The sequence below is a fragment of the Roseobacter sp. HKCCD5988 genome (assembly GCF_037830355.1).
GTDB lineage: Bacteria > Pseudomonadota > Alphaproteobacteria > Rhodobacterales > Rhodobacteraceae > M30B80.
Genome location: NZ_JBBLYJ010000001.1, coordinates 1355648 through 1413041, shown reverse-complemented (window position 1 = coordinate 1413041; position 57394 = coordinate 1355648). Strand labels below are relative to the sequence as shown.

Here is a 57394-nt window from a genome sequence, read left to right as displayed (position 1 = left end):
GATCATCGGCGCTTGCCACAACAAAAGGCAGCGTGCGGCGGTCTGAGAAATCATGGGTCGCCCGCGCAATCAGGCTTTTGCCCGTGCCGCTTTCGCCAGAAATCAGAACGGGCAGATCGGTGTTCATCACCCGCGCAACCAATCGATAGAGCGCCTGCATCGCAGCCGTGCGCCCCACAAGCGGCAGATCATGTTGCGCGACAGTGGCGCGCGCCTCGCCATCGGCGCCACTATCCCGCGCAGGCGGCGCAACAGCCGCCCGCCGCTTTTGATCCAGCGCGCGGGCCGCGCGTTTCATCAAATCTGGCAAGTCAAAGGGTTTCGGCAAATAATCATAGGCATCTTTTTCGGTGGCTTGGATCGCCGTCATGATCGTATTTTGGGCCGATATGATGATGACCGGCAGGCCGGGGCGCGTTTCCGTGATCTTCGGCAATGTCTCAAGGCCATTGCCATCGGGCATGACCACATCAGAGATCACCAGATCGCCCTTGCCTTCTTCGACCCATCGCATCAGCGTCATCAAGCTAGAGGTTGCGTGAACCTTGCACCCTGCCCGCGTCAACGCCTGCGTCAATACAGTGCGGATTGTGCGGTCATCATCTGCAACCAGAACGGTGCCATCCATCGTCTCAACTCCTACTCACACGCCGCGCGGCGCGATTGGCAAAGATATCCGAAACACAGTTCGGCCCGGCACGCTGTCCAGCGCGATCCAGCCATCGTGGTCGGAAATGATTTTAGAAACCAAGGCAAGGCCAAGCCCCGTGCCATTTTCGCGCCCCGATACAAAGGGTTCAAAAATTTCGCTTTGACGCTCGAGCGCAATGCCTGGGCCATCGTCAATGATCTCGACCTGCAGGGGCATAGATGCGGCGCTGCCATCGCGTTTGCGCAGTCGCAAGCCCGCCTCGTAAAAACTGCGAATGGTGATTGTGCCCCCTTCACGGCCCGCTTCGGCGGCGTTTTTCAAAAGGTTCAAGAACACCTGCAAAATCTGATCCGAGTCCACCCAAGTCGGCGGCAAAGACGGGTCATATTGATCCAAAATGCGCATATGCGCAGCAAACCCCACCGCCGCAGATTTGCGCGCGCGATCAAGGATGTCGTGGATATTAACCGCCTTACATTCAGGCGGGCGTAGATTTCCGAATTCTTCGACCTGCTCCAGCAGTTTTACGATACGCCTCGTTTCCTCTACGATGAGATCGGTCAGCTCACGGTCTTCGCCGCTGGCATTCATCGAAATCAACTGCGCCGCACCCGTGATACCCGCAAGCGGGTTTTTGATCTCATGGGCCAGCATCTCGGCCATACCAATGGCTGATCGCGCGGCGGATTTACTGACCAAGCCCCGATCAAGCCGCCCCGCCAATTCGCGGCTTTCAAGCAGCATCATCACCTGATCGCCCCCCTCGCTCACAGGGGCAAGCTGCACGTCACAAGATACTGGTTTTTTGGATCCTGTGCCAACATCCACACCGCCCACAAAAAGCGCGGATTGACCTTGACGCACGCGGGCCAAAGCCTCCTCCATCGGGGCATCCACAAAGACGCGATCCCAGACAGGGTTGCCTGTCAAACTGCGTTCGGATGCGTTCAGAAATGTCTCAGCCGCAGGATTGACCGATAGGATCAAATCGCCCCCGTCAATAATCAGCCCGGGGATAGGCAAGGATGACCAGATCATGTCGGATGTGACAGGGCTCATGCGGCGCAGCCCGTTTGTGCGAGCCCATCGGTTAGCGCCGCACGCAGCAGGCGCAACACCTGTTCGGGGTCATCTGTGGTCAACACGGCACGGCGTGGTGCATCCCCTACACCAGCCGCATCCAGATACCAACCCAAATGCTTGCGGGCGACCTTTGCCCCCAGTGTTTTGCCGTAAAAGGACAGCATATCCTCGTAATGGCGCGCGATTATCTGAAAAAGAGCCGCACCTTTGGGGGTATCAGCGCGCGTCTGGCCCGATAGACCCGCCGCGATATCGCGCAGCACCCAAGGCCGCCCTTGCGCACCGCGCCCCACCATGACGCCATTTGCCCCCGATTGCGCCATCGCCCGCGTGGCGCTTTGCGCATCCACGATATCGCCATTGGCAATCAGCGGAATATCAACCACCTCACGAAACGCGCGAATGGCCTGCCAATTGGCATGGCCCTTATAGAACTGTGCGCGTGTGCGGCCATGCACGGTTAGCATGGCAATCCCCAGATCTTGGGCCATAAGGGCGACCTGTGGTGCGTTTTCGCAGGCATCATCCCAACCAAGGCGCATCTTAAGGGTGACGGGAACCGAAACTGCACGTGTCACCGCCTCAAGCACGGCGCGGGCATGAGACAGATCGCGCAGCAAAGCCGCCCCACAGGCCCCTGCACCTGAGCCAGATGTGACCTTTTTCGCAGGGCAGCCCATATTGATATCAATGATCCTTGCCCCTTCCGCCTCTGCCATGCGGGCCGCCTCCCCCATCCAATGGGGATCGCGGCCAGCCAATTGAACGGCCGAGGCCGCAATGCCGAACCCAAGCTCGGCCTTCGCGCGGGCGGCGGGCTTGGAATTGACCATATCTTGGCTTGCAACCATCTCTGAGACGACCAACCCCGCGCCGAAAGACGCAACCAATTTGCGATACGGCAAATCGGTGATCCCCGCCATCGGGGCCAGAAAGATGGGCGGGTCAAGAGTGATATCGCCAAGTTGGATGGGCATGTGCGCTGTGCTGCCTATTCTTTGTGCAGATGGGTTTGGCCTAATCTGCTTTGGGGCGGGAGATCAAAAGAAACGCGACCTTATACTGGGGCAATTTACACAAATGCACAATATTTAATCACCACGATCAAAAAATGTGCAGGACGCTGATCCGTATTGTGCGTCATAGGCTTAGCCCGTATCACCTGATCCATGGATAAATCTGACCCATCCCACACCGCACACTCTTTGACGGCCGCACCGCTCGTGGCGCTGGTTGTGGCCGCGGGTCGGGGCACGCGCGCAGGCGGCGGTTTGCCCAAACAATATCGCAGTTTGGGGGGCGTCCCTGTTTTGCGCCGCGCCGTTCGGGCGCTCTGGGATGCTGCGGATTTCGCGCAAACCATCGTGGTTATTCACCCCGATGATGAGGCGCTCGCCCGTGAGGCGCTTGGCGCGGATGCCGCGCGACTTACATTCGCCCTTGGCGGGGCCACGCGCAGCGCCTCGGTGCAGGCGGGTTTGGCCGCTGTGAATGATAAAACAGCCCAAGTCTTGATCCATGATGCCGCGCGCCCCTTTGTGGCGGTCCGCATCGTGCAAGATGTGATTGCCGCGCTGCGCGAACCCGGCTGTTTTGCTGCCGCACCTGCCCTGCCCATGACCGATGCCCTGTGGCGCGCGGGCGAAGGCCACGTTTCACAAATTCAATCTCGAGATGGGTTGTTTCGCGCACAAACGCCACAAGCCTTTCATTATTCCACCATTTCACAGGCCTATGCCGCCGCAGGCGAAGACGCCGCGGATGATGTCGCCATTGCCCTTGCGCATGGCTTGAAAATTAAGGTGGTTGCGGGGGATGAACAAAATTTTAAACTGACCACAGCGGCGGATTTTATCCGCGCGGGCCATGTCATAGGGGCAAACGGCGCAATGGATATTCGGATTGGCAATGGCTTTGATGTTCATGCCTTTTGCGCGGGGGATCACGTGATCCTCTGCGGGGTGAAAATTCCACATGATCGCGCCCTCAAAGGGCATTCGGACGCGGATGTTGGGTTGCACACTGTAACAGATGCGATTTACGGGGCCTTGGCCGAAGGGGATATTGGCACCCATTTCCCGCCATCCGACCCGCAATGGAAAGGCGCGCCAAGCGACATTTTCCTCATTCATGCGGTCAAACTGGCAGCATCGCGTGGCTATGGGATCAGTAATGTTGATCTGACCTTCATGTGCGAGGCCCCAAAGATCGGGCCCGTCTCAGCCGCGATGCGTGCGCGTTTGGCAGAATTGCTGAGTATCGACCAAGATCGCGTATCGGTCAAAGCCACAACAACCGAGAAACTGGGCTTTACAGGCCGCAAGGAAGGGATCGCCGCGACGGCCACAGTCACATTGGTGAAACCATGACATATTGGATTGCAACTGTTTTTGGCGTGGGTCGCCTGCGCCCTGCCCCTGGCACATGGGGCAGCTTGGCCGCGCTGCCGCTTGCATGGGCCTTGCATGAATTGGGCGGGTTTTGGCTGCTTGCCACGGCGACAATCGCCGTCTTTGCCCTTGGATCATGGGCGATTGAAACAGAAATCCGCAATGGCGCCGAAGATGACCCCTCGGAATTCGTGATTGACGAGGTTGCAGGGCAATGGATCGCGCTTTGGCCCGTCTCTTATGGGGCGATCTTCGCGGATGTCTCTATCTTCGCGCTGTGGCCAGGCATTCTGACGGCCTTTATCGCGTTTCGTCTTTTCGACATTTGGAAACCCGCCCCCGTGGCTTGGGCAGATGCCAAGCGCGGCGGGGTTTGGGTGATGATGGATGATGTGATTGCAGGCTGGCTTGCCGCGCTTGTGGTCGCAATTCTGGCCGCTATTGCACATCTATGGCTGATTTAAGCGCGGATATCATCCAGACGGCCCGCGACAAGGGGCTACGCATCGCCACTGCCGAAAGCTGCACGGGCGGGATGGTCAGTGCCGCGCTTACCGATATTGCGGGATCAAGCGCCGTATTTGAGCGCGGCTTTGTCACCTATTCCAATCAGGCCAAAATTGACCTTCTCGGTGTCTCGCCTGAGACGCTTGCGGCGTTTGGCGCGGTTTCAAACGAGGTGGCGCGTGACATGGCCCTTGGGGCCAAAACTCGTGCGGAGGTCGATATGGCCGTGTCGATTACAGGCATCGCCGGGCCAGGGGGCAGCGCGCATAAACCTGAGGGCCGCGTTTGCTTTGGCCTTGCAAGCCCTGCGGGTGTGGTGCTCGAGCAAGTGGATTTTGGTGCGCTGGGACGCGCGAATGTGCGCATCGCCGCGCGCGATTACGCCTTGCGCCTGTTGCACCACGCCATTTTGCAAAACGATTAAAATTTAATCATAGCGCGCAATTTGCGCATTAATTTCGCGCCAATTTGAAGATTGACCAAGATTTCATCGCCCATTTCACAGCTTGCCTCTTCTTTCGTCAGATGAATCCCGCTTTGAGGCGGGCAAATGAAAAAAGAAGGGAAGATGCAATGAATGCTGCCGATACAGCGTGGATCATAGTCGCCACAGCGTTGGTTCTATTCATGACCTTGCCAGGCTTGGCGCTTTTCTATGGGGGGTTGGTGCGTGCGCGTAACGTGCTCAGCGTGTTTATGCATTGCTACGCAATCGCCTGTTTGATGTCGATTTTATGGCTCGCTTTTGGCTACTCCATCGCCTTTGGATCTGGCACATCAGGATTTTGGGGCGGATTTGACAAGGCATTTCTCAACGGGGTCACCGCAGATAGCCTGTCTGGCAGCCTGCCGGAAATCCTGTTTTTTGCGTTCCAAATGACCTTTGCCATTATCACGCCCGCCTTGATTGTGGGCGCCTATGTGGAACGGGTTGGATTTGGCTTTGTGCTTTTGTTTTCTGCGCTTTGGATGCTGATCGTTTATGCGCCTGTCGTGCATTGGATCTGGGGCGGCGGCATGATGTCGGATGGTGGCATCTTTGGCGAGACAGGCGTGCGCGATTTCGCGGGCGGGATTGTGGTGCATGAAACCGCAGGCCTTGCGGCTTTGGTGATCGCAATTTTCTTGGGCGCCCGGAAAAATCAAACCACGCCCCCCCATAATCCGGGCTTTGTGATGATCGGGGCCGCGATGCTGTGGGTGGGTTGGTTCGGCTTTAACGGCGGCAGTCAGCTAGCGGCGGATGGCGGCGCGGCAATGGCGCTGACGGTCACGCATATTTCTGCCGCAGCAGCCTCGCTCAGCTGGGGGCTCTGGGAGCGCGTGAAATACGGCAAGACCTCGCTTGTGGGTGTCGTCACGGGCACGATTGCAGGTTTGGCCTCTATCACCCCGGCCTCTGGCTTTGTCGGGCCTGTGGCGGCGCTGATCATCGGGACAATTGCAGGCATTCTTTGCCAAGAGGCGGTGAATTTGATCCGCAATAAGGTCAAGATTGACGACACATTGGATGTCTTCGCTGTGCATGGTGTGGGCGGGATTTTCGGCACCATCATGATCGCCGTCTTTGGACAGGGTGCATGGATGGCGCAGCTGGGTGCCTTGGCGGTGGTGGGCGCATACACCATCGTCTTGACCGTGGCCCTTGTAAAACTGGTTGGCATGATCACGCCGCTGCGCGTGGATGCAGAGACCGAGGTAAATGGCCTTGATCTCAGCGTCCATGGTGAACGCGCCTATGATATGAGCAGCTAAATCAGGGATTTACCTGATGACATGAAAGCGGGCTGTCAGGCCCGCTTTTTATTTTTTCCCATATAACGCCTCTGCGCGGGCCTCAAAGGCGCGCACAATCCGCGTCATCGCCTCATGGAAAAACATGCCTGCCGCCCCTTGCAGCAGGCGGTTTTTGAATTCGAAATCCACATCAAAGCTGACCTCGCACCCGCCCTCGGGCAAATCACGCATGCGCCAATTGGAAATCATATGGTGAAAAGGCCCATCAATATAGGCGGTTTCAATCCGCATTTCTGCATCGAAAAGGCGCACGCGGCTGCCAAATTTTTCGCGGAACATCTTAAAACCCACGATTAAATCCGCCAACATTTCGCGATGGTCGCCCTGATCTGTCACACTGCGCACGCGTGCGGCCACGGCCCAAGGGATGAATTCAGGATAGCGCGCCACATCCGCCACAAGATCATAGATCTCATGGGCGCGATAGGGCAGCGTGCGCGTCTCGGAATGGGAGGGCATAGACAGCCTTTCATCTTTCTTTGCACCTTGTGATGTCTTAGATATGGCGGCGGAATTCAAGGTAATGAGCGCAAGAAAATGACAGATCGCCCCTATGAAATTGACGTTTTAATCTCGGCCAAGGCCATTGCCGCGCGGATCGAGGAATTGGCACGCGAGATTGAAGCGCGATTTGAGGATACCGATAAGCTGGTGGTTGTGGGGCTTTTGCGCGGATCATTCATGTTTATCGCGGATCTGTTGCGCGAATTGAACTTGCCTGTTGAAGTCGATTTCTTAGAGGCGTCTTCCTACGGGAATGAAATGACCTCCTCGCGGGAGGTGCGGATTCTCAAGGATTTGCGCGGCGAAATCGGGGGGCGCGATGTTTTGGTTGTCGAGGATATCGTGGATACGGGGTTTACCCTGAGCCATGTTCTGTCGCTGTTAAAATCGCGCGATCCGAAGCGGTTGGAAACCATCGCACTTTTGGATAAACCCGTGCGCCGCGAGGTGGACATCAGCGCCACATGGACGGGGTTCGAAATTCCCGATCATTTTGTTGTGGGCTATGGCATTGATTACGCGCAACGAAATCGCAATTTGCCCTATATCGGCGCCGTGCGGTTCACCTAAGCCAATTCCAGCCAAGGAGATCTGCCCCCATATGACAGGGGCTAAATCGGTCTTGGGGGTGTAAGATGGGGCCAATATGGTTGATGCGGGCGGCCAAATGGGCGCGAAACCCGCCCTCGGCGCGGCAGGTGAAGCGCCTAGTGGTGATTTTCGCGATTGTATTTGCAATCTTTATTGCCGAGCGATTGGAGTTTTGGCCCGATGCCCTAACCTTACCCCCGCGCTAAGGGGGGCTATGTCCCTCACAATCTTGTGACCTTAGCGCGCTATGGCACAGGTCTTGTGCAAAATTAGAATATAAATTTCGCGCCATTCGTGCTTGGATGTCGCAATACTGTTGGTGGTGACCTGGTGCTGGACGGGTCATTTGGGACGACCGATTAACAATCCCGCATGAAACGGAGGGTTTCACATGACGTTTTCTGCAAGTTTCACGATCAAATCCACCCTAATGGCTGCTGCTATTGCTGTGGCGGGCCTGCCTGCTTTTGCCAATGAAGGGGCGATTGGTGCGCGTCAGGGGCAGTTCAAGATTATGGCCCTGAATATTGGGGTTTTGGGCGGTATGGCGCGCGGCACAGTCGACTATGATGCTGCACAGGCGCAAATTGCGGCAGATAATCTGGCGGCAATTTCGCAATTGAACCAAGCCTTTAACTGGCCCGAAGGCAGCGACATGATGGCCGCAACGACCAATCGCGCCTTGCCTGCCATTTGGGAAAATCAGGATGATTTTCTTGCAAAATGGGCGGCCTTTGGCACAGCCGCGACAGGGTTACAGGCCGCTGCCGGCAATGGCCTTGAGGCAATGCAAGCGGCGCTTGGCCCTGTGGGGGGCAGCTGCGGCGCCTGCCACGATGCCTATCGCCAGCCCCAATAAGACACAGGATACGGGGCCGCCCATGTGGAAGAAACTGATCCTCAGCGCCAGTTTGGCCGCTTTTGGCGGGTTTCTTTTGATATGGGCGGTCTTTCCGCGCAGCCCAATCACGGCAAGCACCATGGCGGCCCTCGCTGACCCCAATCTAGAGAATGGCGCGCGTGTGTTTTGGGCGGGGGGATGTGCCTCATGCCACGCGGCAAACGGGGCCAAGGGTGAGGCGAGGTTGATCTTGGCAGGTGGGCGCGCCTTTGAAACGGAATTTGGTACATTTTACGCGCCAAATATCAGCTCTGATGCGACTGCAGGCATAGGCGATTGGACAATGGCGCAGTTCTTACGCGCCATGCAACATGGCCGCGGGCCGAATGGTTTGCCCCTTTATCCTGCCTTTCCTTACAAAGCTTATCGAATGGCTGACCCCCAAGATATGGCTGATCTATATGGCTATCTGCAAAGCCTGCCCGCCGACCCAAGCCTGTCGCTCGACCATGATCTGACCTTTCCCTTCAACATCCGCCCCGCCCTATTTTTCTGGCAGGCCCTCTATCTTGAGCAAGGATATGCGGTCACCGCCCCCTTGAGTGACGAGGCCCTGCGGGGCCGTTATTTGGTTGAGGCCCTCGCGCATTGCGGTGAATGCCACACCTCCCGCGGCGCGCTTGGCGCAGTGGATCATGGCGCGTGGCTTAGAGGTGCGCCAAACCCTTCGGGACAGGGGCGCATCCCCCCCCTCACCCCAGACGAATTGACATGGTCAAAGGATGAGATCGCAGCCTATCTCAATGATGGCTTCACCCCAAGCTTTGACAGCGCAGGCGGCCATATGGTCGATGTTATCCGAAACATGGCCATGCTGCAGCCCGATGATCGGGCCGCAATTGCGCAATATCTCAAAGAATTGCCTTAAGCGCCTAATTTTGCCAAACGCGCCGCTTTAAGGCGGGCAAAATCATCGCCCGCATGATAGCTAGACCGCGTCAAAGGCGTGGCCGAAACCATCAAGAACCCTTTGCCAAAGGCCGCCTTTTCATAGGCCTTGAATTCCTCTGGCGTCACAAAACGATCCACCGCGTGATGTTTCGGGGTTGGCTGCAGATATTGGCCAATGGTCAAAAAGTCGATATCGGCGGCCCGCATGTCATCCATCACCTGCAACACGGCTTGGCGGTCTTCCCCAAGGCCAACCATGATACCAGATTTGGTGAACATGGTCGGATCCATCTCCTTGACCCGCTGCAGCAGGCGCAGGCTATGGAAATAGCGCGCGCCAGGGCGCACCTCAGGGTAAAGACCCGGCACAGTTTCGAGGTTATGATTGAACACATCGGGCTTTGCACGCACCACGATTTCCAAAACACTTGGGTCGCATTTCAAAAAATCGGGGGTCAGGATCTCGATGGTCGTGTCAGGGGATTGACGGCGAATAGCGCGAATGGTCTGGGCAAAATGTTCTGCCCCACCATCCTCAATGTCATCGCGATCCACCGAAGTGATGACAACGTGGTTCAGGCCAAGTTTCTTAACCGCATCGGCCACGCGGCCCGGTTCGAAGACATCCAAGGCCTCGGGCGGCTTACCGGTTGCGATATTGCAAAACGTGCAGGCACGGGTGCAAACCTCGCCCATAATCATCATCGTGGCGTGACCTTGGCTCCAACATTCGCCGACATTGGGGCATCCCGCCTCCTCGCAAACGGTGGTCAATTTATGCTCGCGCATGATTTTATGCGTGGCCTTATAGCCTTCCCCAACAGGGGCCTTCACCCGAATCCAAGAGGGTTTTTTCGGCTGTGCCTGATCGGGGCGATGCGCCTTTTCTGGGTGGCGTTGCTCGGGCAATTTAAGGTCGCGCATGGGTCTGGCTCCGTGACGTTGCGGGGGTAATTTAATCCCTTTGCTACACGATTGTAACCCCGCAGATCACATTGCCTCAGTCGATCATAGCGGGCACCAAGCCGTGATGCGTTTGATAAAATTCCAAAAGGCGTTGCAGCCCAATCTTCAGAACAACCTTTCCCGACCGCGCCGACCATCCCAAACGGCGCTCGGCCGATTCCATCCCCTCAAGGAAACAGCAGACCCGCATCACCACATCAGACAGACCCGGCCCTAAATGTTCCATGGCATCCAAAACACGTTTGCGCGCGGCGGTAGGCCCTTCGCCGATCCCACCATCGCCAAACACGCCGCGATCTGCCGAGGTCAAAAACCGATCCCAATTTTGCGCCACGCGCGGCCCCAATTGAGCGCGCTCAAAATCTTCGCGCTTGATGCCATAATCAGCATGCTGCGCGGCAAAGACATTTGGCCCCTGCCCCAGATCCCCATCCGATTTGCGGCGGCGGCGGTCTTCTTCGATCAGGCGTTTCAAGGCCAAACGCCCCGTTGGCGTAATCCGATAGGAGGCCACCCTCCCCTTGCGCGTGGCGCATATCCAATCCTTCAGCACAAAAGATTGCGCGTGGCTGCCCATTACTCGCCCACCCAACATATCACGACCCTTGCCGCGCTGATCCAACTGGCTGAGCGCAAAAGCACAGATGCGACTGTCGCAAAAGAAAACCGCCCCAAGCTTGTGGCATGGGGCGGCGAAAGATCCAGTGACCTAGACGCTCAGATAAAGGCGTCTGGCATCTCAGATTTGCGTTGCGCGATATAGGCCTTGAGGGCCTCGTCAACCGCAGGGTCTAGCGCGGGCTGGACATATTCAGACAGCATTTTGTCCACCCGCGCAGCCGCCAAGGCCACGCTGTCACGGCTGCCCTCATCAACCCATGTTTCATAGGGCTTGTAATCAAGCACATTGGTTTTCCAGAAGGCGGTTTTGAAATTCGCCTGTGTATGCGCACAGCCCAAGAAATGCCCGCCCGGGCCAACCTCGCGCAACGCATCCATCGCTTGGGCATTCTCGTCAATCGGCACACCCGCCGCCAGATGGTGCAACACGCCAAGCTGATCCGCATCAAGCACGAATTTCTCAGGGCTTGCGGCCAAACCGCCCTCAAGCCAACCACAAGCATGCAGCATGAAATTCACGCCTGACAGCAAACCCATATTCAGCGAATTCGATGTCTCATAGGCTGCCTGCGCATCGGGCAATTTTGAGCCGTTAAACGACCCCGCCGAGCGGTAAGGTAAGTTCAAACGCCGCGCCAATTGCCCTGCACCATAGGTGATTTGCGCAGCCTCTGGCGTGCCAAATGTCGGTGCGCCTGAATTCATATCAATTGATGTCACAAAGGCCCCGAATATCACAGGCGCGCCTTTGCGGATCATTTGGCTATAGGCAACAGCCACCATCACCTCGGCCAACACTTGGGTCAGCGTGCCCATAACCGAAACAGGCGCCATCGCGCCCCCCACGATAAAGGGCGAGACGATGCAAGCCTGATTATTCGCGGCATAAACCTCCAATGCGCCCATCATGGTTGCATCGAAAGTCAGCGGGGAATTGATATTGATCAGCGATGTCATGACCGTGTTATTGGTCGCGAAGTCTTCGCCGAACAGAATTTTGCACATATCAACCGAGTCTTGCGCCCGCGATGGTTCGGTGACCGACCCCATAAAGGGCTTATCACTCAGGCTCATATGCGCATAAAGCATATCAAAATGGCGCTTGTTAACGGGAATATCCGTTGGTTCGCACACTGTGCCACCCGAATGGTGCAGCCATTTCGACATATAGCCCAGTTTTACGAATTTCTGAAAATCAGCCATAGTCGCATAACGGCGGCCGCCGACACTGTCCCAAACAAAGGGAGGGCCATAAACAGGGGCAAGCACCAAAGATTTGCCGCCGATCTCAACACTGCGCTCTGGGTTACGGGCGTGTTGGATAAACGAGGACGGCGCGGTTTTAATCAGGCTGCGCAGCAGTCCCTTGGGAAAACGCACACGCTCGCCGTTGACATCGGCCCCCACATCTTTCCATCGCTTCAGCGCCTCGGAATTTTCCACGAAATTGACACCGATCTCTTCGAGAACAGTTTCCGCATTCGCCTCGATGATCTCCAGCGCCTCGTCCGAGAGGATTTCGAGATTGGGGATTTTGCGTTCGATATATTTCGCCGCTTCAAGTTTGGGTGCGCTGCGCTCCGCACGGCGGGCGGCTCCGCCACCCCCTCTGCCCCGACGTCGATCTGCTGCTGCTTCGCTCATGATTTTGCCCTCTCGAAGTGACATAAATTTCAATCCCGCAAAAATTGCGGGGCAGGTGTGTTGCCGCTTTTATCTTGCGAAACAATGGGGGCGATGGCGATTTGCGCCATTTGCGAGGGGAAAGCGACATTCGCGCTCTTGCGCGCGCGCAAAGCCTCGCCTATGCGAAGCATATGACGATAGAACCCATTGCCCAATCCCATGAGCGGCTTCTGATCATTGATTTCGGCAGCCAAGTGACGCAACTGATTGCCCGCCGCCTGCGCGAGCAAAATGTGTATTGTGAAATTCACCCCTATCAAAATGTCGATGCCGCGTTTTTGGCGGAATTCGACCCCAAGGCGGTGATTTTCTCGGGCGGGCCAGATTCGGTGATGCGAGAAGGATCCCCGCGCCCGCCGCGCGCCGTGTATGATCTGGGCGTGCCGATCATGGGCATCTGCTATGGCCAGCAGGTGATGATGCAGGATCTGGGTGGCAAGGTTGAGGCAGGCGAACACGCCACCGCCGAATTTGGACGCGCCTATGTGACCAAAACCACCGCCCAATCAGATTTTGTGGATGGATGGTTCAGCGCGGAAGATGGCCGCGAACAGGTTTGGATGAGCCACGGCGACCATGTTAGCAAAATTGCCGATGGGTTCGAAGTGCTTGGCACATCCCCAGGCGCGCCTTTTGCGATTACCGCCGATGTGAACCGCCGTTTTTACGCGGTGCAATTCCACCCCGAGGTGCATCACACCCCCAATGGCGCGCAGCTCTATAAGAATTTTCTCTCCATCGCAGGTTTCCGCGGCGATTGGACAATGGCGGGCTATCGTGACCAAGCGGTCGCCGCCATTCGCGAACAGGTCGGCGATGCTAAGGTGATTTGCGGCCTGTCAGGCGGGGTTGATAGTTCGGTCGCTGCGGCCCTCATCCATGAGGCCATTGGCGATCAGCTCACTTGCGTCTTTGTGGATCATGGCCTGCTGCGCATGGGCGAGGCTGAGGAAGTGGTCACGATGTTCCGCGACCACATGAACCTGTCCGTGATCCACGCGCAAGAACAGGATTTGTTCCTTGGTGCACTCGAAGGGGTCAGTGACCCCGAGGTGAAGCGCAAAACCATCGGCAAATTATTTATTGATGTGTTCCAGAAATATGCCGATAGCATCGAAGGCGCCTCCTTTTTGGCGCAGGGCACGCTTTACCCTGATGTCATTGAAAGCGTAAGCTTTTCTGGCGGGCCAAGCGTCACGATCAAAAGCCATCACAATGTGGGTGGCCTGCCCGAAAAGATGGGGCTGAAACTGGTCGAACCCTTGCGCGAATTGTTCAAGGACGAGGTGCGCGCCTTGGGTCGTGAACTGGGTCTGCCCGCACATTTCATCGGCCGCCACCCCTTCCCCGGGCCTGGTCTTGCGATCCGTTGCCCCGGCGAGATCACCCGCGAAAAGCTAGAAATCCTGCGCAAGGCCGATGCGGTTTATATCGACCAAATCCGCAAGCATGGGCTTTATGACGAGATTTGGCAGGCCTTTGTGGCGATCCTGCCCGTGCGCACCGTGGGTGTGATGGGCGATGGCCGCACCTATGATTATGCCTGCGCCCTGCGTGCGGTGACATCAGTTGATGGGATGACGGCGGATTATTACCCGTTTAGCCATGATTTCTTGGGCGAAACCGCCACCCGCATCATCAACGAGGTCAAGGGCATCAACCGCGTGACCTATGACATCACCTCAAAACCGCCCGGAACGATTGAGTGGGAGTGAGGCGCGATGTATGTATCTGTCACAGGTCTGAAAACCAAAGGCATGATCAGTTGGATCAGGTTTTGGGCCTTGGCAATCCCCGCCTTTCGCGCCGCGCAAACGGCCAAAGGCGCGCGCTTTGTCGGCACGAAAATCCGCCAAGGTGTGCATCATACCTTGACCGTGTGGGGCAGCAAAGCCGATATGATGGCCTATCGCAGATCACCTGCGCATCTTAAATCCATGAGGGTGTTCGCCCAAATTGCTACGGGCAAGGTGCATGGATATGAGGCCGATAATATTCCGACATGGGACGCAGCTTTGGTCGAATATGACGCAAAGGCACGTGACGTCTAAATTGTCCCTCAACTCTCAGGCGCCACGTAAACACCCTGCTCTTTAAGAGCGTCAATCACTTCTTCGGGCATATAGGTCTCATCATGGCGGGCGAGGATTTCGGTTGCTTCAAACACGCCATCAATCAGGCGGCCTGTGCCAACCATGCCTTCGCCCTCGCCAAACAAATCTGGCAGAACACCCGTGTAAGACACAGGGATGGAGGCCGCGCCATCGGTGACGTTGAAGGTGATGGTCGCCCCTTGGCCGCGGCGCAATGTCCCCTCCTCCACAAGGCCGCCGATGCGGAAGGTTTTATTCGCTGCGGGCGGGTTTTCGGCCACCTCGGCGGGCGGCATGAAGAAATTGATGCCATCACGAAACCCATACCCAACCAGCGCGGTCATGCCGACCAGGCAAAACACGGCCAGCATAACAATCTGAATACGGCGTCTTTTTTTCAATGTTTGCATCGTCTTACACCTATCATTCCATCACGCCGTCACGCGAGGTCATGGGAAAAGCGCGAGGTTTTCTAACCCTTGCTTTTCGTCAAACCCAAGCATCAGATTGGCGTTTTGCAACGCTTGACCCGATGACCCTTTGCACAGGTTATCAAGCGCGGCAAAAACAATCGCGCGGCCCGCGCGCCGATCCTTTGCCACCCCTATATAGGCATGGTTCGAGCCGCGCACATCATGCGTTGACGAGGCTGCGCCAAAGGGTAGCACGTGCACGAAAGGCTCAGATGCATAGGTTGCGGCCAATGTGTCGTAAATCGCCTCAGCCTCACCTTTGACATAGACCGTGGCCAAGATCCCGCGGTTAAACGGGGCGAGATGGGGGGTAAATTGCACCTCAACCTTGCGCCCTGCGAGGGCTGAGAATTCTTGATCAAATTCCCCCAAATGGCGATGCGTGCCGCCTACCCCATAGGGGTTTGTGCCTTCCGAGAGTTCAGCATGAAGCAGGTTCTCTTTTAGGCTGCGCCCTGCCCCCGACACGCCAACCACCATGTTAATGATGATCTCATCAAGATCAATCAGCCCCGCCGAAATCAAAGGCCGCAAGGCATATTGCCCCGTGGCCGCGTTGCAGCCCGTGCCTGCGACAAGGCGCGCCGCTGATATCTCATCACGGTAAAATTCAGTCAGACCATAGACCGCTTCCGTCTGCAATTCTGGGGCGGCATGGGGCTGGCCATACCATTTTTCATAGGCCACAGGGTCGCGCAGACGAAAATCCGCGGAGAGATCCACAATTTTCAAATTGCGCGGCAGGTCTTTGATCACCGCCTGCGAGGTCGCATGGGGCAGCGCGCAAAAGGCCAGATCAATATTCGTGAAATCAATTTCTTCAATTTTCTGAAGAACGGGCAAATCTAAATGACGCAAAAAGGGAAACACATCCCCCATCGCCATGCCCGCCTTGCGCTCGCCTGACAGGGCCACGATGCGCATGCCCCCATGCACATGGATCAGCCGCACCAATTCCGCGCCCGTATATCCAGAGGCCCCTAGGATCGCGATATTCTTTGTCATTCCATCTCTTTCATGCATCAGGAAGCTCTGCCTGTTCAAAGGCAATCTTGCGGCGCAAAAACTGTGTGGCCTTGTTCGATACTTTTTGCGGGTCGCCCGTTGTCAAAAACTTCGTCACGGCCCCCGCACCTGCCATTTCAGGGCGGCGGGTCAGATAATCGGCCAAACTTTCGGCAACCAGATTGGGCTGGCTGTATACCGCCACATCAGGGCCAAGGGCAGTACGGAAATGCTCTTCAACCAGCGGGTAATGGGTGCAGCCCAAAATGGCCGCCTCGGGGCGCGGCATACGGCGCAACAGCGCCTCAACATGGCTGCGCACCATCGCCTCAGCCAAGATCATATCGCCCATCTCAATCGCATCCACCAAGCCGCCACAGGGCTGTGCTTCGACATCAACACCAATGGCGCGAAAGGCCAATTCACGTTGAAACGCGCGGCTTGAGACAGTTGCAGGCGTGGCAAAAAGCGCCACATGTTTTACCGCAACTTCGCGGGGGGGCGAGTTATCCCCCCATTGCCGCTCGGTCAGCGCCTCAATCAGGGGGACAAACACACCAAGGACGCGCTTGTCTTTCGGAACCCACCCCTCCTGCATCCGCCGCAACGCGGCCGCAGAGGCGGTGTTACAGGCTAAAATGACCAGATCACAGCCTTGATCAAACAGGCATTGCACCCCGCGCGTGGTCAGGTGGTAAATATCTTCTGCATCCCGCACCCCATAGGGCGTGTGCGCGTTATCGCCAAAATATACCAACGACAAATCGGGCAATCGCCGCGTGACCGCATCCAACACTGTCAGCCCGCCAAGGCCTGAGTCAAATATGCCGACCGCCATCTTCCTGCCTTTCATGCCGCTTGGCGAGACGCTTTTGATCAAATTCAAACCCGCGCAAGCGAGAGTCAATCGGCGTTTGGCTCAAGCGATAGGTTTCGCTGCGTAGAAAATCCATCAATGCGGGCGGATTGTCCAGATGAGCTGCCATATCTTGCCGCGAAATTGGCCTGCCCACTGTCACCTCAAGCGGCACTTTCATCCGTTTGCGAAATTCACGGATCAGCAACCCCATACGCAAGGTGACATGGATATGGCTCATGATCTGGAAAAGACGCGAATTCTGCCCTTCAAAGAAAATCGGGATCACGGTTGCGCCTGAACGCGCGACCATGCGCGCGGTAAAGAGCCGCCAATCTGGATCCATCGGAACGCCAAAAGGCTTGGCCGCAGTCGAAACTGTGCCGCCAGGAAAAATGCCAATCGCGCCCCCTTGATCCAAATAGGAAAACGCGGCCTTGCGTGTGGTGATGTTTTGCGCAACCGCCTCTTTGGTTTCATCGAAGGAGACGGGCAGAATGATCCGCTCAAGATCGGGGGCCTTGCGGAAAATCTGATGCGCGAGAATGCGAAAATCCCCGCCCCGGCGCTGGGATAGGATATGCCCCATAATCAACCCATCCAAAATGCCAAACGGATGGTTCGCAATCAAAATCAGTGGCCCCGCCTCGGGGATGCCCTCGAGCCCTGCCCCGTGATACTTGATCTTCAGGCCGTAGCGATCGCACATCACCTGCCAAAAATCATGACCTGCCGCCACTTGATCCTCATAGCCTTCGGCACGGCGGATCAAGGACAGGCGCCCTGTCGTGTTTTCCAACAAACGGATCACCGCACGCCCCATTCGGGTCTGCGCCGAGGTCGCATAGGTGATATCACGCGCCACCTGATAACGCTTTAATTTGCGGGGATGTTCTGTCATCCATGCCCCCGCTTTGGCCAACCCCAAAGGCAGATCAGTTCTAACGCAACATGGGCGGCAGCCACCGCCGTGATCTCGCCCGTGTCATAGGGGGGGGAAACCTCAACCACATCGCCGCCGATTAGGTTAATCCCCGCCAATCCGCGCAGGATCAAGGCCACCTCACGGCTGCTCAAGCCCCCCCAAACAGGCGTGCCTGTTCCCGGGGCATAGGCCGGATCAAGCGCATCAATGTCAAAGGAAAGATAGACAGGCGCATCACCAAGCCGCGTGCGGATCGCTGAAACCACATCCGCCACACCGCGCCGCGCCACATCTTGGGCACTGATGATTTCGATGCCCAGATTGTCGTCCACCACTGTGCGAATACCCACATGGATTGACCGCTGAACATCAATCAAACCTTCCTTCACCGCCTTGTAGCAGAAGGTTCCATGATCCACCCGCGCAGGCGCATCATCAGGCCATGTGTCGGTATGGGCATCAAATTGCAGCAAGGCCACGGGCCCGAATTTGGCCACATGGGCGCGCAAAATCGGCAGGGTGATCGAATGATCCCCGCCCAAGCTGATGACATTCGCCCCTTGGGCCAAAATGCCCGCAATATGCGCCTCAATTGCGGCGGGCGTCTGCGCGGGTTGCGCATAATCCAGTGCCATATCGCCGTAATCGGCAATCGCAAATTGCTCAAGCGGCGAGAAACCATCCCACCCAAAGGGCGGATCAAAAGGTTGCAAACTTGAGGCAGCGCGGATGGCGCGCGGGCCAAATCGGGTGCCTGCGCGATGCGTCACCGCCTGATCAAAGGGAATGCCTGTAATAGCCAAGTCCACCCCCGATAGGTCTTTAGACAGTTTGCGGCGCAAAAAAGAAGGCACCCCAGAAAACGCATTCTCAAATGCAAGCCCTTTGAACGATCCCGCCGTAATGGCCAGATCAATTTGGCTTTTGGCATCTTCCAGCGCCATTTTGCGCCTCTCCCTCACTGTCCCTGATCCGTTCTGTTCCAGCTTTGGGAAAAACTCAAGCCAAACCCGCCGCGGCGACTGGCCTCAAGGGTGAAATTCGACTAGATCTAGCCCAAAGATCAAAAAGGATGGGCAGATGACCGAGCAGACCGATAAATTGCGCCAAGATTTTATTGACGCGATGAGCCTTTGCGCGAATTCCGTCTGCGTGGTCAGCACCGATGGCGTTGCAGGTTTGGGGGGCTTAACCGTCTCGGCCATGAGTTCTGTTTCTGCAGACCCAGACACCCAAGCCGATGGCCCAACCATGTTGATTTGCGTTCATGCCAACTCGACATCGTTGCCTATCATTCTGGAAAATGGTGTATTTTGCATCAATATCCTCGGCCAAGGATCTGATCAAACAGCAGAAATTTTTGCAGGCCGGCATGGCCTCACAGGGGCTGCGCGCTTTGACAGGGTTGCCTATGCCCCACTTGCAACGGGCGCGCCCGTTTTCTCAGATGCTTTGACCGCCTTTGATTGCACCATTTTGAAATCAGACACCATCGGGACGCATCATGTGATTTTCGGCGTAGTGCGCGCCGTGACCCTATCCGATCAGACCGACCCGCTGATTTACCACAAACGCCGCTTTCGCGCTCTTGCGCCCGGAACCAAATAAAGGGATGCGCCATGTATGATCGTGATCTGATTGAAAATGGCGGCGGCTCTATGGCCCGCCTTCTCGAGATCATGCGCGCCTTGCGCGACCCAGAGGCGGGCTGCCCTTGGGATATCGAGCAAGATTTCGACAGCATCGCCCCCTACACGATTGAGGAGGCCTATGAGGTGGCCGATGCAATCTCGCGCCGTTCATGGGGCGAATTGCGCGGCGAATTGGGGGATTTGGTTCTGCAATCGGTCTATCACGCGCAAATGGCGGAAGAGGCAGGGTATTTCACCTTTGACGATGTTCTGCGCCACATTTCCGACAAGATGGTCGCGCGCCACCCGCATGTGTTTGGTGCAGAAAATCGCGACAAATCGGCAGACCAACAGGTCGAAGATTGGGAAAAGATCAAAGCCCGCGAGCGCGCCGCCCGTGCGAAAACGGGGGTTTTGGCCGATGTCGCACTCGGCTTGCCCGCCTTGATGCGGGCGGAAAAGCTGCAAAAGCGGGCAGCACGCGTGGGGTTTGATTGGCCGCAGATTGATCAAGTCATCGATAAAATCGCCGAAGAATCCGCTGAATTGGCCGAGGCGCGCGCGACCCTCCCCCAAGAGAAAATTGCCGAAGAAATGGGCGATTTGCTGTTTGTGATGGCCAATCTCGCGCGTCATCTCAAGGTTGACCCCGAAACGGCCTTGCGCAAGGCGAATGAGAAATTCACCCGCCGTTTCAATTATATAGAAAACCAACTTCGGGCAGATGGTCGAAGCGCAGATCAGTCCAATCTCGAAGAGATGGAAGCCTTGTGGCAAGAGGCCAAAACCAAGGGGCTGTAACGCCGCCATCTTGCCAAGCCTGTGATTTTAGCTACCTTCCTGCCTTGGCGCGATTTTGGGGCGCCTAACCTAGGAAAGCGTGCACAGATGAGCCAAGCAAACCAACAGCGCCCCGCATTGGCGGCGCTCTGGATGACGGGGGCGATTGTCGCCTTTACCCTGATGGCCATTGCGGGGCGGGCTGTCTCCTTTGAATTGGACACGTTCGAAATCATGACCTATCGCTCGGCTGTGGGGGTGGCGGTGGTTGCGATCCTGGCCACGGTCTTTGGCAAATGGGGCGAGGTCAAACGCGACAAGCTGCCGATGCATATGGGGCGCAATATCTTTCATTTTACGGGGCAAAACCTGTGGTTTTACGCGATCACCGTGATCCCACTTGCGCAGGTCTTCGCGCTTGAATTCACCTCGCCGCTTTGGGTCATGCTTTTGGCCGCCTTGTTTTTGGGCGAGCGTTTGACGCGGCTCAAGCTGTTTGTCGCGGTTGTGGGGTTCATCGGCATCCTCCTAGTAGTGCGCCCTTGGGTGGCGCCCCCCTCTGCGGGGATGATCATTGCCGCGGCGGCGGCGCTTTGTTTTGCCAGCACCGCGATTTTCACCAAGCGCCTGACGCAGAGCCAAACCATCACCTGCATCATGTTCTATCTCACGATCATGCAACTGGTCTTTGGTCTGGTGTGCAGCCTTGCAGATGGGGATATGGCCTTGCCGACAGGGGGCAATGTGGCGTGGATTGTTTTGATCGGCTTTGCGGGGCTCGTGGCGCATTTTTGTTTGACATCCGCCCTCAGTGTCGCGCCCGCCTCGGTGGTGATGCCACTGGATTTTGTGCGCCTACCTGTGATTGCCCTGATTGGGGTCATGCTCTATGCCGAACCCCTTGACCCAACGGTGCTTTTGGGGGCGGCCCTTATTTTTGGGGCAAATTACCTGAATATTACAGGCGCCGCGCGGCTAGAGCGCCGCAACGCCGCCACCAGTTAAATGTAATTTTTTAGGCATTTTTTATATATACAAGATGGGTACGCTTGCGCTTAATGATCACCAAGGGGGATCATTGTAGGAGGGAAACCCATCATGACCCGTAAGCGTTGGTTGCTTGCACCTGTTTATTCACTTTTATGCAGCCTGTGCATTGGCCAAGTCGCCCATGGAGGGGGCCTAGATCAAACCACATTCTCACCGCTAATCCTGTTCGAGGATGGCGGTTATGCCGAAATCAGCGCACAGCGCCGCGACAGTACTGTGTCAGGCGCACTTGTCGCCGCGCCAAACGTGGGCGCACAAAATGTCCTGCAAAGCCGCACCACGCTGAATTTGGGATATAAGCAAGATTTGGGTGATCGCATGGCGTGGCGTTGCAAATCACCACCCCCTATGCTGCCAACACCGCCTATAACGCGGTGGGGTATCCGCTGAACGGCACCACTGCCACATTGGAAAGCCGTGCCATCACAGCACTTTTATCCTATGACATCGGCCAAAACGCCTTTGCTTATGGTGGTCTGCGCCTGTTGCAATCGGATGGCGATATTTACGTTTCGCTGAATGCAGGCTTGCCGAATGTCTTTTCCTACCGCTTTGATGGCAAAAGCGATACGGGCCTTGGCTATGTTCTGGGGCTTGCCTATAGCCGCCCTGAATTCGGCACCCGCCTTGCGCTCAGCTACACCAGCCCGATTGATCTGACTTTTTCAGGCCAAGAGGGGCGGGTATTGGGCGTGGCAGGCGCAACCCCTGCCCTCAGCGACACGCGATTTGGCGTTGAGATGCCCGCAACCCTCAGCCTTGATTTCCAACAGGGCATTGTGACCAACACCGCCCTTTTTGGCCGCATTCAACAAAGCCGTTGGGGGGGATTTGAGATCAGGCCGAACCTTTACCCCGCGGGGGCATTGGTCACATATCGTGATGATGTCATGCGCTATGATTTGGGCGTCAAGCATCGCCTGAGCGAGGAGTGGGGTATATCGGCCCTGTATTCGCAAGAGCCGCAAACGGGCGGGCTATCTAGCAACCTTGCCCCTGTTGATGGCCTACGCGCCTTCACGCTTGGGGCCGAATATACGCGCGGCGGCGCGGCCATCGGGCTTGCCCTCTCTGAAGTCCGATTTGACGACACAACAACGGGGCTTGGAACCACGCCCTTTGCGCGGTTCAACGGAAACAGGGCAAGGCTTGTCACGATCCGTCTCAGCCATCGCTTTTAAGGTCGCCCACAAAATCGCCATTGGAATTTGGCAGGTTTTCAGGATAGACCTGCCAAAACAAGGCTTTGGCAAAGGCGGCAGGCCCTATGAAAATGCTTTATAAATCCGCAAGCGATTGGCGTGCAGCGGCGCAAAAACAGGTTCTTTTTTTCGGGATGTCAGGCCTTGGCAAGACACGGCTTGCCAATTTGCTACGCGATGCTGGGGATTGGTTCCACTATTCCATCGATTACCGCATTGGCACCGCCTATATGGGCGAGCATATTGTCGACAATCTCAAACGTCAGGCAATGCAAGTGCCGTTTCTGGCAGATTTGCTGAAGTCGGATTCTATTTTTATCGGCTCAAACATCACGTTTAACAACCTCGCGCCGCTCTCTACCTTCCTCGGAAAACCTGGTAATCCTGCCAAGGGTGGGGTCGGGTTTGAAGAATATATGCGCCGTCAGGCGCTGCATCGGCGCGCTGAGATCAACGCCCTTTTGGACACGCCCAGCTTTATCAGCCGCGCGCGCGACCTTTATGGATATGCCAATTTCGTCTGCGACACGGGCGGCTCTATTTGTGAGGTTGTTGACCCCAACGACCCGCAAGACGAAGTGCTGCGCACGCTTGCGCATAATTGCCTGATGATTTGGATTGAAGGGAGCGAAGATCATACCGAGGAATTGATCCGCCGCTTCACCCGTGCGCCAAAGCCCATGTATTACCAGCCGCAATTTCTGAATGCGCGATGGGCTGACTATTTGGCCGAAACGGGGCTGTCGCCCGATGCGGTCAATCCAGATGATTTTATCCGCAACACCTATGCGGCAGCCTTGCATCATCGCGCGCCGCTCTATCGCGACATAGCGACGAACTGGGGCCTGAGGGTCAGCGCCGAGGATGTCGCGCGTGTGTCCGATGCACAAGATGTGATTGCTTTGATCGCCACAGCCCTTGAGGCGCGCGGCGAGATCACCTAAATCCCCTTTTCGCGCTGAAGATACGGATCACCAAATGCCGATAACCCTGCCAACCAGCCTGCCTGCATTCTCCATCCTTCGGGATGAGGGGGTGATGGTCATGGGGCGCAGCGCGGCAGAAAGCCAAGATATTCGGCCATTGAAAATTGGGCTTTTGAACCTAATGCCCAAGAAAATTCAGACCGAGACGCAATTTGCCCGCCTGATTGGCGCATCGCCGTTGCAGACGGAATTCTCGCTGATCCGCATGAGCGAACATGAAACAAAGAACACCGCCGCGGAACATATGGCCGAATTTTATCAGCCATTTCGTGATGTTCGCGAGCAAAAATTTGATGGTCTGATCATCACAGGCGCGCCGATTGAGCATCTGGATTTCGAAGATGTGACCTATTGGTCTGAGCTGTGCGAAATCTTCGAATGGACGCAAACCAATGTCCATTCCACCTTTGGCATTTGCTGGGGCGGGATGGCGATGATCAATTATTTCCACGGCGTCAAAAAACATATGCTGCCCGCAAAGCAATTCGGGTGCTATCGGCATCGCAATCTGCAATCGGACAGCCCCTATTTGCGCGGGTTCTCCGATGATTTGGTGATGCCCGTCAGCCGTTGGACGGAAATGCGCCGCCCCGAGATCGAGGCAGCGGGCCTGCCCGTGTTACTCGACAGTCCCGAGGTGGGCCCTGCCTTGGTCGAAGATAGCGCACATCGCGCGCTCTATATCTTCAACCATCTTGAATATGACAGCACCACCTTGGCCGAAGAATATCAACGTGATCTGGGGAATGTTCAGGTGGACGGGGCCAGTATCGCCCTGCCCGTCAATTACTTCCCCCATGATGATCCAAGCCAAAAACCGCTCAACCGCTGGCGCAGCCATGCCCATCTTCTATTCGGCAATTGGATTTCGGAAATCTACCTGACGACACCCTTTGATATGGCGCGCATTGGTCAAGACAGCACCGATCTGCGGCGGTGATAGACGGGCGCAGGATGCGCCCCTATATTCAACCCAGACTGCACTGGGAAATTGGCCATGATTGATAGAAAACCATTTGATGGCGCAATTACGCGCTATTTTGAAGACAATGCGCCCGAGGCGATCCGCGCGGCCCTCAAGACAGCCGAGATTTCCGACATTCTTGATCCGACCTACCCCTATGCTGCGCGGATGGAAAATAGTCTCTACGTGGCTGAAATGACCGCATTGCAAATCGAACTGGCAAAATTTCACGCATGGGTGCGCGAAACAGGGCAACGGATTGCCGTGATTTTTGAGGGGCGCGATGCAGCGGGCAAGGGCGGCGCGATTGCGCGCGTCATGGAAAACCTAAATCCACGGGTGGCGCAAATTGTGGCCTTGTCGAAACCCAGCGAAACCGAGGCGGGGCAATGGTATTTTCAGCGCTACATCCAGCATCTGCCAAGCCGCGGGCAAATTCGGCTCTTTGATCGCTCATGGTATAATCGGGGCGTTGTGGAACATGTGTTTGGGTTTTGCACGCCCGCGCAACGCGAGGCCTTTTTTGCCCAAGCTCCACGGTTCGAGGATATGCTGCTTGAGGATGGGATCAGCCTGACGAAAATTTGGCTCAATCTGGGCCGTGCCGAACAACTGCGCCGCTTTTTGGCGCGTGAGAATGACCCGCTCAAACATTGGAAACTGTCGCGTATCGATGTCGATGGTCTGGCGAAATGGCACGAATACAGCGCCGCGATCCGCGAAACCCTGACCCGCACCCATACCGCGACAGCGCCGTGGCATGTGATCCGTGCTGATGATAAACGCCGCGCGCGTTTGGCGGTGATCCGACAGATTCTCAGCCAGTATGAGTATCCAGAAAAAGAACCCAACCTTGCGTCCGCCCCCGATCCTGCCATAAGTGGCGGGCCTGAGGCTTGGACAGATCAAGGGGACAATGCGTAAACAGGGCTATCATCACGGCAATTTGCGTCAAGCCTTGGTTGAGGCCGCTTTGCGGTTGATCACCGAGAAAGGCCCCGCAGGTTTCACCTTGGCCGAGGCGGCTAAGGATGCGGGCGTGACCCCTGCCGCCGTGTATCGCCATTTTCAAGGCCGTGAAGAATTGATCACCGAGGCCGCCTTGCAAGGTCACGCGATCTTTCGCGAGGCGATGGAGGCCGCGTTCAATAGCAAATCCGCCCCTCTGGCCGCATTCGAGGCCACGGGCCGCGCTTATTTGCGGTTTGCGCAATCTTATCCCGGTCACTACATGGCCATGTTTGAAAGCGGCCTTTCGGCCAGTGCCCATCCTGATTTGGCCCGTGAATCAGAAAGATCCCGCGCGATTTTGGAACGGGCCGCCGAGGCACTTAGCGCACAATTGCCCGCCGACAGACGCCCGCCTGCATCCATGTTTACCGCACATATCTGGGCCATGAGCCACGGGGTTGTTGAACTCTTTGCGCGCGGTCGCGAAGGTGGCAATGCCCCCTTCCCCGCTGAAGACCTTCTTGAGGCAGGGATCGGGATTTATCTGCGCGGTCTTGGCCTGCTCGACAAAGACTGTTAGCGCAGGACACAGGAGACGTCACGCAGTGCCAAAAAAAATGGCACTGGCCTGTAAAATTTACACAAATGTGACGATCTCCCTTTAAGGAATGCAAGAAAACCCTTATAGTCCAAATGCTTGGATATGCGCGCAGGATGAATGTAATGGATTGGGATCGTTTACGGATCTTTCACGCCGTGGCGGATGCAGGCAGTTTGACCCATGCGGGGGACGTGTTGCATCTCAGCCAATCGGCGGTGTCGCGCCAAATTCGATCCTTAGAAGACGAATTAAACGCAACCCTGTTCCATCGTCACGCGCGCGGTTTGATTCTGACCGAACAGGGCGAATTGCTCTTTGATGCCACGCGCCATATGGCAAAGCGCCTTGATGCAGCCGCCGCCCGCATTCGCGACAGCGAAGAAGAGGTCTTTGGTGAATTGCGCGTGACCACCACCATCGGCTTTGGCTCGCTATGGTTGGCACCGCGCCTGCCCGCGCTTTATGAAAAATATCCCAATCTCAAGATCGATTTGATGCTTGAGGAACGGGTGCTGGATTTGCCAATGCGCGAGGCCGATGTGGCCATCCGCATGAAGGAACCCAGCCAAGCGGATCTCATTCGCAAGCGTTTGATGAATATTCGCATGCGTCTTTACGCTTCGCCCCAATATCTCGAGCAAAACGGCGTTCCCCAAACACTTGAGGATTTACGCGACCATCGCCTGATCAGTCAGAATGCAACGGCGGCACAGGTCTCCTCAGGTGCGCTTTTGGTGCGTCAGCTGATGTCTTATGAAATTGGCAGCTTCTTGACTGTAAATAACTATTTCGGGGTGCTGCAGGGCGTCATCCATCACCTTGGCATTGGGGTTTTGCCCGATTACCTGACGCAAGACTTTCCCAATTTGGTGCGCGTTCTCGACAATGTCGAAAGCAATGATGTGCCCGTTTTCCTTGCCTATCCCGAAGAACTGCGGCAGTCCAAACGCATCGAGGCCTTCCGCGAATTTGTGACCGAAGAAATCATCGCACATCGCCGCAAAGAACGGGACGGAAACGTCTAAACGGCCCGAACTCCTGCGTGACATTTCCGCCATGACCCTGTGTGATATGCGCCACATGCATAGCGGGTTTGCATTCTTGTGGCGGGATTTTTCTTGATACTTCGCAAAGTGATCATTAATTGGGCAGTAGTGATGACATTTGAACAAAGTGTCATGACTACCTCCCTGTTGGACTTCGGCCGAGACTTGTCTCGGCCTTTTTTTTGGCCAAAGCGCAAGATACGGCTTTTGCACAACCTGTGCCCCGCCCCCCCTTTCCCCTCCCGCGCCTATGCCGTAAAGACGGGGTGTCTGCGCGCCATTGCGCCTCGCCACAGGAACGATACCCCATGACCGAACCCGAAATCACCCCCGAGTTGATCGCTGCACATGGCCTTAAGCCTGATGAATATGAGCGCATCCTCGAGATTATCGGACGCATCCCGAATTTCACGGAACTTGGCATTTTTTCGGCCATGTGGAACGAGCATTGCTCGTATAAATCTTCAAAAAAATGGTTGCGCACCCTACCAACCGAAGGGCCGCAGGTTATTTGCGGGCCAGGCGAGAACGCGGGCATTGTTGATATTGGCGATGGTCAGGCGGTCGTGTTCAAAATGGAAAGCCACAACCACCCCTCCTATATCGAGCCCTATCAGGGCGCGGCCACGGGCGTGGGTGGGATTTTGCGCGATGTTTTCACGATGGGCGCGCGTCCAATTGCGGCGATGAATGCACTCTCCTTTGGTGCAGTAGATCACCCCAAAACACGCTCTTTGATCCATGGGGTTGTGCGCGGTGTTAGCGGCTATGGCAACAGTTTCGGCGTCCCCACTGTGGGGGGCGAGTTGCGCTTTGACGCGGCATATAATGGCAATTGCTTGGTCAATGCCTTTGCCGCTGGTCTGGCTGAGACGGATAAGATTTTCTATTCCGCCGCCTCTGGCGTGGGGATGCCTGTTGTCTATTTGGGCGCCAAGACAGGTCGTGACGGGGTTGGCGGGGCCACGATGGCCAGCGCCGAATTTGACGACACGATTGAAGAAAAGCGTCCAACTGTTCAGGTTGGCGACCCTTTCACAGAAAAGCGCTTGCTTGAGGCCTGCCTTGAATTGATGGCCTCAGGCGCGGTGATCTCAATCCAAGATATGGGCGCCGCAGGCCTGACCTGTTCTGCGGTCGAGATGGGGGATAAGGGCGGCTTGGGGATCAAGCTGCAACTTGATCATGTGCCGCAGCGCGAGCCCAACATGACCGCCTATGAAATGATGCTGTCTGAAAGCCAAGAGCGCATGTTGATGGTGCTACGCCCCGAAAAAGAGGCCGAGGCGCGCGTCATTTTTGAAAAATGGGATCTCGATTTTGCCATTGTCGGGGAAACGATTGCTGAAGACCGCTTCGTGATCATGCACGGCAATGCAGTGAAGGCGGATTTGCCGCTGTCGAAACTGTCCTCTACGGCACCAGAATATGACCGCCCTTGGGTCGAAACCCCTGCCGCCAAGGCGGTGGATTTCATCCCAGAAATCGACCCGATTGATGGGTTAAAGGCGCTTTTGTCTTCGCCCAATTACTGCGGGCGCGGCTGGGTCTATCAACAATATGACACCCAAGTTGGCGCAGACACGATCCGCACGCCGGGCTATGGGGCGGGCGTTGTGCGCGTGGCAGGCACGAATAAGGCGTTGGCATTCACCTCGGATGTGACACCGCGCTATGTCAAAGCGAACCCCTTTGAGGGCGGTAAGCAGGCCGTGGCTGAGGCCTATCGCAACCTTGTCTCTGTAGGGGCAACACCGCTTGCCACCACCGACAACCTGAATTTCGGCAACCCCGAAAAGCCCGAAATTATGGGCCAATTCGTGGGTGCCATTAAGGGCATTGATGCGGCCTGTTCAGCGCTCGACACCCCAATCGTTTCGGGCAATGTCAGCCTTTATAATGAAACCGATGGCAGCGCGATCCTGCCCACCCCCACGATTGGGGCGGTTGGTTTGATTGCGGATATTGACCGCGACCTGATCAACGGAACGGCACGCGAAGGTCACTGGGCGCTTTTGGTCGGGGAAACCCATGGTCATTTGGGCCAATCCGCGCTGTTGGCCGAAGTGTACCATCGCGTTGAGGGCGATGCCCCCGCCGTTGATCTTGAGTCAGAGCGGAAAGCGGGCCAATTCATTCTCGACAATCGCGAAATGATTTCAGCGTGTAATGACCTCTCGGATGGCGGGCTTGCCTTGGCTGCGTTTGAGATGGCCACAGCCTCAGACACGGGTGTGACATTGGATGCAAGCGATGCGGCCAGCTTGTTTGGCGAAGATCAGGGGCGCTATTTGATTGCCTGCTCGACCGATAAGGCCGAAGCCTTGATGGTTGCCGCGGGCCAAGTGGGCCTTCAGATCACCACGGTTGGTAAATTTGGTGGCGACCAGATCACCATTGGCGGCTCTAGCGAAAGCCTTGATGCGCTTCGGGCCCTATCAGATGGCACGCTGTCCCGCCTGTTTGACTGAACCATAACGCGCCCCCAATAGGCCCCTTGTTTGGGGCCATATCGGGGCCTAGATTAGACGTAACAGACCGGAATTCATGAGGGCAGATATGGCAATCACAGCACAAGACATCGAGGACCTAATCCGCGCATCTTTTCCTCAAGCGCAGATCACGGTTGAGGGTGATGATGGCCAGCATTTCGCTGCTCAAGTGATTGATGCCAGCTTTAAGGGCATGAACCGCGTGGCCCAACAACGTGCTGTTTATGCCGCCCTCAAAGGCAAAATGGATGGCAGCGCGGGCGAATTGCACGCGCTTGCCCTCACCACCCGCGCCCCCGATTAAAAGGAAGACCCAGATGAGCGTAGAAGATCAGATCAAAGAGATGATCACGAAAAATGACGTGGTCTTGTTCATGAAAGGCACAAAATCCATGCCACAATGCGGGTTTTCCAGCCGCGTGGCAGGTGTTTTGAATTACATGGGCGTGGAATTTGCCGATGTGAATGTGTTGGAAGATGAAAATATCCGCCAAGGGATCAAGGATTTCTCAGATTGGCCCACGATCCCGCAACTCTATGTGAAGGGCGAATTCGTGGGCGGCTGCGATATCATCACCGAGATGACACTTACAGGCGAGCTAGACGCGATGTTTGACGCGCAAAATGTCAGCTATGACAAAGAAGCAGCAGATAAAATTCGTGAGGCAAACGCCTGATTTCGTTTAATATTGTGAAAAATGGCGCATTAGGTTTTGCCTGACGCGCCATTTTTTATTTCTTTTTCGTATCGCCCTTGCGCACATGTTTGCTTAGGCGCGAGGGAATGGATTTTTTACGATCCTTGTAGGGGTTTTTATCCGCTTGGCTGCGCATGAACAGACGGATCGGCACACCTGGCATGTCAAAACTATCGCGCAACCCATTGACCAAATAGCGCGAATAGCTTTCAGGCAGCTTTTCTGGCATCGAACACATCACAACAAACGAGGGCGGGCGCGCTTTGGCTTGGGTCATGTAGCGCAGGCGAATACGCCGCCCTGATGGTGCGGGCGGTGGATGCGCCTCGATCATTTCCCCCAACCATCGGTTCAGCGTGGCTGTTGGCACACGGCGGTTCCAAATCGTGGCAGCGTTAATGATTGCCGCATGCAGCCGATCTAGCCCTTTGCCTGTCTTGGCTGAAACCGTGACCATCGACACGCCTTTGATTTGCGGCAATAATTTTTCAAGACGATCGCGCAGGAATTTGAGTTTTTCCTGCTTCTCATCCTCAACATCCCATTTGTTTACCGCAATCACCACCGCGCGCCCCTCGCGCTCGGCGAGATCAGCGATGCGCAAATCTTGCGCCTCAAAGGGAATGGCCGCATCCAGCAAAACCACGACCACTTCGGCAAATTTGACAGCACGCAGACCATCGGCCACGGAGAGCTTTTCCAGTTTTTCCTGCACGCGGGCGCGTTTGCGCATCCCTGCCGTGTCGAAAATCCGCATCGGCACCCCATCCCATGTCACTGGAAGGGAGATCGAATCACGGGTAATCCCCGCCTCAGGGCCCGTGAGCAAACGCTCCTCCCCGAAGATTTGGTTGATGAGGGTGGATTTGCCTGCATTTGGGCGGCCGATAACGGCGATTTGCAAAGGCCGCTCAAGCGTTAATTCGCGCAGACCCCCTTCCTCGGTTTCATCCTCATCAAGCTCGATATCGGTTTCGGGGCTGTAATCTTCGGCTTCCTTCGCCTCGATCAGCGGGGCAAGGGCCACGGCCAATTCGCCCATACCTTCGCCATGCTCAGCGGATAGGGCTAAAGGCTCGCCCAAGCCCAGTTCATAGGCCTCAAGCCACCCTGCCTGCCCTGCCCGTCCTTCGGATTTATTTGCGCCCAAAAGGACAGTGACGCCGCGCTTGCGCAGCAGATCGGCAAAGGCATGATCGGTCGGCGTCAGGCCTGTGCGCGCGTCAATCAAAAACAGACACGCATCCGCCATATCAACCGCCCGTTCTGTCAGGCGGCGCATACGGCCTTGCAGACTGTCATCTGTGGCTTCCTCAAGACCCGCCGTGTCAACCACAGTGAACCGCATGGATCCAAGCCGCGCCGCGCCTTCGCGCAGATCACGGGTGACACCGGGTTGATCATCAACCAAGGCAAGGCGCTTGCCCACCAAACGATTGAACAAGGTGGATTTGCCCACATTGGGCCGACCAATAATGGCGAGGGTAAAGCTCATGATCTCGACAGTGTAAAATTCCTAAGACCCGTCCCCTATCTTAAGGCAGGGACGAAGGAAAGCCCAAGCAAATTTCGACCGCTATTTTGCACGGCGCAGCATCAGATCGAACCGCTCAAGAAACCGCGAACGATCCGCCTTGGCAAAGGGGCGCGGGCCAGAAGGGGCGCCCTCCTGCGGCAGGCCAGCCCGCAAATCAGCCATCAGCGCGCGTGTTGCCACCTGCGCGCCGATTGTGTCCATTGTATAGGCATCCCCCTTGGGCGAAATCACCTGCGCGCCTAATTTCAACGCGCGTTCCGCCAAAAGGATATCGCCAGTGACCACAATATCATTCGCTTCAAGCCCGGCTATGATCGCATCATCAGCGGCATCAAACCCGTCCCCCACCAGATGCATCGCCAAAAGCGGGTGATTGGGCAGACGCAAATATTGATTGGCCACAAAGCGCACTCCAATCTTGTGGCGCAGCGCCACGCGAATGGCCTCTTCGCGCACGGGACAGGCATCTGCATCCACAAACACCATCGGTGAGCTCGGCCTTGGCATTTCAGTCTTAGGGGCATCTGCCGTCATTTTCACGTCTCCCGCGTCTGCTATCCGCGAATCTTCCAATTTCCGCCCGCGGGAAAAAAATCGTCTACCGGGGCATTTTGCAGAAAAATGTAAGGCGAATTGGCTTAATTCCCTCTATCGACAGGCGAATGATCCGCAAATCCGCACAAATGCGGTTCAATTCCCCGCCGTTATGGGTCGTTTTCTCTTTCCAACCCCGTAAGCTGGCATTAATTCTTATCCATCTGGGGTAATAACAACAACTTGGGAGTTCTTCATGAAAAAACTTTTGCTGGCTTCGGCCGCCTCCTTGGCGCTTGCGTCCATGGCAACCGCACAAGAGGTAAAGATCGGCACTGTTGTGGGCTTTACAGGCCCGCTTGAATCGCTTGCGCCTGACATGGCTGGTGGCTCGGAATTGGCGATGAACGAAGTGAACGCAAGCGGCAATTTCCTGAACGGCGCGACTGTTGTCTCCGTGCGCGGCGACAGCACTTGTATTGACGCGGCCGCTGCAACTGCTGTTGCAGAACGCCTCATCACATCTGATGGCGTCAGCGGGATTGTCGGCGCGGATTGCTCGGGCGTCACCAACGCAATGCTGCAAAACGTAGCCGTGCCAAACGGCATGGTCATGGTGTCCCCATCCGCCACTTCGCCTGCGCTGACCACCGTTGAAGACAATGGCCTCTTCTTCCGCACCGCGCCATCTGACGCGCGTCAGGGTGTTGTGATGACCGAGGTGATCATGGATCGCGGCATCAAATCCGTTGCGGTGACCTATACCAACAACGATTACGGCCAAGGCTTGGCTGATAGCTTTGCCGCAGCATTCGAAGCGGCGGGCGGCACTGTAACCCTCATTGCAGCGCATGAAGATGGCCGTGCGGATTACTCTGCAGAAGTAGGCGCCTTGGCGGCTGCGGGCGGTGACGCATTGGTCGTTGCAGGCTATGTGGATCAGGGCGGCTCGGGCATCATCCGCGCAGCACTGGATTCTGGCGCATTTGAAACTTTCGTCTTCCCTGACGGCATGGTGTCTTCTGCCCTCGTTGAAAACTTTGGCAGCGAGATTGATGGCTCCTTCGGCCAGCACCCTGGCACCGATAGCGAAGGTGCAGCGATTTTCGAAACCCTCGCCGCTGAAGCAGGGTTCGATGGCACTCAGCCTTTTGCGAAAGAATCCTATGACGCAGCAGCCTTGATCATGTTGGCCATGCAGGCCGCAGGCTCAAGCAACCCTGCCGATTACGCAGGCGAGATCATGGATATCGCAAACGCCCCAGGCACGCCAATCCTGCCTGGTGAATTGGGCAAAGCCTTGGAATTGATCGCAGCGGGCGAAGACATCGACTATGTTGGTGCCTCTGCCGTTGAATTGATCGAGCCAGGTGAATCCGCGGGCAACTATCGCGAGATCGAAATCTCTGGCGGCCAGGTCACAACAGCACGTTTCCGCTAAGTTGATCTAATCAAGACCAACGGGCAGCCCGGAGTGATTTCCGGGCTGCTTCGTTTAAAGGATGCGGGACAAGCGATGATTACTGTCGAAAATCTGCACAAACATTTTGGCGGCTTTCACGCCGTGGATGGCGCAAGCCTGACAATTGAAACAGGCTCTATCACGGGTCTGGTTGGCCCCAATGGCGCGGGAAAGACCACACTGTTTAACGTGATTGCGGGCGTTTTGTCCCCGACATCTGGCCGCGTTGTTATGGATCGCGAGGATATTACGGGCCTTCCGCCCCACGAGCTATTTGGCAAGGGATTGCTGCGCACATTTCAGATCGCGCATGAATTCTCATCCATGAGCTGCCGCGAGAACCTGATGATGGTGCCAAGCGGCCAATCGGGGGAAACGCTGTGGAACACATGGTTTGGCCGCAAACGCATTGCTGAAGAAGAGCGAGCGCTGAAAGCCAAGGCTGATGAGGTGTTGGAGTTTCTAACCATTTCCCATCTCGCAGATCATCCGGCAGGCGCGATTTCTGGTGGCCAAAAAAAGCTGCTGGAACTGGGCCGCACGATGATGGTGGATGCAAAAATCGTGTTTCTAGACGAGGTGGGTGCAGGCGTTAACCGCACGCTGTTGAACACGATCGGCGATGCGATCATCCGCCTGAACAAAGAGCGCGGATATACATTCTGCGTCATTGAGCATGACATGGATTTCATCGGGCGGCTTTGTGACCCTGTGATCGTGATGGCCGAAGGGCGCGTTTTGGCCGAAGGCACATTGGACGAGATCAAAGCCAATGACGATGTGATTGAGGCCTATCTTGGGACAGGTTTAAAAAATAAGGACAAGATTGGGGCATGAGCGAGACATCACCCTTTTTGATTGGCGAGGCGATGACGGGCGGATATGGCAAAGGGGCCGATATCCTGCACAGCTGCACCATCGCGGTCGAGCGCGGCGAGATCGCCGTCATTGTGGGCCCTAATGGCGCGGGCAAATCGACCGCCATGAAGGCGGTCTTTGGCATGCTGTCGCTGCGCGAGGGGCATGTTGTGTTGGATGGGGATGATATCACCGCACTTTCGCCGCAAGATCGCGTTGTGCGCGGGATGGGGTTTGTGCCGCAAACCAATAACATCTTCACCTCTATGACAGTCGAAGAAAATTTGGAGATGGGTGCCTATATCCGCCGCGATGATTTCCGCGACACGATGGAACAGGTCTATAGCCTCTTTCCAATCCTAAAAGACAAACGCCGCCAAGCGGCGGGCGAATTATCGGGGGGTCAGCGTCAACAAGTGGCCGTGGGGCGTGCGCTGATGACCAAGCCGAAAGTGTTGATGTTGGATGAGCCAACCGCAGGTGTCTCGCCCATTGTTATGGACGAGTTATTTGACCGCATCATCGAAGTGTCCCGCACGGGCATCCCCATTTTGATGGTCGAACAAAACGCGCGTCAGGCATTGGAAATCGCGGATAAGGGCTTTGTTTTGGTGCAAGGGCGCAATGCCCATACAGGCACGGGCAAAGAGCTTTTGGCAGATGCGGATGTGCGCCGCTCCTTCTTGGGGGGTTGAGAAATGGATTTTCTAAACGCAATTGTCGCTTTGTTGAATTTCGTGATTGTGCCTGCCACCGCCTATGGCGCGCAATTGGCGCTTGGTGCGCTTGGGGTGACGTTGATTTACGGCATCTTACGCTTTTCCAATTTCGCGCATGGTGACACAATGGCCTTTGGCACGATGATCACCATTCTGGCCACATGGGGCCTGCAATCTTTAGGCGTCACGGCGGGGCCTTTGCCAACCGCCCTCATCGCGCTGCCCCTTGGCATCGCTGCCACAGCCGCCTTGGTGGTCGGCACGGATAAGATGGTCTATCACTTTTATCGCCAAACCAAAGCCAAGCCTGTGATCTTTGTGATTGCCTCAATTGGCGTGATGTTCGTGATGAATGGGATCGTGCGCTTTATCATCGGGGTTGATGATCAAAACTTCGCCGATGGGGCAAGGTTCCTGATCTCTGCTCGTGATTTCAAAGACATGACAGGCCTTGATGAAGGGCTTGCCATCCGTTCGACCCAAGCGATCACGGTGATCGTGGCAATTTTGGCGGTGGTGGCCCTGTTTTGGTTCTTGAACAAAACCCGCACGGGCAAATCCATGCGCGCGTTTTCCGATAACGAAGATTTGGCACTGCTCTCAGGCATCAACCCTGAGCGCGTTGTGATGATCACGTGGTTAATTGTGGCTGCTTTGGCGACCACGGCGGGCGTGCTTTATGGTCTCGACAAAAGCTTTAAGCCCTTCACCTATTTCCAACTGCTCTTGCCCATATTTGCCGCAGCGATTGTGGGCGGGCTTGGCAACCCTCTGGGGGCAATTTTGGGGGGCTTCCTGATCGCCTATTCCGAAATCGCGGTCACCTATGCCTTCCGTAAGGTGGTTGGATATATCGGCCCCGAAGGCTGGAGCCCCGAAGGAATGCTGCAGCTTCTATCGACCGATTATAAATTTGCCGTCAGCTTTACGATCCTTCTGATCGTGCTTCTGTTTAAACCCACAGGGATCATGAAAGGAAAATCGGTATGAACCTGACACTGGATCGCAAGGCGGCAGTTCTCTTTGCGTTGGTGGCTGTGCTTTATATCGGCACAGGCTTTGTTCAATCATGGAACACCGCGCTGTCTATTCTGAACATGGGCCTTATCTCGGCCATCATGGCGCTTGGTGTGAATATCCAATGGGGCTATGCGGGCCTCTTTAACGTGGGTGTAATGGGCTTTACCGCGCTTGGCGGTTTGGCGGCTGTTTTGGTGGCCTCTGATCCTGTTGAGGGGGCATGGGGGGCCACAGGCGGGTGGCAAATCTTGCTTGCCCTGTTAATGGGCGGTGCGACCATTGCCGCCGCGATTGCGCTATGGGGCAAGATGAAAGGTCACAACTTGCGCGGCCTTGCGATGGCGGGCTTGTTAATCGCGGGCTTTTTCATCTTCCGCGCGGTGTTTGACCCTGCCGTGGCCACGGTGGAGGCCATTGACCCTGCCTTGACGGGCAATATCGGGGGCCTTGGTTTGCCCATCATTCTGGCATGGCCTTTGGGTGGGCTGCTTGCCGCAGGGGCCGCATGGATCATTGGGAAAACTGCGCTTGGCCTGCGGTCGGATTATCTGGCGATTGCCACTTTGGGTGTGGCTGAGATCATTATCTACATCCTGAAAAACGAAGATTGGTTGGCGCGCGGCGTGAAAAACGTCATCGGCCTGCCCCGCCCTGTGCCTTACGAGGTTGACCTACAAGCCAACCAAGCCTTTGTTAGCGCGATGCAAGGATTAGGCGCTGACCCTGTCACAGCCTCCTCCATCACGGTCAAGCTGTCCTATGCGGTGTTATTCTCAATCGTTCTGATTGCCCTGATCTGGCTGACACAGCGCGCGCTCAACTCGCCTTGGGGGCGGATGATCCGCGCCATTCGCGACAACGAAGTTTCTGCCGCCGCGATGGGAAAAAATGTCACGGCGCGGCATTTGCAGATTTTCATCCTTGGCTCGGCCGTTTGTGGCCTTGCAGGCGCAATGATGACCACGTTGGACAGCCAACTTGTGCCAAGCACCTATCAACCGCTGCGATTTACCTTCCTGATCTGGGTGATGGTGATTGTGGGCGGATCAGGCAACAATATCGGCGCGGTCTTGGGCGGCTTCTTGATCTGGTGGTTCTGGATTCAGGTCGAACCTTTGGGTCTGTTGCTGTTGCAGGGGATCACGGCGGGCATGGCCGAAGGATGGCTGAAAGATCACCTGATGGATGCCGCCGCGCATATGCGCCTTTTGACCATGGGTCTTATCCTGCTATTGGTCTTACGCTTCAGCCCGCGTGGCCTGTTGCCAGAACGCTGAAAAAACAGCGCCCGCGAAGCGCAGGGGTCCCCTTGGGCTGCGCGGGCGCCTCAAAACCACGCTTCAAAGCTGAGGTTCAGGTAACTCGGCAAGGATCTCATCAATGCGATCTGCCAAGGCCGCATCAATCGCGGCAATCGCCTCATCGGTGATATCAATATCATCTCGGGCAAAGATCACAGCGCGGCGATCCATCAGCACCTCAGCCCCGCTGCGCTGCACCAGATCAATAAGAATTGGCCCCATAATCTCAAGGAACCGCTGTCGCGCCGCTTCCGCATAGGCGCCAAGCGCGCGGTTTTTCGCGTCTTGCTCACTGCGGATTTCAACGACACGGGCGTCAAATTCAGCAGCACGCAGACGGAAATCCTCGATGCTGAGGCTGCTGCGCAATTCGGTTAACCGTTGTTCTTCTTGGGTCAGAACATCTTCAATCTCACGGTTCTGTGCCGAAAGATCACGACCCACGCGATCAATCACTCCCCCGACCGCTTGACCAAAGACCGAGCCAGAAAACAGGCGGTCTTGATCAATCAGCAACACCTGTGCGGGTGCTTGCGGGGGTTGAACGGTAACTTCCTGCGCCCTCACCCCTGCCCCATAGATGGCAAGCACAAGGGCACATCCCCCCACGCGCAGCCAAGCGCGCAAAGGCATCAGAACCGCGCCTCGACCGTAAAGTCGAAGTTGCGGGTGCGGTCATAGGATTCATTAGAGACAGGCCGCGAAAAGTTAAACCGCAGCGGGCCGATTTGCGTATCCCAGAAGATCGAGAAGCCAATCGTGCTGCGCAGATAGCTGTCATCGTCAACTAGGTTTCCACCCGTGCCCAAGACGTCATCCAAGCCCCATAGCGTGCCAACGTCATAAAAGACGCCGCCTGAAATGCCATATTCGGCGGGCACCCCGATAGGGAAGCCTGCCTCAAAGCGCGCAACGGCGAATTGGTTGCCGCCAAGCGCGTCTTGGTTCGCAGAATTGCGATCCCGTGGCCCGATCCCGCCTGCATCAAAACCACGTATTTGGCGCGACCCGAGGAAGAAACGATCCGTAACGCGGCTATTGCCATCAAGCATATTCACCGAGCCAAGCTCGAATGCGGCACGCAACGAGACCTCTTCACGGAAGGCCGTGGTCTCCCCCTGCACAAGCGCGGTGGTGCGCAGGAATTGATCATCACCCAATCCCCCCAATTCGGCATTGGCGCGCACCAATACGCCCGAGGTTGGGTCAAGCCCCACGCCGCGTGTGTCGTAAATATAGCGCAGACCGATGGAACTGCTGTCATAGCTGCCCGCCTCGCGCCGCAGAACATCCGATGATGTGGTCGGAACATTGGTCAATTCTGACTGCGCAATCCGCAAAGAGGGGCGCAAACGTCCGTATTCACTGACAGGGAATTCCAACGCACCGCTGACACCCACTTCGTTGGTGTTATAGGTCGCATTTTGTTGGTCGGTCGAACTGCTGAAAACCGACAGAGCCAATTCCAAATCACGGCGCAAATAGGCGGGTTCGATGAAATTCGCCTGCAAGGAACGCGAGCCAGAGGTGGTATCAAAGGACAGACCCACGGTCTGACCCCGCCCGCGCCAATTGCGTTCGTTAAACTGAACCGCAAGCCCGGTGCCAACATCGGTCGAATAATTGACCGAGAAGCCAAGCGTGCCTGTTGGCGTTTCTTCGACATTCACATCCACGATCACCTGATCGCTGCCAGTGCCTTCGCGCGCATTCACGTCAACATTTGAAAAGAAATTCAGCGCACGGATCCGTTCCGCCGCTTGGCGAATTTCGCGTGGATCAAACGGATCCCCTTCGACCATATCGAATTGACGCCGCACAACGCGGTCAAGCGTGGTTGCATTGCCCTCAATATCAATCCGCTCTACGAAAACACGCGGGCCGCGGACAATGGCAAATTCCACATCCAAGGTGAGATCTTCGTCATTTCGGGTGATCCGCGGCTCAACACGGATGAAGCGCAACCCCTGCTCAGTCGCCAGATTTTCAAGCCGCGAAATCGTGCGATCCACCAGACGCGGAGAATAGGTTACACCCTCGTCTAGGCCAATTGCGGCTTGGAATTCTTCGACATTCACTTCGGGCAAATCACTGCTTGCGGTTAATGCACCGAAGGAAAAGCTTTGTCCTTCAACAATGTTAAAGGTCACAAAGAACCCGTCCCGCGCACGGGCAAGTTCCGATGTGACAGATTGCACTTCAAAATCAACATAACCGCGATCACGATAGAAATCGGTCAAAAGCTGTTGATCAAAGGCCAGTCGATCCGCCACGAATGTATCGCGGCTGATAATCGCGCGGAAAAACCCCGCTTGGGTGGATTGCAGAACACGGCGCAAACGGCGGTCTGAAAAGGCGCGGTTGCCGACAAAGGTGATGCTTTCGGTTTCCACCACGCGGCCTTCGGTAATCTCAAAGGCCAGATCAACGCGGTTGTCGCTGCGGCGGATGATCTGCGGGGTCACCGTTGCACTCAGGCGGCCTGTCTGGCGATAGGCATCCACGATGGCCTGTGCATCGGCCTCGGCGATGGCGGGACTGTAGACGCGGCGCGGTTGTGATGTCAGCAAAGCTGAAAGTGCATCATCATCAAGAAGATCATTTCCCTCGATGCTGATCTCGTTGATCGTAGGGTATTCTTGCAACTCGATAAACACCGTGTTGCCCTCTAGGCGCAGATCAACTGTTTCAAACAGACCTGTATCCTGCAGGCGGCGCAAGGCATCATTGGCTTGGCCTGCTGTGATTGTGCCGCCGGGCGCGATGCCTGCATATGAGAGGATCGTTGCCTCCTCGATGCGGATATTTCCGTCAATGACAATCGCGTCCAGCGCAACATCCTGCGCAACCGCAAGCCCTGAAAGGGCCATCCCCATCGCCAAAACCGAGGCTGTCATCAGCCCGCTGCGATATTTGCGATTGTTTGATTTACGCGACATTCTGCGCCCACCTTTTTTGCTTTAGCAAATCCTAAAGCATCCCTAGCGATTGCAGGGGGCAATGTCAAAAAAATGCGCGCAAAAACGGGCGAAAATTACGCCCTTTTCAGCCTCTTGGTGTTAGCTATGCACAATCGGTGCAAGCATCACCGCAAAACCCAAAGCCAAAACAACGATACTGGGGCCAAGGATACGATCCCCAAGACTCGCCGACAGATAGCTGAGACGCGGCAATTGGCGCTGTAAAAATTTCATCGGCCTTTGATCCCCGAATATGTGAAACACATATCAGGGGATACCAAAACACTTGGGCAGAATTGGGGCGAATTCAGGGGAATTCAGCGGCCCGCCTTAGGGGCAGAGCAGAACATCATTGAGTACCGCGAACACCATCAACCCCATGATCAGGGTCAACCCAACCGTCATAAAAACACGCATGAACATTTCAGGCGGTTTGCATCCTGCAACGGCCTCAAAGGCGTAAAGCATCAGATGCCCACCATCCAGAATTGGGATCGGGAAAAGGTTCATCAAACCAACCGCGGTAGAGAGAACCGCAATCAACCAGATAAAGCTTGCAATCCCTTGCGCGGCTGCAGCACCTGAGGTTTCCGCAATTCCCACTGGGCCTTGCAGATTACAGGTCGAAATCACCCCCGTGATCATATGCCAAAGCCCCGATAGCGATGAGGTGATGATGAACCCCGTTTGCGACACCCCATAGGAGAGCGCGGCCAATGGCCCCACGGCCTCGGTTTGCGGCACAAAGAGCATACCCCCCGTGACGCCGATCAGGTAACGCGTTTCAAACCCACCCGATGCGACAGGCAAATCGGTGCGCCGTGGCGACAGGGTCACAGCGATTTCCTGCCCCACTTGGGTGCCATTTGCCCGCCAAAGCGTCAAATCAATCGGCGCACCCTCGGCCTGATCAACCGCCGCGCGGAGTTGGGAAAAGTTCCAGATATCCGCGCCATTCACGGCCAAAATCACATCGCCCTCGCTCAAGCCCGCCTCCATGGCCGCCGATTGCGGCTGAACGCCATCAACGACAGGCGGCAGCGGCGCTGAGGCCTCGACCAAAGTAGCGCGATCATCGCGCAGCACTTCATAGCTCACACGTGGACTAGGCGGCAGGTCAGAGGCGATTTGCAAAAGCGCCGCAAAACTTTCGATCTCCTGCCCCTCAAGCGCAAGGATCAGATCCCCCGCCTCAAGCGATTGATAGGCGGGCGGCAGGTCGCGCGGCGCCCCAACAAGGGGCTCCTCGGTTGCTTGGCCCGAGACCAAGACCACGCCTGCGAAAATCGCAATGGAAAGGATAAAATTGAACAACGGCCCTGCCACAACCGTGGCCGCGCGGGCCCAAAGGGGCGCGCCATGCATAGTATTGCGCGCAGGCGTAACCGCCGCATCCGCCCCAACAGAGGCAGCATTCGCATCGCCTGCAAATTTGACATAACCACCAAACGGCAAAGCCGCGATTTGCCATTGCGTGCCCCGCCGATCTTTGCGCGAGAGCAGCACAGGCCCAAACCCGATAGAAAACACATCCGCACGGATGCCAGACCATCGCCCGACAATGTAGTGACCATATTCATGGATCGCTACGATGATTGAAATCGCCGCAATAAAGGCCAACATGGTAAAGGCAAAACTGCCGAATTGGGGGAGGAAATCCATCACTTGCCTTGTATTTTACGTCTTTTTGATCCGCACAGCAATCACTGACCGCGCCCGCACCCTTGCGAGATGGTTCATAGCGAGAACATCTGCAAGGGTTTCAAGCGGATTTGAGAGGGTTAATTCCTTGGAAAGCGCGGCAAGCGTCTCTTCAACCACCGCGGCCATGTCCATAAATCCAACCTCGCGCGCCAAAAACGCGTCAAGCGCCACTTCCTTGGCGGCGTTGAACGCGGCCCCAGCCCCCCCGCGCATCTCCATCACATCGCGGGCAAGGCGCAAGGCAGGAAAACGCGCCAAATCTGGCGCCTCGAATTGCAGCTGCGCAATCTGCGCCAGATCAAGCCGCGCGACAGGAAGATCCTGACGCTTTGGCCAATATAAGGCATAGCCAATCGCATGGCGCATATCTGGCGGGCCAAGATGGGCCATCAACGCACCATCGCGAAACCCCACCAAAGCATGGATTAAGGATTGCGGATGAATGATGGTCTCTATCTGCGCGGGCGAAATCCCAAAATATTCTCGCGTTTCGATAAGTTCCAGCGCCTTGTTAAACATTGATGCGCTGTCGATTGTAATCCTTTGCCCCATATCCCAATTCGGATGCGCCCCCGCATCTTCGGGGGTTGCATGGGCCAATTTCTCAATCGGCCAATGCCGCAAACCGCCGCCAGACGCGGTGATGATCACGCGCTCAACCTCGGCAATATCTTCACCTACAAGGGCTTGAAATACGGCGGAATGCTCGCTGTCTACAGGCAAGATCCGCGCGCCATGGGATGCGGCCGTTGCCAAAAGCAGTTGCCCCGCCGCAACCAAGCTTTCCTTATTTGCCAAGGCCAGCGTTGCGCCTTGTTCCAGCGCCGCAAATCCAGGCGCGATGCCCGCCGCACCTACAATGGCCGACATGACCCAATCGGCATGGCGCGATGCGGCCTCGATCAACGCGGCCTCGCCTGCGGCGGCCTCAACCCCCGTTCCTGCAAGTGCAGATTTCAGATCAGGAAGCCGATCTTCATAGGCGGTCACCGCAATTTCGGCACGATGTGCGATGGCATCCCGCGCCAATTGCTCAATATTGCCCCCGCCCGAAAGTGCCACAACCCGATAGGCATCAGGGGCGCACGCGATTAAATCGAGGGTGTTCTGCCCGATAGAGCCAGTGGCCCCAAAAATACTGACACGGCGCATCTGAGAAATTTTCCCTTATTGCGGTGGGAAGCTTGTTAAGCTTTCAACCAAGAGTAGCAAAGCCGCAGCGCCAATCATACCATCAAAACGGTCAAAAACCCCGCCATGTCCGGGCAATAATCGTGAGCTGTCTTTAACCCCCACATGACGCTTGATGGCGCTTTCCGCCAAATCGCCCATCTGGCTGGCCAAGGCCAAGGCGACTGAAATTGCAATAATCCCTGCACCTGCTTCTGTTTGGGTCATATAGGCAACCCCAACACAGCCCGCACCAAACCAGCCTGCAATCGTTCCAGACCATGTTTTCTTTGGGCTAACACGCGGCCAAAACTTTGGCCCGCCCACAACGCGGCCAACGAGATAGCCTGCAATATCGGTCACAACCACAACCAAAACGAGCCATGTCATCCAGACAAAGCCAAAGGTCTCGCGATGTTCCAAAAGGCCGTAAGCGGCAAAGCTGATCAATAGCGCGAAGGGCATATATTTCTCGCGCCGTTCTTGCAGCAAAACAAGACAAAGAAAGGCAGGCAAAAACAAAACAGGCAGCGCATAGGCAGGTGGCAGAATATGGGCGGCATAAAGACAGGCAATCATCCCTGCCCCAAGCCCCGCCGAGCGCATCAACGAGGCGCCCAACATCACGGCCAATTCCCATATCAAAATCCCTGCGATCAGGAAAATCATGCCAACATAAACGGGGCCACCCAACCAAACCGCAGAAAGACCCGTCACAGCCATCAAAAGCCCTGTGATCATACGCGGCCAGAAATCAGAAAACAGGCTTTGAGGTTGATCGCTCACGCAGTGACCCCACCAAAACGGCGCTCGCGGAGACCATAGCGGGCGAGAATTTCTGCAAATTCTTGGGCAGTGAAATCAGGCCAAAGCGTATTGACGAATTCATATTCAGAATAGGCCGATTGCCACAAAAGGAAATTCGAAATGCGCGCCTCGCCCGATGTGCGGATCACCAGATCAGGATCAGGCAACACGTAGGTGTCGAGATATTTGGGGAAGGTTTCGTCATCAATATTAGCGGGTTTGATTTTCCCCGCGGCCACATCATGGGCCAAACGCTTGGCGGCACGGCTCACCTCATCGCGGCCGCCATAATTCAAGGCAACCGTCAAATGCAGCTTGTCATTTTCAGCGGTCATCAATTCGAGATTGTCCATCATCTCGACCAAGGACGGCTCAAGGCGCACGCGATCCCCGATGAAGCGCACCCGCACCCCTGCCTTGATCAAGGCCTTGGTTTCACTGGTCAGATACCGCCGGAACAGGCGCATGAGGCCCGCAACTTCTGTTTGGGTGCGTTTCCAGTTTTCGGTCGAAAAGGCGAAAATCGTCAGGTATTTTACACCTAAATCAGGGCAGGCCCGCGCGATTTCCTTGACCCGCGCAGCGCCCGCATGATGGCCAACAAGACGCGGGCGGCCGCGCATCTTTGCCCAACGACCATTGCCATCCATGATAATGGCGACATGGGCAGGATTTCTTCGGCTCATCCGCGTATCCCCTTTTTTGCTTTGCCTAGACCTGCATAATCTCGGCTTGCTTGCCCTCAAGCGCCGCGTCAACTTTGGCGATAAAACTATCGGTCAACTGTTGCACTTCGGCCTCCCAGAATTTCTGATCATCCTCACTCAGGCCCGTTGATTTGGCTTTTTTGATTTGATCCATCCCGTCACGGCGCAAATTGCGCACTGCCACACGGGCGTGTTCGGCATATTGCGCAGCAACTTTGGTCAATTCGCGGCGGCGTTCTTCATTCAATTCGGGGATCGGCAGCATGATGATCGTGCCGTTGAGTTGCGGGTTAATACCCAAGCCAGATTCACGAATGGCTTTTTCCACCTTACCGACCATTGCCTTGTCCCACACATTGATGGTGACCATGCGCGGCTCTGGCACGTTTACGGTGCCCACCTGATTGATGGGGGTCATCTGGCCATATGCCTCGACCATCACAGGTTCGAGCATTGTGGCGGAGGCGCGGCCTGTGCGCAGAGAGGCGAATTCCGTTTTTAGGGCTGAAATTGCGCCCTCCATCCGGCGGGTCAGATCATCTAGATCAAGTTCGAATTCATCTGCTGACATTGCCTCACTCCTCGCTTGTCAGGTCGCTTTGGCCCCATATAACCTGCGGGGCTGCCTGTTTCTATGGCTTTAGCGCACTTTTGTATAGGTTCCCTGCCCCGACAAAATCCCTCGAAAGCCACCTGGCTCATCAAGGCTAAAGACAATGATCGGGGTGTCGTTTTCGCGCGCAAGCGCGATGGCCGAGGCATCCATGACGCCTAGATGCTGTGCGAGAACCTCATCGTAGCTGATCTCGTCAAAGCGTTTCGCATCGGCGTATTTTTTGGGATCTTTATCATAGACCCCGTCCACCTTGGTGCCCTTAAAGATTGCATCACAATGCATCTCATTGGCGCGCAATGTGGCGGCTGTATCTGTTGTGAAATACGGGTTTCCTGTGCCTGCTGCAAAAATACAGACGCGCTTTTTCTCCAAATGGCGCACCGCACGGCGGCGGATATAAGGCTCGCAGACCTGATCCATCGGAATGGCCGAGATCACGCGGGTAAAGACCCCAAGCCCCTCAAGCGCGCTTTGCATCGCAAGCGCGTTCATCACCGTGGCCAGCATCCCCATATAATCGGCTGTGGTGCGCTCCATCCCCTGCGCGCTGCCTTGCAAGCCGCGAAAGATATTGCCGCCACCAATGACCATGCAAATTTCCACCCCCAGATCATGCACCGATTTTACCTCGCGCGCGATCCGTTCGACTGTAGGCGGATTGAGGCCAAAGCCCTTATCGCCCATCAAGGCCTCGCCCGAAATTTTCAGCATGACGCGTTTATAGGTTGTTGTGGGGGTGGCATCGCTTGCGGCCATGATATCCTCGTTCAAACGGGTGGCAGGCCGCAGATCGGGCCAAAGCCACCAATGGGTGATTGAGCTTGGCACATCATCGTCTAAAATGCGGATCACTTCAACGGTCGCGCCTGCCCTAGCGACTAAATATGCCAAAGCACGCCCAAGCGAAACCAGATATTGCTAGGCGCGCCGCAAAAGATCAGGAAAAAGGCACGGCATTGGACGCATTTAATTTGGAATTCGCAAAAGACATTGCGCCTGATCGTCCGATCCTGATTGCGGGGGCCACGGCCAGCGGGAAATCTGCGCTTGCCCTTGCCTTGGCTGACAGGTGGGGTGGGCAAATCATCAATGCAGACGCGCTGCAAGTCTATGACGGATGGCGCGTCTTGACCGCCCGCCCCAGTGCCGCGGACGAGGACAGATGCCCGCATCATCTTTATGGGCATGTCCCGTTTTTGGGCGATTATTCCGTGGGGGCATGGCTGCGCGATTTGGCGCCGCTGCTGCGCACAGGGCCGCGTCCCATTATCGTGGGGGGCACAGGGCTTTATTTTCGTGCGCTAACCGAAGGTTTGGCCGAAATCCCGCCCGTGCCAAAGGCCGTGCGCATCGCGGCAGATGGACAAAGCCATGCCGCCCTTTTGGCAGATTTAGAGCAATCCGACCCCGTGATTTATGCAAAGATTGACCGACAAAACCGCGCCCGCGTTCAGCGCGCTTGGGAGGTGTGGCGCGCCACAGGAAAACCCCTCTCGCAATGGCAGGCCGAAACGCCTGCCCCCCTTCTGCCTCTGGATCAGGTGGCGGCGTTCAAACTCATGGCGGATCGAGATTGGCTCAATGACCGCATCGCCCGCCGTTTCCATACGATGATAAAAGAGGGCGCATTGGATGAGGCGCGGGCCGCCTTGCCCCATTGGGATCAGCTGCAAGGCGCGGCCAAAGCCATCGGCGCACCTGAATTGATCGCCCACCTTCGTGGTGACATTTCGCTTGAGACAGCCATAGAGGCCGCCATTATCGCCTCGCGCCAATATGCAAAAAGGCAACGGACGTGGCTGCGGGCGCAGTCCACAGGATGGACAGATCTATATATTCCTGTCTAAATTTTAGGTGCCTATAAATTTGGGGACATAGGCACGAATCGGATAGGGGATAATGTCGGATCAGCAAGAGGTGGGCCCTACCAACGCGCCCGCCTATGCCGCACGAACGATTGGTCAAATTCGACTTCATGGCGCTTGGCGGCATGAATTGGCGCAGCACTGCCCCAAATCGCGCTTGTTTTGGCTGACGCGCGGCACAATCCGCATCACAGCGGAATTCCACCCGATCATGGCCACAGGCCCCAAGATTTTATTCATTCCAGCCTCCATGCTGTTATCCCTTGAATTGCCCACGCAATTACAAGGCCATGTGGCCTATTTCCCAAATCTTGCCGATTTGGAATTGCCGCAAACATCCCTTTGCCTCACCCCCAGTTCCGCCGGAGCGCAGGTAGAGTTAACGGGCCTCATTGAGCGGATGGCGCGGCTAGAAGATGAAGACACCCCTTCCGCGAGACGCATGAAACGGGGATTTGGTCTGCTGCTCTCAGCGATGCTTGAGCGTGAAACACTCATTTCCAACCAACGTGACCGCGATGCCACCCACAGATTGCGCACCCAAATCAAAAAGCCCAGCAAATCAGCGCAGCTCCTCTCGCGTTTTGCGGCGCTCTTGGCGCAAGGGTTCAACGCGCAATTGGGCGTGTCCGACTATGCCGCACGCCTTGATGTGACGCCCACCCATCTCACGCGCATCTGCCGCGAAATCACAGGGCGCACGGCCCTTGCCCTGATCAATGAGGTGCTGATGGCCGAGGCCCGCCGCCGTTTGGTCGACACCGATGACAGCTCAGCAAAAATCGCGCGCGATTTAGGCTATTCGTCACCCGCCTATTTCACGCGCGCCTTTGGCCAAGAAACAGGCACAACCCCCACCGGATATCGCGAACAAAAAAAGGGGCAATGGCACAGCACGCCCCACCGATAGCCCCTGTTTCCCTTAGCCATGCAGCGCCTCAATGACAGCGCGGGTAGTGATTTTTCCCTTGGGCTGACCCCGTTCTTCAACAATTACGGTGTTGCCCTTTGATTGCGCGACCACCATCAGCGCATCTTGCAAAATGGTGTCAGCATCCAAGCGCGGTGCAGAGTCAGGCAATTTCCCGCGACCCAGAGGTTGCATGATGGAACCCAATTTGATCACGCGGGCGCGGTTGATGTCCTTGATGAAATCCTCAATGTAATCATCGGCAGGACGCAACACGATATCTTGCGCGCTGCCTTGCTGCACCAAATGACCATCGCGCAAAATCGCGATATTGTCGCCAAGGCGCAGCGCCTCGTCCAAATCATGGGTGATGAAGACAATCGTTTTGTGCAGTTCCTTTTGCAAATCAATCAAAATGGATTGCATATCATAGCGGATCAACGGGTCGAGCGCAGAAAACGCCTCGTCCATCAGCAAGATATCCGCATCCGTTGCCAAACCGCGCGCCAGACCCACGCGCTGCCGCATGCCGCCCGATAATTGCCCAGGGTAATTGTTTTCATACCCCTCAAGCCCCACGCGGGAAATCCATTGCTTGGCCCGCTTTTGGGCCTCGTTCTCATCCACGCCTTGCACGATCAAACCATAGGTGACGTTTTCAATCACACGGCGATGCGGGAAAAGACCAAAATGTTGAAACACCATCGACATCTTGAAACGCCGCAGATCCCGCAAAGCATCCTTGTCCATGGTCAGAACATTTTCGCCATCCACAAAAATTTCACCTGCGGTCGGCTCAATCAGGCGGTTGATATGGCGGATTAGGGTGGATTTACCCGACCCAGAAAGACCCATCACCACCTGAATATTTTGCGGCGCAATATCAAGCGAGACGTTATCCACGCCTAGAACATGCCCCGTTTCTTCGCGCAAAGCATCCTTGCCCATGCCAGATTGGACGGATTTCAAAGCCTTTTGGGGCGATTTTCCAAAAATCTTATAAAGGTTTTTGATCTGAATTTTGGCATCGCTCATTTCTCGCCTCCCTCACGATGCGCCTGTAGGCGTTTGCCATAGGATTGGCTGACGCGGTCGAAGATGATGGCCAGCGCGACAATCGCCAAACCATTCATCAAACCAAGGGCCAAATATTGGTTGGAAATCGCGCGCAATACGGGCACGCCAAGACCCCGCACCCCGATCATTGACGCAATTACAACCATGGCCAAAGCCATCATGATCGTCTGGTTCACGCCTGCGAAAATATTGGGCAGAGCCAAGGGAATTTGCACATCAAATAGCTTCTGCCGCGGGCTTGCGCCAAAGGCCTCGGCCGCTTCTAGAACCTCGCGATCCACCAATCTGATGCCTAGATTTGTTAGGCGCACGATGGGGGGAATTGCATAAATGCAAACCGCAATCAGACCGGGAACCTTGCCAATGCCAAGCAGCATCACAACCGGGATCAGATAAACAAACGACGGGATTGTCTGCATTATATCCAAAATAGGTGTTATCACACTTTGAATCCGATCGGATTTCGACATTAAAATTCCTAGTGGAATGCCAATTACTATGCATACAACAGTGGCCACCGAAATAATCGCAAGCGTGGCCATGGTTTCTTCCCACATATCGAAGTAGCCAATTAATATGAAAGCAAGAAATGTTCCAACTGTAATTTTCATTGAGCGGGAACCCACCCAAGCTAAACCGCATAAGACGATTAATATTAACGGCCAGGGCGTTGCCAAAAGAAGCTTTTCGAACCACACAAGAAAATGCAGGAGAGGGCTAAAAAAAATTTCTAAAGCTTCGCCGTAGCTTCGAGAAAAAGACCTAAAGCCCTCATCTATGCCTTGCCTTAAAGCACTTAAGTCGCGCCTGCCAATAGAAGGAAACTCAAGGAAAAAATCCCACATGCGTTGTAACCTAAGTTATATGTATTTGAAAAAGCGGAGAGGCAGCCGCCTCTCCGCTTTAGTTAACGTGTGTTATAATTATTGTCAGAGTGCATCGCGGATCATGCTCGCCGCGTCTTCACTCACCCATTGTGACCATATATCCTCATGGGTCAGCAGAAATTCGTACGCCGCGTCTTCGCCAGTAGCCTGATTATCAGTCATGTAAACCAGCATAGCGTTCATCACAGAACCTGGAAAAACCCGATTTGCGAGATAATCCACAGCAATGCCACCCTCTTGCTGCAAACGATCCGTTATCACTGTGTGAACCTCCGACTCTGTATAGCGGGAAGGTTGAGGATCAGCACATTCCTGCTCTGGCTTAACAATACAACCATCCCAGTTTTCTGAACCACCCCAGGGCGTTTCCCATTCTAGCAAAGTTAAGTTATACTTTCCAATTACGGCTGTCGGCGCCCAATAATAACCGAACCAGTATTCTCCCCGATCAACCGCGCGCGCAATAGATCCGTCGAGACCCGCAGCAGATCCTGGGTCAACAAGGTGCCAGCCGAGGTCTTCCATTCCGAATGCCCGGAATAAATTCGCATTCGACAACTGACATCCCCAACCCGCGGGGCAACCCATAAAGGCGCCAAGACTTTCATCCTCCGCCCATGGAAACAGCTCAGGGTGCTGTAGCACTTTTTCTACAGTGTCGAGTTCGGGATAATCAGCTACGAACTGTGGATCCACCCACCAGCCTTCACCTAGTTGGGTGATTGGACCCTCAACAACCGAATGCAAACTACCTTCAGCGACAGCTGCGGCCAAAGGATCTCGAACCGCATTGATCCAAAGCTCCGGCGCAACATCTGGCTCAGCTTTCTCGTTCATAGAGGCAAAAGTTGTCATGGTCGCTCCTGGGATTAGCTCGACCTCACACCCATACCCTTCTTCCAGGATAATCTTGTCAACATTTGCCATTAATTCGGCTGAGGCCCAATCCATTTCAGCAATGGTCAATGAACCACAATCTTGCGCAGATGCAGCCCCACCAAACCCAAGCGCGGCAGCGCCAACAATGCCAGCGGCGAGCGGTTTTACGAATTTCATATGATCTCTCCTGTCGGTCGTTTTATTTTGGGCCGCGCAAAGCGACCCAGACGAATTATGTCGCTATCGTTCTATATCGACTTAAAATTCTCAAGCTCTTATTTCAAAAATAGACTTAACACACTGAAATAATGTGATTAAAAATATTTTACAACCCAAGAATGAATATCGAAAAAGCGACATTTCTTTGCTTTGCGACACCATTTTACAATTCAGTTACAAACCAAACGCCACAAAAAATGGGGGCGCCGATGGCACCCCCAGTTTCGCTGATCAAGCTCACTCTATTTACCGCCCGTTATTTCTGCCTGCGGCTTGATCCGCGTCAGGGGCGAGCGCACCCGCCCCGTGTTCCCCTCCCGCCGCGCGTGATCGTGGGCAAACGATCATCAGCGCGGCGGGATGGAAAATCTGTGCTTAACTGCAGCCCGATGTGCCGCCGCAGGTGTTGCACTTCATGCATGTGCCGTTGCGCACGAGGGTGTAGTTGCCACATTCCCCGCAGGCCTCGCCCTCATAGCCTTGCATCTTGGCCTTTGTGCGCGCGTCAATCTCAACGGCGGCTGTGGTGACAGCAGCAGCTTGCACCGCCTCGGCCACGACCGCACCAGATTGGCCGACCGCCGTAGCGGCAAGGCTAGAGACACCCCCCTGCAACACGACCAAATCCTGTGGGACACGCTTGCGCAAATAGCCTGTTGAGCTGATCTGTTTAAGCACTTCCAAGGATTTTGACGCCGCGCTGTCGGACAGTTCCTTGACGTTCGAGACACCCTCTTCGACACCGCGGCCCATATCGTCAAAGCTTGCGCCTTCTGGCTTTACATGGGCCAAATCGGTGCGGTCGAGATAGGACACCGCCAATTCACGGAAGATGTAATCAAGGATCGAAGTTGCATTCTTGATCGAGTCATTGCCCTGCACCATGCCCGAAGGCTCGAACTTGGTGAAGGTGAAGGCATCCACGAATTCCTCAAGCGGCACACCATATTGCAGGCCAACCGAGACTGCGATGGCGAAGTTGTTCATCATAGCACGGAAGCCTGCGCCCTCTTTGTGCATATCGATGAAAATCTCACCAAGCGCGCCATCGGCATATTCGCCTGTGCGCAGGTAGACCTTGTGACCACCCACAATTGCCTTTTGGGTGTAGCCTTTGCGGCGCTCAGGCAGTTTCTCGCGCTTGGCGCGGGCCACTTCCTTGATCACAATCTTTTCGATCACCTTCTCCGCCAAAACGGCCGCTTTTTCTTGCGGGCTGCCGCTTTCAAGGATTTCTGCCGCCTCGTCATCATCTTCGACCAAAGCCGCTGCCAAAGGCTGGCTCAATTTCGAGCCATCACGATACAGCGCATTTGCCTTAATCCCCAAAGACCAGCTCAATTCATAGGCCTCTTGGCAATCTTCGATTGTCGCCGAATTTGGCATGTTGATCGTCTTGGAAATCGCGCCAGAGATAAAGCTCTGCGCTGCAGCCATCATATAGATATGGCTGTTGACCGAGAGGTAACGCTTGCCCTTCTTGCCGCATGGGTTGGCGCAATCGAACACGTTGTAATGCTCTTCCTTGAGGAAAGGTGCGCCCTCCAAGGTCATCGTGCCGCAGACATGATCATTGGCAGCTTCGATGTCCTTCTTCGAGAAGCCCAAATGTTGCAGAAGATTGAAGCTCGGATCATTCAGCTTGGCCTGCGGAATGCCCAAGGTTTTGGTGCAGAATTCCTCACCCAAGGTCCACTGGTTGAACACAAAGCGGATATCAAAGGCCTGTGGCAAAGCCGCTTCGATCTTGTCCAATTCAGCCTGACCAAACCCATGCCCCACCAAGGCGGTATGGTTGATACCAGGCGCATTGCCAAGCGTGCCATGGCCGACCGCATAGGCAATGATTTCTTCAATCTCGGAAGAAGAATACCCCAGTTTTTCCAAGGCGGCAGGCACAGAGCGGTTAATGATTTTGAAGTAACCACCACCGGCCAGTTTTTTGAACTTAACCAAGGCGAAATCGGGCTCGATGCCTGTTGTGTCGCAATCCATGACCAGACCGATTGTGCCCGTTGGCGCAATCACAGTGGCCTGAGCGTTGCGATAGCCATGCTTTTGGCCCAAATCCAACGCCTCATCCCATGCTTGTTTGGCCAGATCGACCAGACGCGTATCAGGGCAGTTGGCGTGATCCAATGGCACAGGGGTGACGTTGACATCTTCATAACCATCCGCCTCGCCATAGGCCGCACGGCGATGGTTACGAATGACGCGCAGCATATTATCCTCGTTGCGCTTATACCCTGAGAATGGCCCCAGTTCAGACGCGATTTCCGCAGATGTTGCATAGGACACGCCCGTCATAAGTGCCGTCAATGTACCACATAATGCGCGCCCCTCATCACTGTCATAGCCCAAGCCCATATTCATCAACAGGCCGCCAATATTGGCATAACCCAGACCCAAGGTGCGGAAATCATAAGAAAGCTGCGCGATTTCCTTTGAGGGGAACTGCGCCATCATCACCGAGATTTCCAAGGTCAATGTCCAAAGCCGGGTCGCATGCATATACCCATCTGCATCAAACTTGCCATCCTTGAAGAAGGTCAGCAGGTTCATCGAGGCAAGGTTACAGGCCGTATCGTCCAAGAACATATATTCCGAACAGGGGTTCGACCCACGGATCGGCCCGTCTGCAGGGCATGTGTGCCATGCGTTAACGGTGTCATGGAACTGAATGCCAGGATCGGCGCAGGCCCATGCAGCATGACCAACCTTTTCCCACAGATCACGGGCCTGCAGGGTTTTGGTGGGCTTGCCGTTCACGCGTGATTTCAGATGCCATTCCGCATCATCCTTGATCGCCTGAAGGAAATCATCCGTCACGCGGATCGAGTTGTTGGAATTCTGACCCGAGACGCTGGCATAAGCCTCGCTGTCCCAATCTGTGTCATAGGTCGGAAATTCAATCGACGTGTAACCCTGACGCGCATAATCCAAGACGCGCTTGACGTACGTTTCGGGGATCGACACCTTTTTCGCAGCGCGGATTGCATCCTTCAGCGCGCCGTTTTTCGCAGGGTCGGTCGCATCCGCGAGATCCCCGTCCCATGTCTTGACCGCCGCAAAAAGGCCGTTGAGCATTTTCTCATGCATCTTCGAGCCAGCAACAAGCGAAGCAACCTTCTGTTCTTCGATCACCTTCCAATCGATGAAGGCTTCGATGTCAGGGTGGTCTGCATCTACGATCACCATCTTTGCCGCGCGGCGTGTGGTGCCGCCAGACTTGATGGCGCCCGCCGCACGGTCACCGATTTTCAAAAAGCCCATCAGACCGCTGGATTTGCCGCCGCCCGACAGTTTTTCACCTTCGCCCCGCAGCATCGAAAAGTTCGTGCCTGTGCCAGAGCCATATTTGAACAGGCGCGCTTCACGCACCCAGAGATCCATGATCCCGCCTTCATTCACCAGATCGTCCGCAACGGATTGGATGAAACAAGCATGCGGTTGGGGATGCTCATAGGCCGAGGCTGATTTGGTCAGCTTACCCGTTTTATAATCAACATAGTGGTGGCCTTGGCTTGGGCCATCAATGCCGTAAGCCCAGTGAAGGCCTGTGTTGAACCACTGCGGGCTGTTTGGCGCTGCCATCTGGCGCGCCAGCATCAATTGCATTTCTTCGAAATAGGCGCGCGCATCGGCCTCGGCCGAGAAATAGCCGCCCTTCCATCCCCAATAGGCCCATGCCCCTGCCAAACGGCGGAACACTTGCTTGGCCGATGTTTCGCCCACAATGCGCTGATCTTCGGGCAGCTCGGCCAAGGCCTCGTCATCCGCCACATGGCGCCAAAGGAAATCAGGCACACCCTTTTCTTTCAAGGGCTTCAGCCGTGCAGGAACGCCTGCTTTGCGGAAATATTTCTGTGCGATCACATCCGAGGCAACTTGGCTCCACGATTTGGGAACCTCTACTTCGTCTAGTTTAAAGACGATGGTACCGTCTGGATTGCGAATTTCAGAAGATGTGAGAGTGAATTCGAGATCTGCGTATACATCTGCGCCGTCGCGGGTGAACCTACGTTCAATTTTCATGGCTGCCTCTTTTGTTACTAGCCCTGTTCCAACTACGCGGCCTGCCAGCGTCTTACGCGCTCTGACCGTCTTTTTTTGCGGAACCAGCCCTACACACCGAAACAAATTTGCCCGCACCGCCAAAAGAGGTTCGCTATGACAAAGGTTGAGGAACTGCCCCGCACCGAGACCACTAGATATTGTAGTGCCACTCTCAGTCCCCACAACCTGACGTAGGGACACATATTTGGTCAATCGGTTTTTTTGTGAAATTTCATAATTTTCAGTCTTGAAATCTGCCCAAACTGCAAAACCACAAGAGGCGCTGTGATTCATCAAATCCCTTACAACGGGCTCAATTTGTAAAAGAATTGTTACAGCACGACAGGTTAGACCATGAAACGAAAGCCATGGATCAGGCCGCGCACATCCTGGCGTGGTCTGTAAATAAAAACCTTGGCCCCAAGATCTGCCTACAAAATATAGTATGTCTTTTAGAGATAAATTCACGCCAAACGCGGATCGCGCCCCATCTCAGGCTCAAATGACGATCTGCTTTTGTGGAAGTGGTCGGGGCGATAGGATTCGAACCTACGACCTACGGTACCCAAAACCGCCGCGCTACCAGGCTGCGCCACGCCCCGACTGCGTGCCTCTTAGCGCCTCTTTTCACGGATGAAAAGAGCACTCATGCACTTCTATTGAACTTCACAGGGCCACAAAGCACCCTGTTGTGGCATTTGCGGGTGGCGGATCACCGCACCGATCTGCAAATTCAGCATTTCTGACATGCCACCATTGATTTCCAGCACTGCGAGAATCTCATCACCGCCACGGATGGGCGTGCGATCAAGGGGAATCGCGTTTTCATGGATGTGAACCACCTGCCCGCGCGAATCGATGAACAGCATATCGAGAGGGATCAGGGTGTTTTCCATCCAAAAGCTAGCGGGCTGCGGACGCTCGTAGATGAACAACATCCCCGCCATACGCGGCAGTGCGGGGCGATTCATCAAACCGACTGCGCGCTCTTGCGGGTCGTCTGCGATTTCCACTGTAAAGCGTGCCGTCCCGAAATCACCTTTGATCTCGACCCGTTCGGGGCGACAGGCCGCCTGCGCAGATATCGCACTGAAAGCCAACCCAAGGGCCGCCGCCGTGCTAATCCAAATTCTCGTGCTGCACATAATCCCACGCGCGCACCTCTGCGGCCATTTTACCACGCGGGCCATCGACAATGCGAACGGCATGCGCCTCGCCCGGCTGCAAATCGGCAAAGCCAAAGCGGCGCAAAATCTCGACATGGATAAATATGTCATCGGCAATGCCAAATTCATTCGCAAAGCCAAACCCCTTTGCCTTGTAAACCATTTCACCCGCGCCGCAACGAAAGGTGCATCTGTCTGCGGTATATCAATACGCAGGTGAAAATCCACCTCTTGGTCGCTTGGCGGTGTTAATGACAACACCTCCTGCGCTTGCGCACCGCGGTCTGTGTAATTCACGACCACCGCGACATATGCATTTTCAGCAATCGAGCTTTGGCCAAAATTTCTCAATACATTCGCGTGCAATAAAATGTCTGGGCCACCGTCATCGGCAAGGATAAATCCATACCCTTTGGTGGCATCAAACCATTTCACTTTGCCACGAACCGCCACCCCCATGTAGCGATCGACTTCCGTCATTGTGGTGCATCCTATGTCTTCGGGCCTAAGCCCATCCGTCCCTGCCTAAGGGTTTGGCCCGAAGCGAATATATCCGCAAGAAGAAATTAAAATTTATGTCGAAAAAATATAATTATTG

Annotated in this window: 57 protein-coding genes, 1 tRNA gene and 1 pseudogene (1 of these 59 only partly in view); 29 read left to right on the top strand and 30 right to left on the bottom strand. The window is 55.5% G+C overall.

Annotation, left to right across the window (positions count from 1 at the left end):
• The 3 genes in view from AAC636_RS07040 to dusB are tightly spaced (at most 15 nt apart) and all read right to left on the bottom strand, a layout consistent with a single transcriptional unit that may run on beyond the window.
• On the bottom strand, positions 1–628 hold the 5' end (the start) of the coding sequence (locus AAC636_RS07040) for a response regulator (RefSeq protein WP_340300906.1). It extends 767 nt beyond the left edge of the window; only the first 628 of its 1395 coding nucleotides appear in the window; the start codon lies at positions 626–628; the stop codon falls past the left edge of the window.
• Positions 629–643: 15 nt separating this feature from the next.
• The gene (locus tag AAC636_RS07035; RefSeq protein ID WP_340300905.1) at positions 644–1711 is read right to left on the bottom strand and encodes a two-component system sensor histidine kinase NtrB; all 1068 of its coding nucleotides are present in this window, start codon (positions 1709–1711) and stop codon (positions 644–646) included.
• Positions 1708–2712, bottom strand: a complete 1005-nt coding sequence (dusB, locus tag AAC636_RS07030; protein WP_340300904.1) for a tRNA dihydrouridine synthase DusB — start codon at positions 2710–2712, stop codon at positions 1708–1710. Before dusB ends, AAC636_RS07035 begins: the two co-directional genes overlap by 4 nt.
• A gap of 192 nt (positions 2713–2904) precedes the next feature.
• On the opposite strand from dusB, the gene AAC636_RS07025 reads away from it, so the two are divergent.
• The 4 genes from AAC636_RS07025 (at position 2905) to AAC636_RS07010 (ending at position 6387) form a co-directional block, all read left to right on the top strand.
• Complete coding sequence (locus tag AAC636_RS07025; protein ID WP_340300903.1) at positions 2905–4104, top strand: bifunctional 2-C-methyl-D-erythritol 4-phosphate cytidylyltransferase/2-C-methyl-D-erythritol 2,4-cyclodiphosphate synthase; 1200 nt, start codon at positions 2905–2907, stop codon at positions 4102–4104.
• Positions 4101–4589, top strand: a complete 489-nt coding sequence (locus AAC636_RS07020) for a phosphatidylglycerophosphatase A family protein (RefSeq protein WP_340300902.1) — start codon at positions 4101–4103, stop codon at positions 4587–4589. The genes AAC636_RS07025 and AAC636_RS07020 overlap by 4 nt, the downstream gene beginning before the upstream one ends.
• Complete coding sequence (locus tag AAC636_RS07015; protein ID WP_340300901.1) at positions 4577–5056, top strand: CinA family protein; 480 nt, start codon at positions 4577–4579, stop codon at positions 5054–5056. The genes AAC636_RS07020 and AAC636_RS07015 overlap by 13 nt, the downstream gene beginning before the upstream one ends.
• Before the next feature lie 149 nt (positions 5057–5205).
• The gene (locus AAC636_RS07010; protein WP_340300900.1) at positions 5206–6387 is read left to right on the top strand and encodes an ammonium transporter; all 1182 of its coding nucleotides are present in this window, start codon (positions 5206–5208) and stop codon (positions 6385–6387) included.
• 48 nt (positions 6388–6435) lie between these two features.
• Here AAC636_RS07010 and AAC636_RS07005 read toward each other — a convergent pair whose 3' ends face one another.
• On the bottom strand, positions 6436–6888 hold the full coding sequence (locus tag AAC636_RS07005) for a type II toxin-antitoxin system RatA family toxin (RefSeq protein ID WP_317654608.1): 453 nt from the start codon (positions 6886–6888) through the stop codon (positions 6436–6438).
• 78 nt (positions 6889–6966) lie between these two features.
• Here AAC636_RS07005 and hpt point away from each other — a divergent pair, with 78 nt between their 5' ends.
• The 3 genes from hpt (at position 6967) to AAC636_RS06990 (ending at position 9293) form a co-directional block, all read left to right on the top strand.
• The gene (gene hpt, locus AAC636_RS07000) at positions 6967–7503 is read left to right on the top strand and encodes a hypoxanthine phosphoribosyltransferase (RefSeq protein WP_340251307.1); all 537 of its coding nucleotides are present in this window, start codon (positions 6967–6969) and stop codon (positions 7501–7503) included.
• Between the two features lie 412 nt (positions 7504–7915).
• Positions 7916–8383 carry a c-type cytochrome gene (locus AAC636_RS06995; protein ID WP_340300899.1) on the top strand — a complete coding sequence of 156 codons (468 nt, stop codon included), beginning with the start codon at positions 7916–7918 and terminating at the stop codon, positions 8381–8383.
• A gap of 22 nt (positions 8384–8405) precedes the next feature.
• On the top strand, positions 8406–9293 hold the full coding sequence (locus AAC636_RS06990; RefSeq protein WP_340300898.1) for a cytochrome c: 888 nt from the start codon (positions 8406–8408) through the stop codon (positions 9291–9293).
• On the opposite strand, the gene lipA is transcribed toward AAC636_RS06990, so the two are convergent.
• From lipA to AAC636_RS06975, 3 genes are all read right to left on the bottom strand, one after another.
• Complete coding sequence (gene lipA, locus AAC636_RS06985) at positions 9290–10240, bottom strand: lipoyl synthase (RefSeq protein WP_317654603.1); 951 nt, start codon at positions 10238–10240, stop codon at positions 9290–9292. The two genes, AAC636_RS06990 and lipA, sit on opposite strands and share 4 nt — an antisense overlap.
• Positions 10241–10316: 76 nt before the next feature.
• Positions 10317–10877: a DUF6456 domain-containing protein gene (locus AAC636_RS06980; protein ID WP_340300897.1), complete on the bottom strand. Its 561-nt coding sequence runs from the start codon at positions 10875–10877 to the stop codon at positions 10317–10319.
• Positions 10878–10999: 122 nt separating this feature from the next.
• Complete coding sequence (locus AAC636_RS06975; protein ID WP_340300896.1) at positions 11000–12547, bottom strand: trimethylamine methyltransferase family protein; 1548 nt, start codon at positions 12545–12547, stop codon at positions 11000–11002.
• Positions 12548–12720: 173 nt separating this feature from the next.
• On the opposite strand from AAC636_RS06975, the gene guaA reads away from it, so the two are divergent.
• Together guaA and AAC636_RS06965 are read left to right on the top strand one after the other, a co-directional pair.
• Positions 12721–14304, top strand: coding sequence for a glutamine-hydrolyzing GMP synthase (gene guaA, locus AAC636_RS06970; protein ID WP_340300895.1), 1584 nt, complete (start codon positions 12721–12723; stop codon positions 14302–14304).
• A gap of 6 nt (positions 14305–14310) precedes the next feature.
• Positions 14311–14640, top strand: a complete 330-nt coding sequence (locus tag AAC636_RS06965) for a hypothetical protein (RefSeq protein WP_340300894.1) — start codon at positions 14311–14313, stop codon at positions 14638–14640.
• 8 nt (positions 14641–14648) lie between these two features.
• On the opposite strand, the gene ccmE is transcribed toward AAC636_RS06965, so the two are convergent.
• From ccmE to speB, 5 genes are read right to left on the bottom strand one after another with little or no spacing between them, the layout of a single operon-like run.
• Positions 14649–15092: a cytochrome c maturation protein CcmE gene (gene ccmE, locus AAC636_RS06960; RefSeq protein ID WP_340251321.1), complete on the bottom strand. Its 444-nt coding sequence runs from the start codon at positions 15090–15092 to the stop codon at positions 14649–14651.
• 39 nt (positions 15093–15131) lie between these two features.
• The gene (argC, locus tag AAC636_RS06955) at positions 15132–16160 is read right to left on the bottom strand and encodes an N-acetyl-gamma-glutamyl-phosphate reductase (protein WP_340300893.1); all 1029 of its coding nucleotides are present in this window, start codon (positions 16158–16160) and stop codon (positions 15132–15134) included.
• A 10-nt stretch (positions 16161–16170) separates the two neighbouring features.
• Positions 16171–16998, bottom strand: a complete 828-nt coding sequence (locus tag AAC636_RS06950; protein WP_340300892.1) for a glutamate racemase — start codon at positions 16996–16998, stop codon at positions 16171–16173.
• Complete coding sequence (locus AAC636_RS06945; RefSeq protein WP_340300891.1) at positions 16979–17917, bottom strand: lysophospholipid acyltransferase family protein; 939 nt, start codon at positions 17915–17917, stop codon at positions 16979–16981. The genes AAC636_RS06950 and AAC636_RS06945 overlap by 20 nt, the downstream gene beginning before the upstream one ends.
• Positions 17914–18885, bottom strand: a complete 972-nt coding sequence (gene speB / locus AAC636_RS06940; protein WP_340296733.1) for an agmatinase — start codon at positions 18883–18885, stop codon at positions 17914–17916. Before speB ends, AAC636_RS06945 begins: the two co-directional genes overlap by 4 nt.
• Before the next feature lie 136 nt (positions 18886–19021).
• On the opposite strand from speB, the gene AAC636_RS06935 reads away from it, so the two are divergent.
• From AAC636_RS06935 to grxD, 13 genes are all read left to right on the top strand, one after another.
• Positions 19022–19549, top strand: a complete 528-nt coding sequence (locus tag AAC636_RS06935; protein ID WP_340300890.1) for a flavin reductase family protein — start codon at positions 19022–19024, stop codon at positions 19547–19549.
• Positions 19550–19560: 11 nt separating this feature from the next.
• Positions 19561–20373 (top strand): nucleoside triphosphate pyrophosphohydrolase, encoded by an 813-nt coding sequence (gene mazG / locus AAC636_RS06930; protein WP_340300889.1) that lies wholly within the window; start codon positions 19561–19563, stop codon positions 20371–20373.
• A gap of 87 nt (positions 20374–20460) precedes the next feature.
• A complete protein-coding gene (locus AAC636_RS06925) occupies positions 20461–21357 on the top strand; it encodes a DMT family transporter (RefSeq protein WP_340300888.1) in 897 nt (298 codons plus the stop codon).
• A 93-nt stretch (positions 21358–21450) separates the two neighbouring features.
• Entirely contained in the window at positions 21451–21792 is a 342-nt protein-coding gene (locus tag AAC636_RS06920) for a hypothetical protein (RefSeq protein ID WP_340300887.1), read from the top strand.
• Complete coding sequence (locus AAC636_RS06915; protein ID WP_340300886.1) at positions 21732–22583, top strand: hypothetical protein; 852 nt, start codon at positions 21732–21734, stop codon at positions 22581–22583. The genes AAC636_RS06920 and AAC636_RS06915 overlap by 61 nt, the downstream gene beginning before the upstream one ends.
• A 92-nt stretch (positions 22584–22675) precedes the next feature.
• Entirely contained in the window at positions 22676–23548 is an 873-nt protein-coding gene (locus tag AAC636_RS06910) for an ATPase (RefSeq protein WP_340301108.1), read from the top strand.
• 34 nt (positions 23549–23582) lie between these two features.
• Entirely contained in the window at positions 23583–24530 is a 948-nt protein-coding gene (locus tag AAC636_RS06905) for a homoserine O-succinyltransferase (protein WP_340300885.1), read from the top strand.
• 57 nt (positions 24531–24587) lie between these two features.
• Positions 24588–25478, top strand: a complete 891-nt coding sequence (gene ppk2 / locus AAC636_RS06900; protein WP_340300884.1) for a polyphosphate kinase 2 — start codon at positions 24588–24590, stop codon at positions 25476–25478.
• Positions 25471–26085 carry a TetR/AcrR family transcriptional regulator gene (locus AAC636_RS06895; protein WP_340300883.1) on the top strand — a complete coding sequence of 205 codons (615 nt, stop codon included), beginning with the start codon at positions 25471–25473 and terminating at the stop codon, positions 26083–26085. Before ppk2 ends, AAC636_RS06895 begins: the two co-directional genes overlap by 8 nt.
• A 143-nt stretch (positions 26086–26228) precedes the next feature.
• Complete coding sequence (locus AAC636_RS06890) at positions 26229–27131, top strand: LysR family transcriptional regulator (protein WP_340251347.1); 903 nt, start codon at positions 26229–26231, stop codon at positions 27129–27131.
• A 329-nt stretch (positions 27132–27460) separates the two neighbouring features.
• A complete protein-coding gene (gene purL / locus AAC636_RS06885; protein WP_340300882.1) occupies positions 27461–29623 on the top strand; it encodes a phosphoribosylformylglycinamidine synthase subunit PurL in 2163 nt (720 codons plus the stop codon).
• 88 nt (positions 29624–29711) lie between these two features.
• On the top strand, positions 29712–29948 hold the full coding sequence (locus tag AAC636_RS06880) for a BolA/IbaG family iron-sulfur metabolism protein (RefSeq protein WP_340242769.1): 237 nt from the start codon (positions 29712–29714) through the stop codon (positions 29946–29948).
• A gap of 13 nt (positions 29949–29961) precedes the next feature.
• On the top strand, positions 29962–30321 hold the full coding sequence (grxD, locus tag AAC636_RS06875; protein ID WP_340260728.1) for a Grx4 family monothiol glutaredoxin: 360 nt from the start codon (positions 29962–29964) through the stop codon (positions 30319–30321).
• Between the two features lie 55 nt (positions 30322–30376).
• On the opposite strand, the gene der is transcribed toward grxD, so the two are convergent.
• Together der and AAC636_RS06865 are read right to left on the bottom strand one after the other, a co-directional pair.
• Positions 30377–31837 carry a ribosome biogenesis GTPase Der gene (gene der / locus AAC636_RS06870; RefSeq protein WP_340300881.1) on the bottom strand — a complete coding sequence of 487 codons (1461 nt, stop codon included), beginning with the start codon at positions 31835–31837 and terminating at the stop codon, positions 30377–30379.
• An 81-nt stretch (positions 31838–31918) separates the two neighbouring features.
• Entirely contained in the window at positions 31919–32413 is a 495-nt protein-coding gene (locus AAC636_RS06865) for a YaiI/YqxD family protein (RefSeq protein ID WP_340260729.1), read from the bottom strand.
• A gap of 256 nt (positions 32414–32669) precedes the next feature.
• On the opposite strand from AAC636_RS06865, the gene AAC636_RS06860 reads away from it, so the two are divergent.
• The 5 genes from AAC636_RS06860 (at position 32670) to AAC636_RS06840 (ending at position 37749) form a co-directional block, all read left to right on the top strand.
• Positions 32670–33854: an ABC transporter substrate-binding protein gene (locus AAC636_RS06860; protein WP_340300880.1), complete on the top strand. Its 1185-nt coding sequence runs from the start codon at positions 32670–32672 to the stop codon at positions 33852–33854.
• Positions 33855–33929: 75 nt separating this feature from the next.
• Positions 33930–34712 (top strand): ABC transporter ATP-binding protein, encoded by a 783-nt coding sequence (locus AAC636_RS06855; protein ID WP_340300879.1) that lies wholly within the window; start codon positions 33930–33932, stop codon positions 34710–34712.
• Positions 34709–35428 carry an ABC transporter ATP-binding protein gene (locus AAC636_RS06850; protein WP_340300878.1) on the top strand — a complete coding sequence of 240 codons (720 nt, stop codon included), beginning with the start codon at positions 34709–34711 and terminating at the stop codon, positions 35426–35428. The genes AAC636_RS06855 and AAC636_RS06850 overlap by 4 nt, the downstream gene beginning before the upstream one ends.
• 3 nt (positions 35429–35431) lie before the next feature.
• Positions 35432–36442: a branched-chain amino acid ABC transporter permease gene (locus AAC636_RS06845; RefSeq protein WP_340260732.1), complete on the top strand. Its 1011-nt coding sequence runs from the start codon at positions 35432–35434 to the stop codon at positions 36440–36442.
• A complete protein-coding gene (locus tag AAC636_RS06840; RefSeq protein WP_340300877.1) occupies positions 36439–37749 on the top strand; it encodes a branched-chain amino acid ABC transporter permease in 1311 nt (436 codons plus the stop codon). Before AAC636_RS06845 ends, AAC636_RS06840 begins: the two co-directional genes overlap by 4 nt.
• A gap of 63 nt (positions 37750–37812) precedes the next feature.
• Here the strand turns inward: AAC636_RS06840 and AAC636_RS06835 are convergent, their stop codons facing one another.
• From AAC636_RS06835 to pyrH, 9 genes are all read right to left on the bottom strand, one after another.
• Positions 37813–38406 (bottom strand): OmpH family outer membrane protein, encoded by a 594-nt coding sequence (locus AAC636_RS06835; RefSeq protein WP_340260734.1) that lies wholly within the window; start codon positions 38404–38406, stop codon positions 37813–37815.
• Entirely contained in the window at positions 38406–40712 is a 2307-nt protein-coding gene (gene bamA / locus AAC636_RS06830) for an outer membrane protein assembly factor BamA (protein WP_340300876.1), read from the bottom strand. Before bamA ends, AAC636_RS06835 begins: the two co-directional genes overlap by 1 nt.
• A 120-nt stretch (positions 40713–40832) precedes the next feature.
• Positions 40833–40967 carry a hypothetical protein gene (locus tag AAC636_RS06825; protein WP_340300875.1) on the bottom strand — a complete coding sequence of 45 codons (135 nt, stop codon included), beginning with the start codon at positions 40965–40967 and terminating at the stop codon, positions 40833–40835.
• 96 nt (positions 40968–41063) lie between these two features.
• Positions 41064–42395: an RIP metalloprotease RseP gene (gene rseP, locus AAC636_RS06820; RefSeq protein WP_340300874.1), complete on the bottom strand. Its 1332-nt coding sequence runs from the start codon at positions 42393–42395 to the stop codon at positions 41064–41066.
• A 15-nt stretch (positions 42396–42410) separates the two neighbouring features.
• Positions 42411–43589 (bottom strand): 1-deoxy-D-xylulose-5-phosphate reductoisomerase, encoded by a 1179-nt coding sequence (dxr, locus tag AAC636_RS06815; RefSeq protein ID WP_340300873.1) that lies wholly within the window; start codon positions 43587–43589, stop codon positions 42411–42413.
• 15 nt (positions 43590–43604) lie between these two features.
• Positions 43605–44393: a phosphatidate cytidylyltransferase gene (locus AAC636_RS06810; RefSeq protein WP_340300872.1), complete on the bottom strand. Its 789-nt coding sequence runs from the start codon at positions 44391–44393 to the stop codon at positions 43605–43607.
• Positions 44390–45160, bottom strand: a complete 771-nt coding sequence (locus AAC636_RS06805; RefSeq protein WP_340300871.1) for an isoprenyl transferase — start codon at positions 45158–45160, stop codon at positions 44390–44392. Before AAC636_RS06805 ends, AAC636_RS06810 begins: the two co-directional genes overlap by 4 nt.
• Positions 45126–45692: a ribosome recycling factor gene (frr, locus tag AAC636_RS06800; RefSeq protein ID WP_340242782.1), complete on the bottom strand. Its 567-nt coding sequence runs from the start codon at positions 45690–45692 to the stop codon at positions 45126–45128. Before frr ends, AAC636_RS06805 begins: the two co-directional genes overlap by 35 nt.
• A gap of 69 nt (positions 45693–45761) precedes the next feature.
• The gene (gene pyrH, locus AAC636_RS06795; RefSeq protein WP_340301107.1) at positions 45762–46493 is read right to left on the bottom strand and encodes a UMP kinase; all 732 of its coding nucleotides are present in this window, start codon (positions 46491–46493) and stop codon (positions 45762–45764) included.
• A 128-nt stretch (positions 46494–46621) separates the two neighbouring features.
• Between pyrH and miaA the strand changes: the two genes are divergently transcribed.
• Together miaA and AAC636_RS06785 are read left to right on the top strand one after the other, a co-directional pair.
• Entirely contained in the window at positions 46622–47584 is a 963-nt protein-coding gene (gene miaA / locus AAC636_RS06790; protein WP_340300870.1) for a tRNA (adenosine(37)-N6)-dimethylallyltransferase MiaA, read from the top strand.
• Between the two features lie 52 nt (positions 47585–47636).
• The gene (locus tag AAC636_RS06785) at positions 47637–48512 is read left to right on the top strand and encodes a helix-turn-helix domain-containing protein (RefSeq protein WP_340300869.1); all 876 of its coding nucleotides are present in this window, start codon (positions 47637–47639) and stop codon (positions 48510–48512) included.
• Positions 48513–48524: 12 nt separating this feature from the next.
• Here AAC636_RS06785 and AAC636_RS06780 read toward each other — a convergent pair whose 3' ends face one another.
• From AAC636_RS06780 to AAC636_RS12495, 7 genes and pseudogenes are all read right to left on the bottom strand, one after another.
• A complete protein-coding gene (locus tag AAC636_RS06780; RefSeq protein ID WP_340300868.1) occupies positions 48525–49547 on the bottom strand; it encodes a quaternary amine ABC transporter ATP-binding protein in 1023 nt (340 codons plus the stop codon).
• Positions 49544–50434 carry an ABC transporter permease gene (locus AAC636_RS06775; protein WP_340251395.1) on the bottom strand — a complete coding sequence of 297 codons (891 nt, stop codon included), beginning with the start codon at positions 50432–50434 and terminating at the stop codon, positions 49544–49546. The genes AAC636_RS06780 and AAC636_RS06775 overlap by 4 nt, the downstream gene beginning before the upstream one ends.
• Positions 50435–50518: 84 nt before the next feature.
• Complete coding sequence (locus AAC636_RS06770; RefSeq protein ID WP_340260748.1) at positions 50519–51532, bottom strand: glycine betaine ABC transporter substrate-binding protein; 1014 nt, start codon at positions 51530–51532, stop codon at positions 50519–50521.
• A 417-nt stretch (positions 51533–51949) separates the two neighbouring features.
• Complete coding sequence (locus AAC636_RS06765; RefSeq protein WP_340300867.1) at positions 51950–55609, bottom strand: vitamin B12-dependent ribonucleotide reductase; 3660 nt, start codon at positions 55607–55609, stop codon at positions 51950–51952.
• 546 nt (positions 55610–56155) lie between these two features.
• Positions 56156–56232 (bottom strand) — tRNA-Pro (locus AAC636_RS06760).
• A 54-nt stretch (positions 56233–56286) separates the two neighbouring features.
• The gene (locus tag AAC636_RS06755; RefSeq protein ID WP_340301106.1) at positions 56287–56775 is read right to left on the bottom strand and encodes a DUF192 domain-containing protein; all 489 of its coding nucleotides are present in this window, start codon (positions 56773–56775) and stop codon (positions 56287–56289) included.
• Positions 56750–57255 (bottom strand): annotated as a pseudogene (locus AAC636_RS12495) (cold-shock protein). The gene AAC636_RS06755 and the pseudogene AAC636_RS12495 overlap by 26 nt, the downstream one beginning before the upstream one ends.
• Positions 57256–57394: the final 139 nt, after the last annotated feature.

Coding starts and splice junctions, on each gene's coding strand:
- dxr (WP_340300873.1), bottom strand. CDS start 43,589: ATGCGCCGTGTCAGTATTTTTGGGGCCACTGGCTCTATCGGGCAGAAC.
- ppk2 (WP_340300884.1), top strand. CDS start 24,588: ATGATTGATAGAAAACCATTTGATGGCGCAATTACGCGCTATTTTGAA.
- AAC636_RS06950 (WP_340300892.1), bottom strand. CDS start 16,998: ATGGCGGTCGGCATATTTGACTCAGGCCTTGGCGGGCTGACAGTGTTG.
- grxD (WP_340260728.1), top strand. CDS start 29,962: ATGAGCGTAGAAGATCAGATCAAAGAGATGATCACGAAAAATGACGTG.
- AAC636_RS06925 (WP_340300888.1), top strand. CDS start 20,461: ATGAGCCAAGCAAACCAACAGCGCCCCGCATTGGCGGCGCTCTGGATG.
- AAC636_RS06945 (WP_340300891.1), bottom strand. CDS start 17,917: ATGACAGAACATCCCCGCAAATTAAAGCGTTATCAGGTGGCGCGTGAT.
- rseP (WP_340300874.1), bottom strand. CDS start 42,395: ATGGATTTCCTCCCCCAATTCGGCAGTTTTGCCTTTACCATGTTGGCC.
- AAC636_RS06765 (WP_340300867.1), bottom strand. CDS start 55,609: ATGAAAATTGAACGTAGGTTCACCCGCGACGGCGCAGATGTATACGCA.
- AAC636_RS06840 (WP_340300877.1), top strand. CDS start 36,439: ATGAACCTGACACTGGATCGCAAGGCGGCAGTTCTCTTTGCGTTGGTG.
- bamA (WP_340300876.1), bottom strand. CDS start 40,712: ATGTCGCGTAAATCAAACAATCGCAAATATCGCAGCGGGCTGATGACA.
- AAC636_RS07035 (WP_340300905.1), bottom strand. CDS start 1,711: ATGAGCCCTGTCACATCCGACATGATCTGGTCATCCTTGCCTATCCCC.
- AAC636_RS06785 (WP_340300869.1), top strand. CDS start 47,637: ATGTCGGATCAGCAAGAGGTGGGCCCTACCAACGCGCCCGCCTATGCC.
- AAC636_RS06845 (WP_340260732.1), top strand. CDS start 35,432: ATGGATTTTCTAAACGCAATTGTCGCTTTGTTGAATTTCGTGATTGTG.
- AAC636_RS06995 (WP_340300899.1), top strand. CDS start 7,916: ATGACGTTTTCTGCAAGTTTCACGATCAAATCCACCCTAATGGCTGCT.
- AAC636_RS07015 (WP_340300901.1), top strand. CDS start 4,577: ATGGCTGATTTAAGCGCGGATATCATCCAGACGGCCCGCGACAAGGGG.
- AAC636_RS06835 (WP_340260734.1), bottom strand. CDS start 38,406: ATGCCTTTGCGCGCTTGGCTGCGCGTGGGGGGATGTGCCCTTGTGCTT.
- AAC636_RS06990 (WP_340300898.1), top strand. CDS start 8,406: ATGTGGAAGAAACTGATCCTCAGCGCCAGTTTGGCCGCTTTTGGCGGG.
- hpt (WP_340251307.1), top strand. CDS start 6,967: ATGACAGATCGCCCCTATGAAATTGACGTTTTAATCTCGGCCAAGGCC.
- argC (WP_340300893.1), bottom strand. CDS start 16,160: ATGACAAAGAATATCGCGATCCTAGGGGCCTCTGGATATACGGGCGCG.
- miaA (WP_340300870.1), top strand. CDS start 46,622: ATGCCAAAGCACGCCCAAGCGAAACCAGATATTGCTAGGCGCGCCGCA.
- AAC636_RS06920 (WP_340300887.1), top strand. CDS start 21,451: ATGACCCGTAAGCGTTGGTTGCTTGCACCTGTTTATTCACTTTTATGC.
- ccmE (WP_340251321.1), bottom strand. CDS start 15,092: ATGCAAACATTGAAAAAAAGACGCCGTATTCAGATTGTTATGCTGGCC.
- AAC636_RS06775 (WP_340251395.1), bottom strand. CDS start 50,434: ATGTGGGATTTTTTCCTTGAGTTTCCTTCTATTGGCAGGCGCGACTTA.
- AAC636_RS06860 (WP_340300880.1), top strand. CDS start 32,670: ATGAAAAAACTTTTGCTGGCTTCGGCCGCCTCCTTGGCGCTTGCGTCC.
- frr (WP_340242782.1), bottom strand. CDS start 45,692: ATGTCAGCAGATGAATTCGAACTTGATCTAGATGATCTGACCCGCCGG.
- AAC636_RS06770 (WP_340260748.1), bottom strand. CDS start 51,532: ATGAAATTCGTAAAACCGCTCGCCGCTGGCATTGTTGGCGCTGCCGCG.
- mazG (WP_340300889.1), top strand. CDS start 19,561: ATGTATGATCGTGATCTGATTGAAAATGGCGGCGGCTCTATGGCCCGC.
- AAC636_RS06895 (WP_340300883.1), top strand. CDS start 25,471: ATGCGTAAACAGGGCTATCATCACGGCAATTTGCGTCAAGCCTTGGTT.
- AAC636_RS06755 (WP_340301106.1), bottom strand. CDS start 56,775: ATGTGCAGCACGAGAATTTGGATTAGCACGGCGGCGGCCCTTGGGTTG.
- AAC636_RS06865 (WP_340260729.1), bottom strand. CDS start 32,413: ATGACGGCAGATGCCCCTAAGACTGAAATGCCAAGGCCGAGCTCACCG.
- speB (WP_340296733.1), bottom strand. CDS start 18,885: ATGGCGCTGGAAGATGCCAAAAGCCAAATTGATCTGGCCATTACGGCG.
- AAC636_RS07025 (WP_340300903.1), top strand. CDS start 2,905: ATGGATAAATCTGACCCATCCCACACCGCACACTCTTTGACGGCCGCA.
- AAC636_RS06825 (WP_340300875.1), bottom strand. CDS start 40,967: ATGAAATTTTTACAGCGCCAATTGCCGCGTCTCAGCTATCTGTCGGCG.
- AAC636_RS06890 (WP_340251347.1), top strand. CDS start 26,229: ATGGATTGGGATCGTTTACGGATCTTTCACGCCGTGGCGGATGCAGGC.
- AAC636_RS06975 (WP_340300896.1), bottom strand. CDS start 12,547: ATGAGCGAAGCAGCAGCAGATCGACGTCGGGGCAGAGGGGGTGGCGGA.
- AAC636_RS07010 (WP_340300900.1), top strand. CDS start 5,206: ATGAATGCTGCCGATACAGCGTGGATCATAGTCGCCACAGCGTTGGTT.
- AAC636_RS06965 (WP_340300894.1), top strand. CDS start 14,311: ATGTATGTATCTGTCACAGGTCTGAAAACCAAAGGCATGATCAGTTGG.
- AAC636_RS06855 (WP_340300879.1), top strand. CDS start 33,930: ATGATTACTGTCGAAAATCTGCACAAACATTTTGGCGGCTTTCACGCC.
- guaA (WP_340300895.1), top strand. CDS start 12,721: ATGACGATAGAACCCATTGCCCAATCCCATGAGCGGCTTCTGATCATT.
- lipA (WP_317654603.1), bottom strand. CDS start 10,240: ATGCGCGACCTTAAATTGCCCGAGCAACGCCACCCAGAAAAGGCGCAT.
- pyrH (WP_340301107.1), bottom strand. CDS start 46,493: ATGGCCGCAAGCGATGCCACCCCCACAACAACCTATAAACGCGTCATG.
- AAC636_RS06905 (WP_340300885.1), top strand. CDS start 23,583: ATGCCGATAACCCTGCCAACCAGCCTGCCTGCATTCTCCATCCTTCGG.
- AAC636_RS06910 (WP_340301108.1), top strand. CDS start 22,676: ATGCTTTATAAATCCGCAAGCGATTGGCGTGCAGCGGCGCAAAAACAG.
- purL (WP_340300882.1), top strand. CDS start 27,461: ATGACCGAACCCGAAATCACCCCCGAGTTGATCGCTGCACATGGCCTT.
- AAC636_RS06780 (WP_340300868.1), bottom strand. CDS start 49,547: ATGAGCGATGCCAAAATTCAGATCAAAAACCTTTATAAGATTTTTGGA.
- AAC636_RS06935 (WP_340300890.1), top strand. CDS start 19,022: ATGACCGAGCAGACCGATAAATTGCGCCAAGATTTTATTGACGCGATG.
- AAC636_RS06980 (WP_340300897.1), bottom strand. CDS start 10,877: ATGTTGGGTGGGCGAGTAATGGGCAGCCACGCGCAATCTTTTGTGCTG.
- AAC636_RS07020 (WP_340300902.1), top strand. CDS start 4,101: ATGACATATTGGATTGCAACTGTTTTTGGCGTGGGTCGCCTGCGCCCT.
- AAC636_RS07005 (WP_317654608.1), bottom strand. CDS start 6,888: ATGCCCTCCCATTCCGAGACGCGCACGCTGCCCTATCGCGCCCATGAG.
- AAC636_RS06880 (WP_340242769.1), top strand. CDS start 29,712: ATGGCAATCACAGCACAAGACATCGAGGACCTAATCCGCGCATCTTTT.
- AAC636_RS06850 (WP_340300878.1), top strand. CDS start 34,709: ATGAGCGAGACATCACCCTTTTTGATTGGCGAGGCGATGACGGGCGGA.
- der (WP_340300881.1), bottom strand. CDS start 31,837: ATGAGCTTTACCCTCGCCATTATTGGTCGGCCCAATGTGGGCAAATCC.
- dusB (WP_340300904.1), bottom strand. CDS start 2,712: ATGCCCATCCAACTTGGCGATATCACTCTTGACCCGCCCATCTTTCTG.